At 44.2% G+C, this 57,671-nt stretch carries 50 protein-coding genes, 1 tRNA gene, 1 other RNA gene and 3 pseudogenes; 39 read left to right on the forward strand and 16 right to left on the reverse strand.

The genetic code is table 11. The features are described 5' to 3' along the window. Nucleotides 1–232 precede the first annotated feature (232 nt). The 4 genes from EV202_RS08825 (at nucleotide 233) to queF (ending at nucleotide 4,114) form a co-directional block, all read left to right on the forward strand. The gene (locus EV202_RS08825) at nucleotides 233–751 is read left to right on the forward strand and encodes an HU family DNA-binding protein (RefSeq protein ID WP_131926776.1); all 519 of its coding nucleotides are present in this window, start codon (nucleotides 233–235) and stop codon (nucleotides 749–751) included. 383 nt (nucleotides 752–1,134) lie between these two features. Next, on the forward strand, nucleotides 1,135–2,481 hold the full coding sequence (locus EV202_RS08830) for an OmpP1/FadL family transporter (RefSeq protein ID WP_131926778.1): 1,347 nt from the start codon (nucleotides 1,135–1,137) through the stop codon (nucleotides 2,479–2,481). Between the two features lie 232 nt (nucleotides 2,482–2,713). Next, complete coding sequence (locus EV202_RS08835) at nucleotides 2,714–3,394, forward strand: queuosine precursor transporter (RefSeq protein WP_106070043.1); 681 nt, start codon at nucleotides 2,714–2,716, stop codon at nucleotides 3,392–3,394. A gap of 264 nt (nucleotides 3,395–3,658) precedes the next feature. Then, on the forward strand, nucleotides 3,659–4,114 hold the full coding sequence (queF, locus tag EV202_RS08840) for a preQ(1) synthase (protein WP_106070042.1): 456 nt from the start codon (nucleotides 3,659–3,661) through the stop codon (nucleotides 4,112–4,114). A gap of 131 nt (nucleotides 4,115–4,245) precedes the next feature. Here queF and eno read toward each other — a convergent pair whose 3' ends face one another. Next, complete coding sequence (eno, locus tag EV202_RS08845) at nucleotides 4,246–5,526, reverse strand: phosphopyruvate hydratase (RefSeq protein WP_106070041.1); 1,281 nt, start codon at nucleotides 5,524–5,526, stop codon at nucleotides 4,246–4,248. Between the two features lie 17 nt (nucleotides 5,527–5,543). After that, the gene (locus EV202_RS08850; RefSeq protein WP_106070040.1) at nucleotides 5,544–5,882 is read right to left on the reverse strand and encodes a DUF6686 family protein; all 339 of its coding nucleotides are present in this window, start codon (nucleotides 5,880–5,882) and stop codon (nucleotides 5,544–5,546) included. A 747-nt stretch (nucleotides 5,883–6,629) separates the two neighbouring features. Here EV202_RS08850 and nrfH point away from each other — a divergent pair. The 4 genes and pseudogenes from nrfH to ccsA all read left to right on the forward strand — a co-directional run bounded on the left by nrfH (nucleotide 6,630) and on the right by ccsA (nucleotide 10,945). Next, the gene (gene nrfH, locus EV202_RS08860; protein WP_106070039.1) at nucleotides 6,630–7,220 is read left to right on the forward strand and encodes a cytochrome c nitrite reductase small subunit; all 591 of its coding nucleotides are present in this window, start codon (nucleotides 6,630–6,632) and stop codon (nucleotides 7,218–7,220) included. A 22-nt stretch (nucleotides 7,221–7,242) separates the two neighbouring features. Then, nucleotides 7,243–8,813, forward strand: a pseudogene (locus EV202_RS08865) (cytochrome c nitrite reductase). 9 nt (nucleotides 8,814–8,822) lie between these two features. Further along, nucleotides 8,823–10,049 (forward strand): annotated as a pseudogene (locus EV202_RS08870) (cytochrome c biogenesis protein ResB); the annotation flags it as partial. Between the two features lie 104 nt (nucleotides 10,050–10,153). Continuing rightward, entirely contained in the window at nucleotides 10,154–10,945 is a 792-nt protein-coding gene (gene ccsA, locus EV202_RS08875; RefSeq protein ID WP_106070036.1) for a cytochrome c biogenesis protein CcsA, read from the forward strand. 19 nt (nucleotides 10,946–10,964) lie between these two features. On the opposite strand, the gene EV202_RS08880 is transcribed toward ccsA, so the two are convergent. From EV202_RS08880 to EV202_RS08890, 3 genes and pseudogenes are all read right to left on the reverse strand, one after another. Beyond that, the gene (locus tag EV202_RS08880) at nucleotides 10,965–11,657 is read right to left on the reverse strand and encodes a Crp/Fnr family transcriptional regulator (protein ID WP_131926782.1); all 693 of its coding nucleotides are present in this window, start codon (nucleotides 11,655–11,657) and stop codon (nucleotides 10,965–10,967) included. A 119-nt stretch (nucleotides 11,658–11,776) separates the two neighbouring features. Further along, nucleotides 11,777–12,650 (reverse strand): annotated as a pseudogene (locus EV202_RS08885) (PfkB family carbohydrate kinase). Between the two features lie 413 nt (nucleotides 12,651–13,063). Next, nucleotides 13,064–13,137, reverse strand: a tRNA-Asp gene (locus EV202_RS08890). Nucleotides 13,138–13,494: 357 nt separating this feature from the next. On the opposite strand from EV202_RS08890, the gene purU reads away from it, so the two are divergent. From purU to EV202_RS08955, 13 genes are all read left to right on the forward strand, one after another. Further along, nucleotides 13,495–14,352, forward strand: coding sequence for a formyltetrahydrofolate deformylase (gene purU / locus EV202_RS08895; protein WP_125238720.1), 858 nt, complete (start codon nucleotides 13,495–13,497; stop codon nucleotides 14,350–14,352). Nucleotides 14,353–14,357: 5 nt separating this feature from the next. Next, on the forward strand, nucleotides 14,358–14,948 hold the full coding sequence (hisH, locus tag EV202_RS08900; RefSeq protein ID WP_106070594.1) for an imidazole glycerol phosphate synthase subunit HisH: 591 nt from the start codon (nucleotides 14,358–14,360) through the stop codon (nucleotides 14,946–14,948). Continuing rightward, nucleotides 14,945–15,664, forward strand: coding sequence for a 1-(5-phosphoribosyl)-5-[(5-phosphoribosylamino)methylideneamino]imidazole-4-carboxamide isomerase (hisA, locus tag EV202_RS08905; RefSeq protein ID WP_131926784.1), 720 nt, complete (start codon nucleotides 14,945–14,947; stop codon nucleotides 15,662–15,664). Before hisH ends, hisA begins: the two co-directional genes overlap by 4 nt. Nucleotides 15,665–15,710: 46 nt before the next feature. Further along, complete coding sequence (gene hisF / locus EV202_RS08910) at nucleotides 15,711–16,469, forward strand: imidazole glycerol phosphate synthase subunit HisF (protein ID WP_106070099.1); 759 nt, start codon at nucleotides 15,711–15,713, stop codon at nucleotides 16,467–16,469. Between the two features lie 32 nt (nucleotides 16,470–16,501). Beyond that, a complete protein-coding gene (gene hisIE, locus EV202_RS08915) occupies nucleotides 16,502–17,110 on the forward strand; it encodes a bifunctional phosphoribosyl-AMP cyclohydrolase/phosphoribosyl-ATP diphosphatase HisIE (RefSeq protein WP_131926786.1) in 609 nt (202 codons plus the stop codon). Between the two features lie 29 nt (nucleotides 17,111–17,139). Then, on the forward strand, nucleotides 17,140–17,847 hold the full coding sequence (locus EV202_RS08920) for a cell division ATP-binding protein FtsE (RefSeq protein WP_106070101.1): 708 nt from the start codon (nucleotides 17,140–17,142) through the stop codon (nucleotides 17,845–17,847). Between the two features lie 45 nt (nucleotides 17,848–17,892). Continuing rightward, nucleotides 17,893–19,215: an aspartate kinase gene (locus tag EV202_RS08925; RefSeq protein WP_106070102.1), complete on the forward strand. Its 1,323-nt coding sequence runs from the start codon at nucleotides 17,893–17,895 to the stop codon at nucleotides 19,213–19,215. Between the two features lie 80 nt (nucleotides 19,216–19,295). Continuing rightward, the gene (lysA, locus tag EV202_RS08930) at nucleotides 19,296–20,456 is read left to right on the forward strand and encodes a diaminopimelate decarboxylase (RefSeq protein ID WP_131926788.1); all 1,161 of its coding nucleotides are present in this window, start codon (nucleotides 19,296–19,298) and stop codon (nucleotides 20,454–20,456) included. Nucleotides 20,457–20,570: 114 nt separating this feature from the next. After that, complete coding sequence (locus tag EV202_RS08935) at nucleotides 20,571–21,053, forward strand: ferritin (RefSeq protein WP_106070104.1); 483 nt, start codon at nucleotides 20,571–20,573, stop codon at nucleotides 21,051–21,053. 145 nt (nucleotides 21,054–21,198) lie between these two features. Then, entirely contained in the window at nucleotides 21,199–21,438 is a 240-nt protein-coding gene (locus tag EV202_RS08940) for a hypothetical protein (protein WP_131926790.1), read from the forward strand. Next, complete coding sequence (locus tag EV202_RS08945) at nucleotides 21,435–22,862, forward strand: MATE family efflux transporter (protein ID WP_131926792.1); 1,428 nt, start codon at nucleotides 21,435–21,437, stop codon at nucleotides 22,860–22,862. Before EV202_RS08940 ends, EV202_RS08945 begins: the two co-directional genes overlap by 4 nt. Before the next feature lie 104 nt (nucleotides 22,863–22,966). Continuing rightward, nucleotides 22,967–23,833, forward strand: a complete 867-nt coding sequence (locus tag EV202_RS08950) for a DUF3737 family protein (RefSeq protein WP_131926794.1) — start codon at nucleotides 22,967–22,969, stop codon at nucleotides 23,831–23,833. A 12-nt stretch (nucleotides 23,834–23,845) separates the two neighbouring features. Then, the gene (locus EV202_RS08955; protein WP_131926796.1) at nucleotides 23,846–25,018 is read left to right on the forward strand and encodes a MalY/PatB family protein; all 1,173 of its coding nucleotides are present in this window, start codon (nucleotides 23,846–23,848) and stop codon (nucleotides 25,016–25,018) included. A 202-nt stretch (nucleotides 25,019–25,220) separates the two neighbouring features. Here the strand turns inward: EV202_RS08955 and kbl are convergent, their stop codons facing one another. Beyond that, on the reverse strand, nucleotides 25,221–26,408 hold the full coding sequence (gene kbl, locus EV202_RS08960) for a glycine C-acetyltransferase (protein ID WP_131926798.1): 1,188 nt from the start codon (nucleotides 26,406–26,408) through the stop codon (nucleotides 25,221–25,223). Between the two features lie 154 nt (nucleotides 26,409–26,562). Between kbl and EV202_RS08965 the strand changes: the two genes are divergently transcribed. The 5 genes from EV202_RS08965 to EV202_RS08985 all read left to right on the forward strand — a co-directional run bounded on the left by EV202_RS08965 (nucleotide 26,563) and on the right by EV202_RS08985 (nucleotide 31,896). Continuing rightward, nucleotides 26,563–27,519 (forward strand): NAD-dependent epimerase/dehydratase family protein, encoded by a 957-nt coding sequence (locus EV202_RS08965; RefSeq protein ID WP_106070110.1) that lies wholly within the window; start codon nucleotides 26,563–26,565, stop codon nucleotides 27,517–27,519. 19 nt (nucleotides 27,520–27,538) lie between these two features. Next, nucleotides 27,539–28,387 carry a DUF4348 domain-containing protein gene (locus tag EV202_RS08970; protein WP_106070111.1) on the forward strand — a complete coding sequence of 283 codons (849 nt, stop codon included), beginning with the start codon at nucleotides 27,539–27,541 and terminating at the stop codon, nucleotides 28,385–28,387. A gap of 17 nt (nucleotides 28,388–28,404) precedes the next feature. Then, nucleotides 28,405–29,406: a UDP-N-acetylmuramate dehydrogenase gene (murB, locus tag EV202_RS08975; RefSeq protein WP_131926800.1), complete on the forward strand. Its 1,002-nt coding sequence runs from the start codon at nucleotides 28,405–28,407 to the stop codon at nucleotides 29,404–29,406. 19 nt (nucleotides 29,407–29,425) lie between these two features. Beyond that, nucleotides 29,426–30,193 carry an MBL fold metallo-hydrolase gene (locus EV202_RS08980; protein ID WP_106070113.1) on the forward strand — a complete coding sequence of 256 codons (768 nt, stop codon included), beginning with the start codon at nucleotides 29,426–29,428 and terminating at the stop codon, nucleotides 30,191–30,193. A 71-nt stretch (nucleotides 30,194–30,264) separates the two neighbouring features. After that, a complete protein-coding gene (locus EV202_RS08985) occupies nucleotides 30,265–31,896 on the forward strand; it encodes a DUF3352 domain-containing protein (RefSeq protein ID WP_131926802.1) in 1,632 nt (543 codons plus the stop codon). Between the two features lie 138 nt (nucleotides 31,897–32,034). On the opposite strand, the gene EV202_RS08990 is transcribed toward EV202_RS08985, so the two are convergent. Next, nucleotides 32,035–32,415, reverse strand: coding sequence for a DUF3127 domain-containing protein (locus tag EV202_RS08990; protein WP_106070115.1), 381 nt, complete (start codon nucleotides 32,413–32,415; stop codon nucleotides 32,035–32,037). A gap of 163 nt (nucleotides 32,416–32,578) precedes the next feature. On the opposite strand from EV202_RS08990, the gene dnaN reads away from it, so the two are divergent. From dnaN to EV202_RS09025, 7 genes are all read left to right on the forward strand, one after another. Then, complete coding sequence (gene dnaN, locus EV202_RS08995) at nucleotides 32,579–33,703, forward strand: DNA polymerase III subunit beta (protein ID WP_106070116.1); 1,125 nt, start codon at nucleotides 32,579–32,581, stop codon at nucleotides 33,701–33,703. A 108-nt stretch (nucleotides 33,704–33,811) separates the two neighbouring features. Continuing rightward, on the forward strand, nucleotides 33,812–34,582 hold the full coding sequence (locus tag EV202_RS09000) for a 3'-5' exonuclease (protein ID WP_106070117.1): 771 nt from the start codon (nucleotides 33,812–33,814) through the stop codon (nucleotides 34,580–34,582). Nucleotides 34,583–34,655: 73 nt separating this feature from the next. Then, nucleotides 34,656–35,888 carry a bifunctional phosphopantothenoylcysteine decarboxylase/phosphopantothenate--cysteine ligase CoaBC gene (gene coaBC / locus EV202_RS09005; RefSeq protein WP_106070118.1) on the forward strand — a complete coding sequence of 411 codons (1,233 nt, stop codon included), beginning with the start codon at nucleotides 34,656–34,658 and terminating at the stop codon, nucleotides 35,886–35,888. A 67-nt stretch (nucleotides 35,889–35,955) separates the two neighbouring features. Then, nucleotides 35,956–37,614 carry a DNA repair protein RecN gene (recN, locus tag EV202_RS09010; RefSeq protein WP_106070119.1) on the forward strand — a complete coding sequence of 553 codons (1,659 nt, stop codon included), beginning with the start codon at nucleotides 35,956–35,958 and terminating at the stop codon, nucleotides 37,612–37,614. Nucleotides 37,615–37,666: 52 nt separating this feature from the next. After that, a complete protein-coding gene (gene rlmB, locus EV202_RS09015; protein ID WP_131926804.1) occupies nucleotides 37,667–38,404 on the forward strand; it encodes a 23S rRNA (guanosine(2251)-2'-O)-methyltransferase RlmB in 738 nt (245 codons plus the stop codon). Nucleotides 38,405–38,407: 3 nt separating this feature from the next. Continuing rightward, nucleotides 38,408–40,111, forward strand: a complete 1,704-nt coding sequence (locus EV202_RS09020) for a serine protease (RefSeq protein WP_131926806.1) — start codon at nucleotides 38,408–38,410, stop codon at nucleotides 40,109–40,111. A gap of 211 nt (nucleotides 40,112–40,322) precedes the next feature. Beyond that, a complete protein-coding gene (locus EV202_RS09025; protein WP_106070595.1) occupies nucleotides 40,323–40,697 on the forward strand; it encodes a RidA family protein in 375 nt (124 codons plus the stop codon). Here EV202_RS09025 and EV202_RS09030 read toward each other — a convergent pair. Further along, nucleotides 40,665–41,918, reverse strand: a complete 1,254-nt coding sequence (locus EV202_RS09030) for a bifunctional folylpolyglutamate synthase/dihydrofolate synthase (protein WP_131926808.1) — start codon at nucleotides 41,916–41,918, stop codon at nucleotides 40,665–40,667. The genes EV202_RS09025 and EV202_RS09030 overlap by 33 nt on opposite strands. A 175-nt stretch (nucleotides 41,919–42,093) precedes the next feature. Between EV202_RS09030 and EV202_RS09035 the strand changes: the two genes are divergently transcribed. Both EV202_RS09035 and EV202_RS09040 read left to right on the forward strand, forming a co-directional pair. Then, nucleotides 42,094–43,419 carry a PhoH family protein gene (locus EV202_RS09035; protein ID WP_106070596.1) on the forward strand — a complete coding sequence of 442 codons (1,326 nt, stop codon included), beginning with the start codon at nucleotides 42,094–42,096 and terminating at the stop codon, nucleotides 43,417–43,419. A 436-nt stretch (nucleotides 43,420–43,855) separates the two neighbouring features. After that, nucleotides 43,856–45,763, forward strand: a complete 1,908-nt coding sequence (locus tag EV202_RS09040; protein WP_131926810.1) for a polysaccharide biosynthesis protein — start codon at nucleotides 43,856–43,858, stop codon at nucleotides 45,761–45,763. 114 nt (nucleotides 45,764–45,877) lie between these two features. On the opposite strand, the gene EV202_RS09045 is transcribed toward EV202_RS09040, so the two are convergent. The 3 genes from EV202_RS09045 to EV202_RS09055 are packed head-to-tail and all read right to left on the reverse strand — an operon-like array spanning nucleotide 45,878 to nucleotide 48,011. After that, nucleotides 45,878–46,855, reverse strand: a complete 978-nt coding sequence (locus EV202_RS09045) for a dihydroorotate dehydrogenase-like protein (protein WP_131926812.1) — start codon at nucleotides 46,853–46,855, stop codon at nucleotides 45,878–45,880. A gap of 21 nt (nucleotides 46,856–46,876) precedes the next feature. Further along, nucleotides 46,877–47,545 (reverse strand): YggS family pyridoxal phosphate-dependent enzyme, encoded by a 669-nt coding sequence (locus tag EV202_RS09050; protein WP_131926814.1) that lies wholly within the window; start codon nucleotides 47,543–47,545, stop codon nucleotides 46,877–46,879. A gap of 1 nt (nucleotide 47,546) precedes the next feature. After that, nucleotides 47,547–48,011 carry a DUF4494 domain-containing protein gene (locus EV202_RS09055; RefSeq protein WP_131926816.1) on the reverse strand — a complete coding sequence of 155 codons (465 nt, stop codon included), beginning with the start codon at nucleotides 48,009–48,011 and terminating at the stop codon, nucleotides 47,547–47,549. 460 nt (nucleotides 48,012–48,471) lie between these two features. Between EV202_RS09055 and tpx the strand changes: the two genes are divergently transcribed. Then, the gene (gene tpx / locus EV202_RS09060) at nucleotides 48,472–48,972 is read left to right on the forward strand and encodes a thiol peroxidase (RefSeq protein WP_106070127.1); all 501 of its coding nucleotides are present in this window, start codon (nucleotides 48,472–48,474) and stop codon (nucleotides 48,970–48,972) included. 326 nt (nucleotides 48,973–49,298) lie between these two features. Here tpx and EV202_RS09065 read toward each other — a convergent pair whose 3' ends face one another. From EV202_RS09065 to EV202_RS09075, 3 genes are read right to left on the reverse strand one after another with little or no spacing between them, the layout of a single operon-like run. Continuing rightward, a complete protein-coding gene (locus EV202_RS09065; RefSeq protein WP_106070149.1) occupies nucleotides 49,299–49,940 on the reverse strand; it encodes a DedA family protein in 642 nt (213 codons plus the stop codon). A gap of 28 nt (nucleotides 49,941–49,968) precedes the next feature. Then, complete coding sequence (locus EV202_RS09070; protein ID WP_131926818.1) at nucleotides 49,969–51,390, reverse strand: tetratricopeptide repeat protein; 1,422 nt, start codon at nucleotides 51,388–51,390, stop codon at nucleotides 49,969–49,971. 4 nt (nucleotides 51,391–51,394) lie between these two features. Next, nucleotides 51,395–53,134, reverse strand: coding sequence for a glutamine--tRNA ligase/YqeY domain fusion protein (locus EV202_RS09075; RefSeq protein ID WP_106070151.1), 1,740 nt, complete (start codon nucleotides 53,132–53,134; stop codon nucleotides 51,395–51,397). 237 nt (nucleotides 53,135–53,371) lie between these two features. On the opposite strand from EV202_RS09075, the gene phoU reads away from it, so the two are divergent. From phoU to EV202_RS09090, 3 genes are all read left to right on the forward strand, one after another. Beyond that, nucleotides 53,372–54,067 (forward strand): phosphate signaling complex protein PhoU, encoded by a 696-nt coding sequence (gene phoU, locus EV202_RS09080; RefSeq protein ID WP_131926820.1) that lies wholly within the window; start codon nucleotides 53,372–53,374, stop codon nucleotides 54,065–54,067. A 343-nt stretch (nucleotides 54,068–54,410) separates the two neighbouring features. Further along, nucleotides 54,411–55,013, forward strand: a complete 603-nt coding sequence (locus EV202_RS09085) for a riboflavin synthase (protein WP_106070153.1) — start codon at nucleotides 54,411–54,413, stop codon at nucleotides 55,011–55,013. 39 nt (nucleotides 55,014–55,052) lie between these two features. After that, on the forward strand, nucleotides 55,053–55,589 hold the full coding sequence (locus EV202_RS09090; RefSeq protein WP_106070154.1) for a nitroreductase family protein: 537 nt from the start codon (nucleotides 55,053–55,055) through the stop codon (nucleotides 55,587–55,589). A gap of 149 nt (nucleotides 55,590–55,738) precedes the next feature. Here EV202_RS09090 and EV202_RS09095 read toward each other — a convergent pair whose 3' ends face one another. Together EV202_RS09095 and rnpB are read right to left on the reverse strand one after the other, a co-directional pair. Beyond that, a complete protein-coding gene (locus EV202_RS09095; RefSeq protein ID WP_131926822.1) occupies nucleotides 55,739–57,058 on the reverse strand; it encodes a YihY/virulence factor BrkB family protein in 1,320 nt (439 codons plus the stop codon). Nucleotides 57,059–57,080: 22 nt separating this feature from the next. Continuing rightward, nucleotides 57,081–57,498, reverse strand: an RNA gene (rnpB, locus tag EV202_RS09100) — RNase P RNA component class A. Between the last annotated feature and the right edge of the window lie 173 nt (nucleotides 57,499–57,671).

The raw sequence follows: 57,671 nt of genomic DNA on the forward strand, positions 1-57,671 counted from the left end.
TTCGTTGTAGAGAGTGCTGTTTTTTAATGTATTGGTTATCATTGCTTTAACATTTTCGGTTGTAGATGCCGTTTTCTTGCATTTTCTTTTGTCTGTCCCTAACTTTGCAACATCGAATCCGAGGAAAGCAGACGGACGGAACCGTTGAGGCCTCGCGGTGAAAAAAATCTGTTCCTCGGATGAGATAAGAGAAACCAATACATTATTATTAATAAACTAAAACTTTAAAATTATGGCTTTTTACAAGAAATTTCACTCGAAACTGACCGGTTTATGGTATCCGAAAGCGGTTACGACCGGTGCCCCCGTCTCTACTGACAAAATTGCGGACAAACTTTCCTTACTTTCTACCGTTACGCGCGGTGATACGTATGCCGTGATAAAGAATCTGGGAAACGTGATGGCCGACTATATGGCCCAAGGACGCACCGTGAAACTGGAAGGGGTGGGAACTTTCTATTACACGGCGGCTGCGAATAAGAAAGGAGTGGCCAAACCGGAGAATGTGAATGCGTCGCAGATTGTGGGAGTTCGCGTGCGTTTCATCCCCGAAGTAAGGCGCAATAGCAACAAGCAGGTTGTCACCCGCTCCATGGTAGATACTGTTATCGGTTGGACGGATATAGAGAAGCTGACTTCCCAAAAAGAAACTTCCGGTTCGTCCGAATCTTCCGGTTCTACCGGTCCCAATCCCCCTGTAAACCCTGTTCCCGGCGGCGAAGGAGACCAAAACAGCAATCCTTTGGGGTAATTGCGGAGCGGCTGAAACGCACTGTTGCTCCGGCGGCTATCCAGACCGACGAAGAGTTGCCGGAGCACCCTTATGATTTTTCAGGCGCGGCTTATGCGAATTTCACGGATTTTGTCAATGAACAGCCGTGCCGATGCGTGAAGTCCGCGCCTGATATGGTTCATAATGCAAGAGCCTTTTTCATTGCGGTGCATTTCTTCGGGGCTGTTTGGAGATGGAGGATAATCGGGTGGGATGAAGTACGACAGATGACTTTTTGTTTCATTGGAAATTGTTTGTTTTTCAATCAAATAAGAGATATTATGTGCTTTTCTGCACAAAAACGCTTGTGGTGTGCGATATTGTTGTACCTTTGCGGCCGAAAACAATTAAAAAAGATTTAGATGAGAAAATTTTTATTGATCGGCATTGCGATGCTGATAGTTTCAATTCCAACTTTTGCGGGTGGCTTTCTGACTAACACCAATCAACACCCGGCTTTTCTTCGTATGTTATCTCGCGGTGCCACTACCGAAATAGACGGTGCTTACTACAACCCCGCCGGTCTGGCTTTCTTGCCGAAAGACGGGTTTCATGCTGCTTTGAGTATTCAGAGCGCTTTCCAAACGAGAAATATCGATGCCGCTTTCCATACATACAACGGTTTGAACGGGACGAAACCCATTGTTTCGGAGAAGCCTTTCAGTAAATATTATGAAGGAAAGGCTGCCGCACCGGTTATCCCCAGTCTGTTTGCAGCCTATAAGAAAGGTAGCTGGACCATTTCCGGTTTCTTTGCCGTCACCGGTGGCGGTGGCAAGGCTTCGTTCGACGACGGCCTGCCCATGTTCGAATCGATGGTTATGGCCGGAATCTTTCAATCTGCTCTGAAAAGAGGGCAAGTAGTGACTCCGAATATGTACACCATCAATGGAGGCATGGATGGCAAGCAATATATCTACTCCTTGCAGTTGGGCTTGACTTATAAGGTGAACGAATGGCTCTCTGCGTTTGCCGGCGGACGTATGAACTATTTCTTCGGCGGTTACAAAGGATTTGTGGATGCCAGTCTGAAGAAAGAGTATGGCGGTGCCGCCCTGATGAACTTGGCTTTGGACTGCGATCAGACCGGCTGGGGCTTGACACCGGTTATCGGTGCGAATGCCCGGTTGGGTAAGTTGAACATCGGTGCGAAGTATGAGTTCTTGACTAACCTGAACATTGAAAACAACACGAAAGAGCTGAAAGCGCCGGAGGGTACGTTGGATGCCTACAAGCACGGCGTGAATACTCCGAACGACATCCCTTCCATGCTATCGGTTGCTGCGGCTTATGAGTTTCTGCCGGTGCTGCGCGCCTCTGTGGAGTATCACTTCTATAACGACAAGAAAGCAGGTATGGCGGGAGATAAACAAAAGTTCCTGACAAAGGGTACGAACGAGTATCTGGCCGGTATCGAATGGGATGTAACTAAGAGGTTGACTTTGAGCTGCGGCGGTCAGATAACGGATTATGGATTGTCTGACAACTATCAGAGCGATACCAGCTTCTCTTGCGATTCGTTTTCTTTGGGTTTCGGTGCGAAATTCAAATTGAACGAAAGAGCGAAAGTGAATATCGGTTATATGTGGACCAACTATGAGGATTATAAAAAGACTTCCGCGAATTATAATGGAACCGGACTAAGCGGTACGAACGTGTATAGCCGTACGAATAAAGTCTTCGGCCTCAGTCTGGATTATAGCTTCTAAAACCGAAACTTCGGCATCAGCCATACAATGGATGTTTTGAAACTCAGATAGCTTGCATGGTTATCTGAGTTTTTTCTTGCTTTTAAAAATAGAAATCTTCCGTTGCTCTCTTCTATACGATAGAGAAATTTGTCTGTTTGGAAAAAACATTCTATCTTTGCGCCCGATTAAAAAAGTATGATGCCGCGAATAGCGGTCGTGTATTCTAGAACACCACGTAAAAAACAGGAGTATGAAGCAAAAAGTATCTGTACCTTTTATGCTGCTGGGCATTTTGTTCAATGTCTGTCTGATTGCAGCCAATCTTCTTGAAACTAAAGTCATTCAGGTTTGCGGTATCACCGTGACGGCCGGACTGTTAGTATTTCCGATTTCTTATATTATCAACGACTGCATTGCCGAGGTCTGGGGATTTCGCAAAGCGCGTCTGATTATCTGGAGTGGTTTTGCCATGAATTTTTTTGTGGTAATGCTGGGCCTGTTGGCGGTTGCTTTGCCTGCCGCTCCTTTTTGGGAAGGCGAGGTGCACTTCAATTTCGTCTTCGGCATGGCTCCGCGCATTGTAATAGCCAGTCTGTCGGCTTTTCTGGTAGGCTCTTTTCTGAATGCCTATGTCATGAGCCGTATGAAGTTGGCAAGCAACGGGCGAAACTTCTCCGCACGCGCCGTCTGGTCGACGGTGGTAGGTGAGACGGGCGACTCGTTAATCTTTTTCCCCGTAGCCTTCGGCGGAATTATCGCGTGGAACGAGTTGCTGCTGATGATGTGCATCCAGATTGTGCTCAAGTCCATGTACGAAGTAGTGATACTCCCGGTGACCATCCGTGTGGTGAATGCCATCAAGCGGATAGACGGAAGCGACGTCTATGATGAAGGAATCTCTTACAAAGTGTGGAAAATCAGCGATATTTAGAATCTGTGCTGCATTTATTCAATAGGTATTTCTTAGCCTCTTCTGCGTTTGTTTTCTGCTTTTTTCTCCATTTTATTCGTCACATGGTTCGCGAGGCAGAGGTGGAGTTTGAAGCAATGGATGAGCATTATTGACGTGCTATAATGGCATTCAAGGAGACGGCTACGGCTGTTGCCCGACGTGTAAGCTGAGGAATGGGGGGGGAGAAGCATCTGGCAGGCAATGACTTAAACGAACTTTAGGAATCTCTTAATAAGAAATGATATGACCGAATTGAAAGAACAACTCTCTTTATTGGGAAGGAAAACCGAATACAGGCAAGACTATGCCCCCGAAGTGCTGGAGGCTTTTGACAACAGACATCAGGACAATGATTATTGGGTGCGTTTCAATTGTCCGGAGTTTACCAGCTTATGCCCTATCACCGGTCAGCCGGATTTTGCGGAAATCCGTATATCTTATATCCCTGATGTCAGGATGGTGGAAAGTAAAAGCCTGAAGCTCTATCTTTTCAGTTTCCGCAATCATGGAGCTTTTCATGAAGACTGTGTAAACATCATCATGAAAGATTTGATTCGGTTGATGAATCCCAAGTATATCGAAGTGACTGGTATCTTTACACCGCGTGGCGGCATTTCCATCTACCCTTATGCCAATTACGGCCGTCCCGGCACGAAGTACGAGCAGATGGCGGGGCATCGTCTGATGAATCGGGAATGATGTTTCCTTTCGATGGTATTTCTTATATATACCGATTGCATTTCCTATATATAATAAGGTATAGGAAAATAAAAATAGCGCCTTTTCCCAAAGACGCTATTCCCTCTTTATGACTTATTCACTACAAAGAGTTATTTTATTCTTTTGTAGCCATAAACAGCAAGGTTGCCCAGCTCTTCTTCGATGCGCAGCAATTGGTTATACTTTGCCATGCGGTCCGAACGGCTCAAAGAGCCCGTTTTGATTTGTCCGCTATTGGTGGCAACGGCAATGTCTGCAATGGTAGCATCTTCTGTTTCGCCGGAACGGTGCGAGGTTACGGTTGTATAACCATGACGGTGTGCCATCTCGATGGCATCCAGCGTTTCGCTGAGCGACCCGATTTGATTGACTTTGATAAGAATGGAATTGGCGCATCCTGTGGCAATGCCCTTTTCAAGGAATTCCACATTTGTCACGAACAAGTCGTCACCAACCAATTGGCAACGGTTGCCGATGCGTTCGGTCAGCTTTCTCCAGCCTTCCCAGTCGTTTTCGCTCATACCGTCCTCAATGGAGTCAATCGGGTATTTATTAATCAAATCTTCCAAGTATGCTATTTGTTCGTCGGCTGTACGTTTTTTGCCTTTCTCGCCTTCAAATATGGTATAGTCGTAGATACCGTTCTTGAAAAACTCGGATGAAGCACAGTCCATGCCGATTTTTACATCCTTGCCCGGCTCGTAGCCTGCTGCTTTGATGGCGCTCATAATGGAGTCCAGCGCATCTTCCGTGCCTGCCAGTGCCGGAGCAAAACCTCCTTCATCGCCGACAGCCGTGCTGAGACCACGGTCGTGTAGAACTTTCTTCAAGGCATGGAATACTTCGGCTCCCATACGCAACCCTTCGCGGAAAGAAGTGGCGCCTACGGGGCGAATCATGAATTCCTGAAAGGCGATAGGCGCATCGCTGTGAGAGCCTCCGTTGATGATGTTCATCATCGGGACGGGCATTACATAGGTGTTTACGCCGCCGATGTATCTGTATAGGGGGATGTCGAGATAGGCAGCCGCCGCTTTGGCCACAGCCAACGAAACGCCCAGAATGGCGTTGGCTCCCAATTTCGACTTGGTGGGTGTGCCGTCCAGCTCCAGCATCTTATGGTCGATGGCGCGTTGTTCCAATGCCGACCGGCCTGCCAAGGCGGGAGCAATTATTTTATTGACATTTTCTACCGCTTTCAACGTTCCTTTGCCGCCGTAACGTTTTTTGTCACCGTCGCGCAGCTCCAAAGCCTCGTGCTCGCCGGTTGAAGCGCCGGATGGCACAGCCGCGCGTCCCATGACGCCGCATTCCAAAATTACGTCCACTTCTACTGTGGGATTGCCGCGTGAATCAAGAATCTCACGGGCTACAATCTTTTCAATTTTCATACTTAATATTCATTTAGTTAGTTTAAAGAGTAATGTTCCAGATGTATTGATAAACTTGCTTCGTCTTCTGTCGTTGTAAAGTCCACCAACCTTTTCAATTCGGCCAATTCCTCAGGATGAAGAGCACAGTAAAAACCTTGTATGGGCATTCGCAGAAAGATTTTACGGGCATTTCTCATATCCCGGTTCAGGTTTTTATAATATTCGCCGTCGATAGAGCATATATACCGGCGGAAATGCCGGAACTCATCGTCGGTAAATCTGAAAAACAAATTCCCGAACTCCAGATGATAAGCATTGCACTTGGCGCAAAAAGATACAAAACCGTTGGCAGTCTGTTTCAATAAATTGTCCATAGTCTTTGTTTGAATTGTGGCAAAGGTCGTGCTATTTACGATATTTGTCAATACCTATAAATTGCGGTATTGGGGTGGGGCGAAGCAAGAATTAGGTAGCGGCCGATGATATGTTTGGTTCTACCGGCTCGAATCTTCGAAGCCGATTCGCTGAAGGAAACTAAAATAAATTTAACCGGAATTCTAAGACTCAGAACTCCGGTTAAATTTGAAACATATTCTCAAAAACAGTTTCTAAAGTAACATCAGCTCGAGATAAGAAAAGTGTACTAAAAGTTGGTAATCTCACTTATTTATAGTTGAATACCAATAACTGTGTAAAAAAAATCCTTTATCCCTGTCATTTGTAAAGATATTCTGTAAGGATTATAATGCCATCATCTTCGTTTTACCATCTTCGTATCATCTTCGTATCAAGTTCGTATCATGTTCGTGTGGGGTTGCTCGCTATAGACACGAAGAAAAGACGAAGATGATAAGAGTGAGTATCAACTTTTTTCAAAGGAAGGAGAGGCCTTTATCGGGTGATGTCTTTTTCCGGAAATAAAAAGAAAGAGTTTCCTCTTGTCAGGGCTGACAGCTTATAACCTGCTACCAAAGAAGCCGTCTATGAATATTGACATTATTGACAAAAGCAGATTTATTGCATAAGATTTATATCGAGTTCGCGTTAAAATATTAAGATGTAATCTTTATTACACTTTTTTTATTTATAATAATGTATTTTCGCCAAAAATATATTGTCGTATGGCGAAACTATCTATCATAAGCAGACTGTTTCCTTCTTATAAATGGAAAGTGACGGCACTTATTGTATGCGGTATTCTTGTTGGCGGGGGCGGATTGTTTATGTATCTTCTCCGGGCTCACACTTATCTGGGCAATGACCCTGCCGCGTGTGTCAACTGCCACATCATGGCTCCTTTTTACGCAACGTGGTTTCACAGTTCCCATAGCCGGAACGCTACGTGCAATGACTGTCATGTTCCTCATGAAAATCCGGTGAAGAAATGGGTGTTTAAAGGTATGGACGGTATGAATCATGTCCGTGTTTTTCTCCTCAAGGGCGAACGGCAGAGCATTCAGGCACATGCGGCCAGTTCGCAGGTCATCATGAATAATTGTATTCGTTGCCATACGCAACTCACTAATGAGTTCGTCGGTGCAGGGAAAGTGGACTACATGATGACACTCGTGGGAGAGGGCAAAGCCTGCTGGGATTGCCATCGAGACGTGCCTCACGGTGGGAAGAACAGCCTTTCGGCCACGCCTGCCGCATTGGTTCCTTATCCGGAATCACCCGTGCCGGAATGGCTTCAGAAATTAATGAACAGATAATAACAACAAATCTTCATATCTTATGGAAAAGAAACTCAAATCATGGCAAGGATGGCTGTTGTTCGGTGGTTCAATGGTTATTGTGTTTGTGTTGGGACTGTGTGTATCGGCTTTGATGGAACGGAGAGCCGAATTGGCGAGTGTGTTCAATAATCGCCGAACAGTTATCGAAGGAATTGAAGCACGCAACGAGGTTTTTAAGGATGATTTTCCGCGCGAATACCAGACGTGGACTGAAACTGCCAAAACAGATTTCCGGACAGAGTTCAACGGGAATATCGCAGTGGATGTGTTGGAGCAACGACCGGAAATGGTGATACTGTGGGCGGGATATGCTTTCTCTAAGGATTATTCCACTCCGCGCGGGCACATGCATGCCATTGAAGATGTTACGATGACGCTACGCACCGGCTCACCTGTAACGGCAACCGATGGCCCGCAACCTTCTACCTGCTGGACTTGCAAGAGTCCGGATGTTCCGCGTATGATGGAAGCCATCGGGGTAGATGCTTTTTATAATAATAAATGGGGGGCTTTTGGTGAGGAAATAGTGAACCCTATCGGGTGTGCCGATTGTCATGAACCGAAAAACATGAACTTGCACATCAGCCGTCCGGCATTGATAGAGGCTTTTGAACGTCAGGGCAAAGATATAACGAAAGCCACGCCGCAGGAAATGCGTTCATTGGTATGCGCCCAGTGCCATGTGGAATATTACTTCAAGGGCGATGGGAAATATCTGACCTTTCCTTGGGACAAAGGTTTTAACATAGAGGATATGGAAGCCTATTATGATGAGTCCGGTTATTGTGACTATATTCATCAATTGAGCCGCACTCCGATATTAAAGGCACAACATCCGGGCAAAGTCTTCATCAATAGCCGATTGAAGGTTATTGTGACTATATTCATCAATTGAGCCGCACTCCGATATTAAAGGCACAACATCCTGATTTTGAGATTTCCCAAATGGGCATTCATGGACAACGTGGTGTTTCGTGCGCCGACTGCCACATGCCTTATAAAAGTGAAGGTGGTGTGAAGTTCAGCGACCATCACATACAAAGCCCGCTGGCAATGATCGACCGTACTTGCCAGACTTGTCATCGCGAAACTGAAGAAGTATTGCGTCAAAACGTATATGAACGCCAACGCAAAGCCAATGAAATCCGTAACCGTTTGGAACACGAATTGGCAAAGGCGCATATCGAAGCCAAATTTGCATGGGACAAGGGTGCTACAGATGGCCAGATGAAAGATGTTTTAGCGCTGATTCGTCAGGCACAATGGCGTTGGGACTTTGCTGTGGCTTCTCATGGTGCTGCTTTCCATGCACCGCAGGAAACTCAACGTATCTTGTCTCATGGTTTGGATAGGGCTATGCAGGCACGTTTGGCCATTTCCAAAGTCTTGGCAAAGAATGGTTTCACCGGTGATGTGCCTATGCCGGACATTTCTACCAAAGATAAAGCACAGAAGTATATCGGGCTGGATATAGATGCCGAAAAAGCCGCAAAAGATAAATTCTTGAAGACAACTGTTCCTGCCTGGTTGGAGAAAGCAAAGGCTAATAATCGTTTAGCGCAAAAATAAAAGTGTTTTATGTGGAAGAAACCGTGGGGGTATAAAGAAGGCTTTATTTGTGGTGCAGGCTTGTGTGTCACCGGTTTGTTGTTGCAGTGGACCATAGGGGGTGTTTGTTGGCAATTGTTTGCTTGGCCGGTTAACTTTATTGTCTTGATATTATATCTGTGTTTGCTGGCTGTTATGCATGCGCTTCGCAAACGGGTGTATTGTTTTGGCTGGCTCAGCCACTATACGGCTGCGGTTTCTTCTCTTATATGCGTAGCGGTTATCACCGTCGTTATGGGATTGGTGCGGCAAGTGCCGTCCACTCAGCCGCCGGCAGAACTCATCGGTTTCTCAAAGATGCTCTCTTTCTGGCCGTTCGTGTTATTCTATGTGTGGTTGCTTTCCACTTTGGGATTGACTATACTTCGCGTGAGTTCTCCTTTTGAAATGCGGAAGATTCCTTTCCTGCTCAATCATGTCGGTCTGTTCATCGCTTTGCTGGCTGCTACTTTGGGTAACGCTGATATGCAGAGACTGAAGATGATTACCCGGTTGGGACAGACCGAATGGCGTGCAACGGATGAGAACGGCAAACTGATAGAGTTGCCGCTTGCCATTGAATTGAAGAATTTCACGATACATGAGTATCCTCCGAAGCTGATGTTGATTGACAACGAGACGGGACAGGCACTTCCGAAAGATGATATCCCGGAACATCTACTATTGGAGGGTGGGGTGGACAAAGGCAAACTGTTGGAATGGGAAATCGCTGTTCTTCAGTCTATTCCGATGGCAGCTTCTGTTGCAACAGAAGATACACTGAAATTCTCGGAGTTTCATTCAATGGGGGCCACTTATGCCGTTTATCTGAAAGCAAAGAATGTAAAGGATGGACGGTTATGCGAAGGGTGGGTGAGTTGCGGCAGTTTCATGTTTCCTTACAAGGCATTATGCTTGACCGAGCAAGTCGGTCTTGTGATGCCTGAACGTGAGCCGCAGCGGTTTGTCTCGGATGTGACGGTTTATACGCAGGAAGGCAGTGTGATAGAAGATACGATTGAGGTGAACCATCCCTTAAAGATAGCCGGATGGAACATCTATCAGTTGAGCTATGATGAGACGAAGGGGCGTTGGAGCGATGTCAGTGTGTTCGAGCTTGTGCGCGATCCTTGGCTTCCGGTAGTCTATATCGGCATTGTCATGATGATGATAGGAGCTGTATGCCTGTTTGTAAATGCTCCAAAAGGAAAAGAAAAGAAGGTCGATAATAAAGTGAATCCGGAAGAGATGTTTGAAAAAGAGGAAGTATCTGTCCAGACCGAAAGGATATTATGGAGCAGAGAAGAAAAGGAGGAGTGCGTATGAGTTGGAATAGTTTTGCTCCGTTTGCTGTTTCCGCCTTGCTGCTTTGGGGGCTGGGGGCTTGGTCTGCATGGCGCGGTAAGCGGCCGGGAGTTGTGTATGTTTCCACTTTCTTGGGTTTGGGTGTATTCTTCAGTTTTATCGTGGCTATGTGGATTTCGTTGGAACGTCCTCCCATGCGCACGATGGGCGAGACCCGTTTGTGGTATTCGTTTTTCCTTCCGTTGGTGGGGATAATTGTTTATAGTCGCTGGAAGTATAGGTGGATTCTCTGTTTTAGTTTTATTCTTTCATTGGTGTTTATTTGCATCAATATCTTCAACCCCGAAATTCACAATAAGACGTTGATGCCTGCTTTGCAGAGTCCGTGGTTCACGCCGCATGTCATAGTCTATATGTTTGCCTATGCTATGCTGGGTGCTGCTGCACTTATGGCGGTCTATCTGCTTGGTTTTAAGAAGAAAGAGATTGATGGCCGTGAGATGGATTTGTGTGATAATCTGGCGTATGTGGGACTTGCCTTCATGACGTTGGGCATGTTGTCCGGGGCAATCTGGGCAAAGGCGGCTTGGGGGCATTATTGGGCTTGGGACCCAAAAGAAACATGGGCTGCCGCCACATGGTTTTCTTATTTGGGATACCTGCATTATCGTCTGGGCAGACCTTTGGCATACCGCAAGGCATTGGTGGGGCTGCTTCTCTCTTTCTTATTGTTGCAGATGTGTTGGTATGGAATCAATTATCTGCCTTCGGCGCAGGGTGTGAGTGTGCATACCTATAATCTGAACTGAAAGAATGTTGGCGACGGCATTACCCGACATATCCCTTTAAAGCAGCTTCATTCAGTACCTCGATACTTTTTCCGGTCATTTGGATGATTCTTTCTTTAGTCATCTTATTGATTTCTTTTGATAGTGCCGGACGGGTCACGTTGAGGTATTCGGCCAGTTCGGATTGTGTATGGGCAATGGGGATGATTCTGCTATGGTTTCCCTTGTTCTCAAAGAGGTAAACTACAAATCTTTCGCGGACGGTCTTGCGAGAAAGGATTTTTAAGCGCGAAACGGTGCAGACGTTGCAATTGCCGGTTATACAAAGGAAATTGTGCAGTACTTTGGGATTCTGACTTATCAGATTGAAAGTGGATTCTTTGGTCGCTGTGAATAAGGTACAATGCTCCATGGCTGTGAAAGTTGCCGGTAATGTAGTGTCGGTTCCGAAAAGATGAGGCGTGGCAAAAGCGCGAGGGGCGATGATGTTTTCTATCATTACTTTGTTGCCCAATCCGTCGATGATGTCTACACGCAGTTTGCCTTCCAGTAATATATAAAGTTTCTTGCAAGGAACTCCTTGATGGGCTATGACGTCTTTCTTTTCTACGGAATAGACGGAGTAGTCCAGCTTGTCAAGTATCGACAGTTTGGCATCTTGTTCCAGTTCCCTTAATAAAGGGATTTGGAACAGCAGCTGCTTATGCTTTTCACTTAACAAGATTTTTTCCATAGCATACGTTTCTCTGACAAAGGTATAAATAATATGCAGATGCAAAGGCCTTTTCAATCGTATTTTTAAGAGCCCCTTTGCAAAATAAGCGTGAAGGGAAGTTTGGAGAGGTGTGACTCTCACATATTGGTAATGCTTCTCACTTGTGCCTCCGTGCCGCGAAACGGACCGTGGGATTGCAATTTCAATGTACACATGGCTGCTGCAAAACAACCTGCTTCCTGATAAGAGGCTCCTTTGTTTCGCATGTACAGGTAGCCCACCATATAGGTATCTCCGCATCCGGTAGCATCTACAACTTGTAGCGTAGGGTAGGCCGGGATGTCATAGAATTGTCCGCTTGCATAAATCAGTGAGCCTTTGTCGCCCAGTGTGAGTAGTACCTCTTTTACGCCCCAATCGGCAATCAGCAAGGCGGCTTCGTGAGGGTCGGTACATCCGGTAAGTACTTCCATTTCTGCTTCATTGGCTTTCAAGGTATAGATATATTTCAATGCTTCCTTCTTCTCCGGCCAATCCACCGGCAATACTTGCTCGTTATCTACTTTACGCAGAAAGCCTTGCACGTCTGCGGAAAGGTGACTTTTTCCTGACAGAAATTTGATGACCTCTAATGAAAAATCATCGGCCAGCAGGGTGCCAAGGTGAATGGTTTTCGCACTAATGTCTTTCAATGCTTCCACTGTGAATGGGTCGGCTTTTGCCGTAACGCGTTGTGTGCGCTCATTCTGGTTTTCGCCATATATATTTTCAAAGCAGACGGAATGGTTGCTGTGTAAAGCTTTCACCTCGATGCCTTCTTTCTTTATTTCCTCCACGACATGCATATCGGCATCAGCCAGTCACCAACAGAAAGCCTTCTGCGCTCAAATGCTTGATGCCATGGGCGAAATAGAAAGAGGTGCCTCCCGGCATATATATAGTACTTTGAGGAGTCACCACTTTATCTTGGGTGATATATCCGATGCAACATAGATTGTGCCGTATGTTCATTATCGACTTTTATTTCTTATTATTCTGATACTCTAAAATTTGCGGCGAAGATACTTCTTTATGCTCAATGGGAAATAAGTATCGGGAGAATAGACCAATTTTGTCGTGGAATATACGATAAATAGTTGTTCTCATGATTTTTCAGGAATGGATAGAAGAGAGGTTGATGTTTGTTTCCTCTCGGCTAATCTCTCCTGAAGTGTGGGCTTATGCTCTCTAAAGTGCGGGGATGTTCCTCTTTAGGTGTGGGCTTACGCTTCTTTAGGTGTGGGCATAGACTTGCTAAAGTGTGGGTTTAAGTTTACTCTGATGTGAGTTTACATTTACTTATGTGCTTCTCCATTATTGGGAGATCGGACGTAAAAAAAGAAGTCTTTAATTGTTTTTGTAATTAAAGACTTCTGATATAATTGCGGTGCGTACGGGACTCGAACCCGTGACCCCATGCGTGACAGGCATGTATTCTAACCAACTGAACTAACGCACCATTACCTTGTTTTCTCGCTATCTCTCTCGATTGCGGTTGCAAAGGTAGACATTTCTTTGAAATCTGCAATACTGTGCATGATTTTTTTTGCGAGCTTTTTATCAGGTTTGCTTTATATTATTCATATTGAGAATATTGCATGGAAGAGGAATTTTGTAAACAAGCAGTTGCTTTGATATGAAATTTATCTCGTGTTTAAGTACTGTTTAAGAACCTTTTTTAGAAGAAAACGAAACTTTTTATTTGTTCTTTCAAACTTCGTGTTCTGAAAATTCGTCATTTGGCAATAAATCGTTATTTTTGCCAACTCAAAACAAGTATGTTGTTATATAAGAATAATAAAAAGGAATTCTTAGAATGATGAAAACGGCCAAACTGTTGCTACACTGTCTTGACAAACCGGGTATATTGGCAGAAGTGACAGACTTTATAACGGTGAATAAAGGGAATATCATCTATCTGGACCAATATGTAGACCATGTGGAGAATATCTTTTTCATGCGTATTGAGTGGGAATTGAAAGATTTTCTGGTACCTCAAGAAAAGATAGAGGATTATTTTGCAACTTTGTATGCGCAGAAGTACGATATGAATTTTCGGCTCTACTTCTCTGATGCAAAGCCCCGCATGGCTATTTTTGTTTCAAAGATGTCTCACTGTTTGTTTGATTTGCTGGCACGCTATACGGCAGGCGAGTGGAATGTAGAAATTCCTCTTATCATAAGCAATCATCCGGACTTGCAGCATGTGGCAGAGCGTTTCGGTATTCCTTTTTATGTGTTTCCTATCACCAAGGATACCAAGGAGGAGCAAGAGAAGAAGGAAATGGAATTGTTGGCCAGGCATAAGATTACATTCATTGTGCTGGCGCGCTATATGCAGGTAATTTCCGAACGGATGATCAATGCTTATCCCAACCGGATAATCAATATACACCATTCGTTTCTTCCGGCATTTGTGGGAGCAAAGCCTTATCATGCGGCTTTTGAACGTGGAGTAAAGATTATAGGGGCCACCAGCCATTATGTTACAACGGAATTGGATGCCGGCCCTATCATTGAGCAGGATGTGGTGCGCATAACGCATAAAGACACGGTGCAGGATTTGGTGAATAAGGGGAAGGACTTGGAAAAAATTGTACTTTCACGTGCCGTTCAAAAGCATATTGAACGGAAAGTGTTGGCATATAAAAATAAAACGGTGATATTTAATTGATAGAGATGAAGGTTGCAATTGTCAAATACAATGCCGGCAATATACGTTCGGTGGATTACGCCTTGAAACGCCTGGGAGTGGAAGCCGTGATTACGGCAGATGAAGCTGCGTTACGAGCTGCCGATAAGGTTATTTTTCCCGGAGTGGGCGAGGCGGAAACAACCATGAACTTTTTGCGTGCCGGTGGAATGGATAGGTTGATAAAAGACCTGAAACAACCGGTATTGGGTATTTGTTTGGGCATGCAACTGATGTGTCGCCATTCGGAAGAGGGAGATGTGGACTGTCTTGGCATTTTCGATGCCGACGTGAAGCGTTTCGTTTCCTTGAAACCGGAGGAAAAGGTTCCTCACATGGGGTGGAATACCATCGAGCAAGCCAACTGCAACCTCTTCAAAGGTCTTTCAAAAGAGGAGTATGTGTACTTCGTGCATAGTTATTACGTTCCGTTGAACGACTGCACGGCAGCTGTGACAAACTATGTCCTTCCGTTCAGTGCAGCCTTGCATAAAGATAATTTTTATGCCACCCAGTTCCATCCCGAAAAGAGTGGAGATGTGGGTGAACGTATCTTACAGAATTTTTTGACATTATGATAGAACTGATTCCCGCCATCGATATCATCGACGGAAAGTGTGTACGTCTTTCTCAAGGTGATTATGAAAGTAAGAAAGTGTACAATGAAAATCCGGTAGAGGTAGCTAAGGAACTGGAAGCTCACGGCATCCGTAGGCTCCATGTCGTGGATTTGGACGGTGCTGCTTCACATCATGTAGTGAACTACCGAACATTAGAGCAAATTGCCGTGAACACTTCTCTGATTATAGATTTCGGTGGGGGAATAAAGAGCGACGAGGATTTGAGGATAGCTTTTGAGAACGGTGCAACGATGGTGACCGGTGGCAGTGTTGCGGTCAAGAATCCTGAGTTGTTTTGCGGTTGGCTTCAGGCATACGGCCCGGAGAAGATTATTCTTGGTGCGGATGTGAAGGACCGGAAAATAGCTGTTAACGGTTGGAAAGATGAAAGTGCTTGTGAGTTGTTCCCGTTTTTGAAAGAATACGTAGAAAAAGGCGTTCGTAAAGTAATCTGTACAGATATCAGTTGCGACGGAATGTTACAAGGTCCGTCTACGACTTTGTACAGAGAGGTATTGGAGCAATACCCCGGCTTGTTTTTGATAGCCAGTGGAGGTGTGAGTTGTGCCGATGATATTCGGGAACTGGAAGTAGCCGGTGTACCTGCCGTTATTTTTGGCAAAGCTTTGTACGAAGGACGCATCACATTGAAAGATTTGGAAGACTTTTTATAAGGAAACTTTCGGTTCAAATAGAAATCATTAATTTGAAAAAAGAGTTGTGTTAGCAAAAAGAATCATTCCCTGTCTTGATATAAAAGACGGGCAGACTGTAAAAGGAACCAATTTCGTGAATCTACGCCATGCAGGAGATCCTGTTGAATTGGCACGGGCTTATAGCGAACAAGGAGCGGATGAGTTGGTTTTTTTAGATATTACAGCCAGTTTCGAAGGGCGGAAAACATTTACGGAACTGGTGAAACGCATAGCGGCAAACATCAGTATTCCTTTTACCGTAGGTGGAGGAATCAATGAACTGGGCGATGTGGACAGGTTGCTGAATGCCGGTGCCGATAAAATATCCATTAATTCTTCTGCCATCCGTCGTCCGGAATTGATAGACGAAATTGCTAAGCATTTCGGATCACAAGTGTGCGTGTTGGCAGTAGATGCAAAACAGACAGAAAAGGGCTGGTGGTGCTATTTGAATGGCGGACGTGTAGAAACGGATAAAGAACTGTATTCATGGACTGCGGAAGCGCAGGAACGGGGGGCGGGCGAGATCTTGTTTACAAGCATGAATCATGACGGTGTAAAGAACGGCTATGCCAATGAAGCTCTTTCTGTTTTGGCCGGACAACTTTCCATTCCTGTCATAGCATCGGGAGGGGCAGGTTGCAAAGAGCACTTTCGCGATGTTTTTCTCCAAGGAAAAGCAGATGCAGCCTTGGCAGCCAGCGTTTTTCACTTCGGAGAAATCAAAATTCCCGAATTAAAATCGTATCTTTGCAGCCAAGGGATTTCTATGCGCTTGATGTGATAACATTTGATTTTTAATAATTAATATCTGAAATGTTGGATTTTGACAAAATGAACGGACTTGTTCCGGCTGTGATACAAGATGCAGATACTGCAAAGGTACTGATGCTGGGCTTTATGAATAAAGACGCTTATGACAAAACTATGGAAAGCGGAAAGGTGACTTTCTTCAGCCGTACCAAGAATCGTTTGTGGACAAAAGGTGAGGAAAGCGGAAATTTCCTGCATGTGGTTTCTGTCAAGGAAGATTGTGATCAGGACACACTGCTCATTCAGGTACATCCCGAAGGTCCTGTTTGCCACACCGGTACTGATACTTGCTGGGGAGAGAAGAACGAGCAACCCGTCATGTTCTTGAAACAACTTCAGGACTTTATCAGCAGACGCTATGAAGAAATGCCCGAAGGGTCATATACTACCAGCTTGTTTCAATCCGGAGTCAACAAAATGGCACAAAAAGTAGGTGAGGAAGCGGTAGAAACAGTTATTGAGGCCTGCAACGGAACAGATGAACGTTTGATTTATGAGGGAGCAGACCTGTTGTATCACCTGATTGTTCTGCTTACTTCCAAAGGGTATGGCATCGAAGATTTGGCTCGCGAACTGGAAGAACGTCATAGCGCCACTTGGAAAAAACATTAAAGTAGTAATTATAAAAGCTAAAAGCGGTGATGAGCAGTGAAGTACTGATTCGATATAAAGACGTTGCGATACATCAACAAGAGTTATGCGTGCTCAACGAAGTTAACTTGGAACTTTACAAAGGAGACTTTGTCTATTTGATTGGTAAGGTCGGTTCGGGTAAAACAAGTTTGCTCAAGACTTTTTACGGTGAATTGGATATCGTGTCGGGTGAAGCTCAAGTATTAGGGCATGATATGCTTCATATCAAGCGGAAGCATATTCCGCAACTGCGCCGCAAATTGGGTATTGTTTTTCAGGACTTCCAGTTATTGACCGACCGTACGGTCTATGATAATTTAGCGTTTGTTCTTCGTGCCACCGGTTGGAAAAACAAAGGCGAGATAAAAGATCGTATTGAAGAAGTGTTGGAACTTGTTGGTATGAGTAATAAGGGATATAAGTTGCCTAATGAATTGTCCGGAGGTGAACAGCAACGCATCGTAATTGCCCGTGCCGTACTCAATTCTCCGGAGATAATTCTGGCGGATGAACCTACCGGAAATCTGGATGCAGAAACCGGACGTGCCATAACGGAGTTGTTGCACAACATCAGTCAAGCCGGTTCTTTAGTAGTGATGACGACACATAACTTGCAATTGCTGTGTGATTTTCCCGGCAAGGTTTATCGCTGCGTAGACCACTTGATGACGGATGTTACAACGGAATATGCTACTCTTGCATCGGTGGTGGGATAATAGTGAATAGATTTTTATATACATAAATTTAATACAGGAACGAAAATGAAAGTTTTAAAGTTTGGAGGTACTTCAGTAGGCTCGGCAGCTCGCATGAAGGAGGTTGCCAAATTAATTACCGATGGTGAATGTAAGATTGTGGTTCTATCTGCCATGTCGGGTACCACAAACACATTGGTTGAGATTTCGGACTATCTGTACAAGAAGAATCCGGAGGGGGCCAACGAAATTATCAATAAACTGGAGAGCAAATATCGCCAGCATATTGAGGAGCTTTTTGCCACTCCGGAGTATAAACAGAAAGGACGCGAACTGATCAAGTCTCATTTTGATTATATCCGTTCTTATACCAAAGACCTTTTTACATTGTTTGAAGAGAAGGTGGTGCTGGCACAGGGTGAGTTGATTTCTACTGCCATGATGAACTATTATTTGCAGGAATGCGGCATAAAATCGGTATTGCTTCCGGCTTTAGAATATATGCGTACGGACAAAAATGCAGAACCCGATCCCGTTTATATCAAAGAAAAATTGAATGTTCAGCTGGAATTACACCCGGATGCTGATATTTATATTACGCAAGGATATATCTGTCGTAATGCTTATGGTGAGATCGATAATCTGCAACGTGGAGGAAGCGACTATACCGCATCCCTGATTGGAGCGGCTATCAATGCTTCTGAAATACAAATTTGGACGGATATTGACGGCATGCACAACAACGACCCGCGTATCGTTGATAAGACTTCTCCCGTACGTCATCTGCATTTTGAAGAGGCAGCCGAATTGGCTTATTTCGGTGCCAAGATTCTGCATCCTACTTGCATTCAGCCGGCCAAATATGCCAATATACCCGTACGGCTTCTCAATACGATGGCACCCACTGCTCCGGGTACATTGATTTCAAATGATACGGAGAAGGGAAAAATCAAGGCTGTGGCTGCCAAGGAGAATATCACGGCTATCAAGATTAAATCCAGTCGCATGCTGCTTGCACACGGCTTTTTGCGCAAGGTGTTTGAAATCTTTGAAAGTTATCAGACTTCCATTGACATGATTTGTACTTCGGAAGTGGGTGTATCGGTGTCTATTGATAACGTTAAGCACCTTAACGAGATTTTGGACGACTTGAAGAAATACGGAACGGTGACTGTGGATAAGGACATGTGCATTATCTGTGTCGTGGGCGATTTGGAGTGGGAGAATGTGGGCTTTGAAGCCAAAGCATTGGACGCAATGCGCGAGATTCCTGTTCGAATGATATCTTTCGGCGGCAGTAATTATAACATCTCATTCCTCATTCGGGAGGAGGATAAGAAAGCGGCTTTACAATCGCTTAGTAACGCTCTGTTCGGCGAAGTACAATAACAGAAAAGATATATAAAACCAAAGCGCTTTTACCTTTTTGATAAAAGCGCTTTTTTAAAACCGGATAACAGGATACACAGATGAAAGGAATATTTCCCATCAATAAATTTCGAGACTTACGTACGCCCTTCTATTATTATGATACGAAGGTATTACGCGATACGCTTGCCTGCATTCGTGAGGAGGTGGCAAAGTATGGTAACTATGCAGTGCATTATGCTGTAAAGGCGAATGCGAATCCCAAAGTTCTTGCCATTATTCGCGAGAATGGACTTGGCGCCGATTGCGTGAGCGGCGGTGAGATTCATGCAGCTATCAAAGCGGGTTTCCCGGCCGATAAAATAGTATTTGCGGGTGTTGGAAAAGCCGATTGGGAAATTAATCTGGGATTAGATCATGATATCTTTTGTTTTAATGTAGAGTCTGTTCCGGAGCTGGAAATTATCAATGAACTGGCGGGAGCTAAAGGAAAAATGCCCAATGTGGCATTCCGTATCAATCCCAATGTAGGTGCTCATACTCATGCAAATATCACTACCGGATTGGCCGAAAACAAGTTTGGTATCAGTATGCAGGATATCGATCATGTGATTGATGTTGCACAAGGGATGAAGAATGTATGTTTCATCGGATTACATTTTCATATTGGTTCTCAAATATTGGATATGGGCGATTTTGTGGCTTTGTGCAATCGTGTCAATGAATTGCAGGATAAGTTGGAAGCACGCCGTATCCGTATCAACCATATCAATGTCGGTGGAGGGCTGGGAATTGACTACGGTCATCCCAATCGCCAGCCGGTACCCGATTTTCGGAGCTATTTCGAATTATACGATAACCATTTGAATTTACGTCCTCACCAGACACTTCATTTTGAGTTGGGACGTTCTGTGGTAGGGCAGTGCGGGTCTTTGATTTCACGTGTGCTCTATGTGAAGCAAGGCGCCAATAAGCAATTTGCCATTTTAGATGCCGATATGACGGATTTGATTCGCCCGGCACTTTATCAGGCTTATCATAAGATAGAGAATATCACATCGGATGACCAAATGCAGACTTATGATGTGGTGGGGCCTATATGCGAGTCATCCGATGTGTTTGGCAAGGCCGTTGATTTGAATGGTGTGAGACGTGGGGACTTTATCGCCCTCCGTTCGGCGGGCGCTTACGGTGAAATTATGGCTTCGGGTTATAATTGTCGGGAGTTACCGAAAGGGTATACTTCGGATGAGTTAGTATGAATGTCTTTTCCCTGCGAAACCGATGTCATCTGCGAGTTAAAAAAGATATAAAGTGAACAAACTGAATGGAGACTTGTTATTTTTGTAGTAGTTTCAAATTTATTAGTTACGATTATGATTACAGAAAAATTACAAAAAGCAATTAATGGGCAGATTACAGCCGAGTTGTGGTCGTCCAACCTTTATTTGGCAATGTCTTTCTATATGGAGAAAGAAGGTTATTGTGGTATGGCTTCTTGGTTGAGAAAACAATCTTCTGAGGAAAAAGCACATGCTTGTGAAATGGCTTCTTACATCATCAAACGTGGTGGTGCGGCAAAGCTGGACAAGGTGGATGTTGTTCCCAATGATTTCGGTACTCCGTTGGAGGTGTTCGAACAGGTTTATGAACACGAATGCCGTATATCTAAGCTGATTGACGAGTTGGTAGACGTGGCTGCCGCTGAAAAAGATAAGGCTACACAAGACTTCTTGTGGGGATTTATTCGCGAGCAAGTGGAGGAAGAAGCTACCACTGCAGGTATTGTGGATATGATTAAAAAAGCAGGTGATGCCGGAATCTTCTTTGTGGATGCCAAACTCGGCGAACGTAAATAAATCAAGATTTGCACAATTTTTATAGTTAATGATAAAAACCATATCATTTCTCTGATAGAAGAGTGTGATATGGTTTTTTTATATCTTCTACTTGTAGTTGCTTTGCTGCATAGCATCGGTTAATTTGCTATATTTATCCACAGAAATGGAGAATAACGAATATTATTGTATGGCCTTGATTGCCGAAAAACAAGACTTAGGATATCCAACACCCAACCAACCGGATAATTTTATGCGCTCCGGCTCAAATACAAAACATAGGGTTGATTTATTGACACCGATTGTAGAACTTCAGCTGTTTTATGATGCAAAGTATGGAATTGCGGATGCATATTTTGCCTATTGGCTGCGTGATGTTAAATTCTTCAAAGAACATAGCAGATGACAACACGGGCTGAAAAAACAAATCGTCTGCTTGCGTTGATTCGCGATGGGAAACCGATGACGCTGGGACAACAGTTACGTCTGACTGTGCAGCTCAGTATACCGGCTGTTATTGCGCAATTATCTTCCATCATCATGCAGTATATCGATGCCGCCATGGTGGGAAGCCTCGGTGCCGAGGCATCAGCCTCCATAGGCTTGGTGTCGACAACCACGTGGCTTTTTTGGGGACTGTGTGTGGCTGCCGCTACGGGATTCTCCGTGCAAGTAGCTCATAAAATCGGTGCGGGCGATATGCAAGGTGCGCGGGCGGTGTTGCGGCAATCGCTGATTGCCACACTTGGCTTCAGCCTTTTGTTGGCTATGCTTGGCGTGGCGATTAGTGATGCACTTCCCGGCTGGTTGGGAGGCGATGTTTCCATTCGGCAGAATGCTTCGCTCTATTTTCTTATATTTTCGTTTTTTCTGCCTGCCTTGCAGATGAATTTCCTGGCTGGAGGCATGTTGCGGTGCAGTGGTAATATGCACGTACCGAGTATGCTTGGGGTAACGATGTGTATATTGGATGTTGTCTTCAATTTCTTTCTGATTTTTCCTTCGCGCGAGTGGAGTCTGGCAAGTTACTCTTTCACGATGCCGGGTGCAGGACTGGGTGTGGTTGGTGCGGCATTGGGTACGGTCGCTGCCGAAACGGTTGTTGCCGGAATATTGTTATGGTATCTTTGGAACCGCTCCGATGAGTTGAAACTGGGCGGAGAACGAGGAGGTTTCCAACCGAAAACAAAGACCTTGAAAAGGGCGCTTCGTATCAGTCTTCCGATGGGATTAGAACACTTTGTCATTTGTGGTGCACAGATTATGACAACGGTCATCGTGGCCCCATTGGGAGTTTTTGCCATTGCCGCCAATTCATTTGCCATCACGGCCGAGAGCCTTTGCTATATGCCCGGCTACGGGATTGCTGATGCTGCCACGACGCTGGTCGGTCAAAGTTTGGGTGCGAAACGTCGCCGGCTGACGCGGAGTTTTGCCCGTATTACCGTATTTATGGGTATGGCAATCATGGGTGTAATGGGAGTGGCCATGTATATTTTTGCTCCGCAAATTATCGGATTGATGACACCCGTTGAAGAGATTCGCGAGCTGGGTATCATGGTTTTGCGCATCGAGGCGTTTGCCGAACCTATGTTTGCAGCCTCGATTGTGGGCTACGGTGTATTTGTTGGCGCGGCTGACACACTTGTTCCGTGTCTGATGAACTTTTTCAGTATTTGGATTGTTCGGTTATCCTTGGCAGCCTTGCTTGCTCCGACGTTGGGACTCAAAGGCGTATGGATTGCCATGTGTGTCGAGTTATGTTTCCGAGGCATGATTTTCCTTATTCGCTTGAAGCGGGAACGGTGGATGAAGAATATATATACCTGAATTCGGGATAAGCGGTTTACTTTTGCTAAAGATGAGGGGCTGCATCCTATCGGACGGATATTTCTTGAAGTAAATAATGATAAACAATTAAAATAATATCTCAAATGAAACTTATTAAAGATACCGAATTCGGAGGTGAACGTCCGCTGTTTGCGTCGCATGATCTTCGTTTGGAGAATGTAGTCATCCGTACCGGTGAATCGGCCATTAAAGAGTGCAGTAACATTGAAGCGGTGGAATGTCGTTTCGAGGGGAACTATCCTTTCTGGCATGTTCACGGGTTTAAAATAGACCGTTGCTATTTCGATGTCGGAGGCCGTTCGGCATTGTGGTATAGCGACCATCTGAAGATGACAGACACGGTGATAGATGCTCCTAAAATGTTCCGTGAGATGACCGAGATTGCTATTGAGAATGTGGTGTTGAACGATGCCGATGAGGTGTTTTGGCGGTGTAACGATATACACATTCGGAATCTCAAAATGTACGGTGGTACTTATCCGTTCATGTTCAGCAACAATATCTATGTGGACGGGTTGGAGACTGATAGCAAGTACGTCTTCCAGTATGTGAAGAATGTGGAGATTCACAATGCTAAAATTACGACTAAAGATGCTTTTTGGGAGGTGGAAAATGTAACAATCTACGATTCGGAGCTTAACGGCGAATACCTTGGCTGGCACTCGAAGAACCTGCGTTTGGTGAATTGCCACATCACCGGCGAACAACCGCTTTGCTATGCGCACGACCTCGTGCTGGAGAATTGTACTTTCGATTCTGATTGTGACCGTGCGTTTGAGTATAGTACATTGCAGGCCGATATTCGCGGAGCCATCACCAACATTAAAAACCCGATGTCGGGTCGTATCGTGGCCGATGAATTTGGTTCGGTGACGATTGACGAGAATATCAAAGCCCCGGCTGATTGTGAGATTCGTCTCAGGGATGAGCGTACTTGCTTTAGCGACTAAAAGCAGAAGTGTATGAAATTCGATTTCGATAAACAAATTTCACGGCGCGGAACCAATTCCTACAAGTGGGATAGCGCAAAGAGTGAAGATGTACTGCCTATGTGGGTGGCCGATATGGACTTCCATACGGCTCCCTCAATCGTTGAAGCCTTGCAACGTCGTGTGGCGCATGGCATCTTCGGTTATACTCGTGTGCCTGATAGCTATTATGAGGCCGTCACAGGTTGGTTTGCCCGGCGCCACGGTTTTCAAATAGACCGTGAATGGATTATTTACACATCAGGGGTAGTACCCGCTATCTCGGCTATTATCAAAGCCTTGACCCGGCCGGGTGACAAGGTGCTGGTACAGACACCGGTCTACAACTGCTTCTTTTCTTCAATTCGTAATAACGGATGTGAAATGGTTTCCTCGCCATTGCTCCATGCGGATAATACCTTTACCATTGATTACGATGATTTGGAGCGGAAGGCGGCCGATTCTAAAGTTAAAGTGATGCTTCTTTGCAACCCGCACAATCCCGCAGGACGGGTTTGGAAGCGCGAAGAGCTGGTTCGCATCGGCGAGATTTGCATCCGCCACGGCGTCACAGTGATTGCTGACGAAATTCATTGCGAGTTGGTTTTCCCGGGCCATACCTATACGCCGTTTGCTTCCATCTCGGACAATTTTCTGCAACATTGCGTAACTTGCATCTCACCCAGTAAGGCGTTCAATATTGCCGGGCTACAGATTGCCAATATTGTCTGCTCCGATGATAAACTCAGGCTGAAGATAGACAGGGCAATCAACGATAACGAAGTGTGCGATGTCAATCCGTTCGGTATCATTGCCACCGAAGCTGCCTATAACGAAGGAGAGGAGTGGCTTATGCAACTTGTGGCATACTTGCATGGAAACTATCTCTATATGCAAGAATTTTGTCGGGAGTATCTGCCCGGATTTCCAATAGCTACGTTGGAAGGAACTTATCTTGTGTGGATGGACTGCAGCGTACTCGGCATTCCGTCGGAAGAACTTGAGAAGAAACTGGTAGATGAAGTCGGATTATGGCTTAACGCCGGAACAATGTATGGTTTGGAGGGAGAGGGATTCATGCGTTGGAATATAGCTTGTCCGCATGCTGTCTTGAGAGAGGGCTTAAAACGCTTTGTTTCTTTGGTAAATACCGGGGTTAAGGGATAGTTTCCCATGTGTATGTGTGGTGATACTAAAAGTTTCACCCCTCTGCGTCCGTATGAGACTTACCTTCCCAATACGACTAAGGCTACTTCCCAATAGGAGTGAGGCCACTTCAGTCGTATTGGGAAGTGGCTTCACTCGTATAGGGAAATGAACGGCTGTTGCCGTTTGCCTGCTTTTGGTCAGGATGAAAGGATAGGAAGGCCTATTTGAGTACGCCCAACTCTTTCCCCACCTTAATGAATGCGGCTATACATTTATCAAGATGCGCCTTTTCGTGTCCGGCTGAAATCTGTACGCGGATGCGCGCCTGCTCTTTGGGCACAACCGGATAGTAGAAGCCGGTCACATAGATACCTTCTTCCTGCATGCGTGCCGCATAAACCTGTGACAGCTTGGCATCGTATAGCATCACGGCGCAAATGGCACTTTGCGTTGGCTTGATGTCGAACCCGGCAGCGGTCATTTTATCGCGGAAATAGTTTACGTTCTCCACCAACTTGTCGTGCAGGACATTGCTTTCTTTCAGCATCTTGAATACTTCGAGGCTGGCGCCTATGATGCCCGGTGCCAACGAATTGGAAAACAGATACGGACGGCTGCGCTGGCGCAGCAGGTCAATGATTTCTTTGCGTCCGGTGGTGAATCCGCCCAAAGCGCCGCCGAAGGCTTTACCCAATGTTCCGGTATAAATGTCTACACGTCCGTAAGTATTATATTGTTCGCTCACGCCGTGTCCTGTAGGTCCTACTACCCCGGCGGAGTGTGACTCGTCCACCATGACCAGTGCGTCGTATTTTTCGGCAAAGTCGCAAATCTTGTCCATCGGCGCCACGTTTCCATCCATAGAGAACACGCCGTCGGTAACGATGATGCGGAAACGTTGAGCTTGGACTTCTTGCAGGCATTTTTCAAGTTCGGCCATGTCGGCGTTGGCATAGCGGTAGCGTTTGGCTTTGCAGAGGCGTACACCGTCAATGATGGAGGCATGATTCAGCGAATCGGAGATGATGGCATCTTCTTCGCTGAAGAGAGGTTCGAATACACCTCCATTGGCATCGAAGCAGGCGGCGTATAGAATAGTGTCTTCCGTACGGAAGTAATCGGAGATGGCAGCTTCCAATTCTTTGTGGATATCTTGCGTGCCGCAAATGAAGCGTACGGATGACATGCCGTATCCGCGGTGTTCCATGATTTTCTGGGCAGCAGCAATCAGGCGCGGATGGTTGGATAATCCCAGATAATTGTTGGCGCAGAAGTTCAATACCTCCTTGCCTTTCACTGTGATGGCAGCTTGTTGCGCACTCTCAATCAGTCGCTCCTCTTTATAGAGTCCTGCCTCTTTGATTTCAGCAATCGTCTTGCTGAGATGGTCTTTCATTTTACCGTACATAGCATTTTATTTTTAGGGTAATACGTCCATGTTACATTTTTCACAAAGGACATCATTTTTCTTGGAATAAACAATAGCAGAATGATAGAAAAATGAAAAAAAAGTACGTATATTTGTGCCTCTATAATTAACTAATACCTTATTAATAAATCGTATGAAAAATATTTTGGTAATTGGAGCAACCGGGCAGATTGGTTCGGAACTTACATTGGAGTTGCGTAAACGCTATGGTGATGATCATGTGGTGGCCGGATATATTCCGAGCGCTATGCCCAAAGGTGAATTAAAAGCATCAGGACCTTCGGCCATTGCAGACGTCACCGACCGGCAGTCCATCGAAGTGGTGGCACGCCAGTTTAAGATAGATACGATATACAATCTGGCAGCTTTGCTTTCGGTGGTGGCGGAAAGTCGTCCGGCCATGGCCTGGAAGATTGGTATAGACGGACTGTGGAACGTGCTTGAAGTGGCGCGTGAGTATAACTGTGCAGTCTTTACTCCCAGCTCCATAGGTTCGTTCGGCGAGGCTACTCCCCACATACAGACACCGCAAGACACGATTCAGCGTCCGCGTACGATGTATGGCGTAACCAAAGTGACAACGGAATTGTTGAGCGATTATTATTATACGAAGTATGGCGTGGATACCCGTTCGGTGCGTTTTCCGGGAATTATCTCCAACGTAACCCCTCCGGGTGGCGGTACTACGGACTATGCGGTGGATATTTTCTATTCGGCAGTGAAAGGCGAAAAGTTTGTCTGCCCATTAAAACAGGGTACTTATATGGACATGATGTACATGCCCGATGCCTTGAATGCTGCCATATCACTGATGGAAGCTGCGCCGGCAAGGCTGAAGCATCGCAATGCGTTCAATATTACTTCCATGAGTTTCGATCCGGAAGAAATATATAACGCCATCAAAAAGCATATACCCGATTTTGAAATGGCATATCAGGTGGATCCTCTGCGGCAAGCCATAGCCGATAGCTGGCCCGATTCATTGGATGATTCGTGTGCTCGTGAAGAATGGGACTGGATGCCGCAATATAATTTGGAGTCCATGACCGTGGACATGCTGGAAAAATTGAAAGCTAAATTTAATAAGTGACTGTAGCGGTCCGTAAAAAATGAGAAAAATAGTATTGGGGTTTTTGTTGCTCGTTTTTCTTATTTCATGTGGAAATAAAAAAACGAAGATGGATCCCTTTGTTACCCTTACGAATATGGTAGATTCCGTCAACCAGAAAGCTGACACGCTGAAAGTGGCGGAAGTAGAGGATGTACCGAAACCGATAGAGGCAGACGAATTGTTTGATGATTTTATCTTCAGTTATGCTTCGGATGATGCTTTGCAAAAGCAAAGGACGGTATTTCCTCTACCTTACTATAATCGGAATACTCCGATAAAAATAGAGGAGCGTTTCTGGAAACACGATTATCTCTTCACTAAGCAAAGTTATTACACTTTGCTTTTTGATGAAGAAGATGATTTGGAGTTGGTGGGAGATACTGCCTTGAAATCGGTGCAGGTGGAATGGATATATTTGAAAACCCGTATGGTGAAAAGGTACTATTTTGAACGGAAACACGGCATGTGGATGCTCGAAGCCATTAACTTGCGTGAAATAGAGAAAGGAGAAAATGAAAGCTTTGTAGATTTCTATACTCGTTTTGTGACGGATAGTGTGTATCAAAGTAAGCATATCAGTCATCCGCTGCAGTTTGTAACCATTGATCCGGACGATGAGTTTTCCATTTTGGAAACTACCTTGGATATGAACCAATGGTACGCGTTTCGTCCGGTGATGCCTGTCGACAAGTTATCCAATATAAACTACGGACAGAAAAATGAAGATTTATCAAATACCAAAATATTAAAAGTAAACGGTATAGACAACGGCTATTCCAATATTTTCTATTTTCGCAGACAAGCCGAAGAGTGGGAGTTGTACAAATATGAAGATACGAGTATGTAGCTGATTGAAAGGAGGGAATGGAACTTTATTTGAATAAAATACCTAATACTTTTGGCATTGAAGTGACTGCTGCGCGATTCTTGGAATACGATTCGGAAGAGGCTCTTTGCGAAATGATTGCAGCAGGACGTATTACTGTGCCTTATTTGCATATTGGTTGTGGCAGTAATCTGCTGTTTACTACGGATTATGAAGGTACGGTGTTGCATTCGCATATCCATTCTATAGAAGTGACGGCAGAGGATGAGGAGAATGTGTGGGTACGTGTTGGTGCTGGTGTGGTATGGGATGATTTTGTGGCTTATTGTGTAGACCACTGTTGGTATGGTGCGGAGAATCTCTCGCTGATACCGGGAGAAGTGGGTGCAAGTGTCGTACAGAATATAGGTGCTTATGGGGTGGAAGTCAAAGACCTGATAACTTCAGTGGAAACCATACATGTTGAAGGAGAAAAACGTGTCTTTAGCGTAGCTGAGTGTGGGTATGCTTATCGGAAAAGCATCTTTAAACAACCGGAGATGAAGGATCTGTTTGTGACTTATGTTAATTTTCGATTGGGTAAGAAAGAGCACTATATGTTGGATTACGGCACAATCCGGGAAGAGTTGGCAAAATATCCGCAGGTGGACTTGCGTACATTGCGTCGCGTGATTATCGATATTCGCCAAAGTAAGTTGCCCGACCCTGAGATGTTGGGAAATGCAGGGAGCTTTTTCATGAATCCTATCGTGCCCCGCATGCAGTTTGAAGCATTGCAGCGAATGTTTCCTACGATGCCGTACTATGATGTCGATGCCGGACATGTGAAAATCCCGGCGGGTTGGATGATAGAACAATGCGGCTGGAAAGGGAAAGCGTTGGGGCCGGCGGCTGTGCACGAAAAACAAGCATTGGTTTTGGTAAATCTGGGTGGTGCAAAAGGAACGGATATTGTAGCTCTTTCGGACGCTGTGAGGACCTCTGTACGTGAAAGATTTGGTATAGAAATTTATCCGGAAGTAAATTTTATAGGTAACTGATGATGGTTGATAATTGGTTATGGGAAGAATCAGGATATTAGGAAGTGGAACATCGACCGGAGTGCCGGAGATAGGTTGCACTTGTCCGGTTTGTACTTCTGCTGATGTACGTGACAATCGTTTGCGTGCATCCTCATTGGTGCATACGGAAGATGCAGTGATACTGGTAGATTGCGGTCCGGACTTCAGGCAGCAGATGTTGAATGTGTCTTCTTTTGAAAAAATAGATGGTGTACTGATTACTCATGAGCATTATGATCATGTGGGCGGGTTGGACGACTTGCGTCCGTTTTGCCGTTTTGCCGATATCCCTATTTATTCGGATGTCAATACTGCGGCTCATTTGCGAGCACGTATGCCTTACTGTTTTGTAGACAAAGTGTATCCGGGCGTTCCTCGTATCAATTTAGAGGAGGTGGAAGCCGGCCGGCCTTTTTATATCAACCGGACAGAAATACTACCTTTGCAGGTAATGCACGGTAAACTGCCCATACTGGGGTATCGCATCGGTAAAAAACTGGGTTATATTACGGACATGCACACAATGCCTGATGAATCTTTCGAGCGATTGAGAGGCGTTGAGGTTCTTATTATGAATGCCTTGCGACCAGAACCACATCCTACGCATCAGACTGTATCGGAAGCATTGGTGGCTACTGAACGCATTGGTGCGAAAGAAACTTATTTTATTCATATGAGTCACCATGTCGGACTCCATGCCGATATTGAAAAAGCGTTACCATCCCATGTGCATTTTGCATATGATGGTCTTGAAATAACCTTTTAAACTTTTTAAAGCTTTTGTTTTGTTTTATTTGCAGAATTTATTATTTTTGCAAAAATTAGATAAAACAGGGCATGAAACTCCGACTCTTTATACAGATAGCTGTCATCGTATCCGTAGTGTTATTATGTACGGGTTTTGCCGTGTATTCATTTTTTCGGTTGCATTCAGTGGAAAACCAGCGTGATTTTGACCTCTACACGTTGGTTCCTCAAGATGCAATTGCCATTTTGGAAACCAATCACATGGCCGATTTGATGGAAGATATCAATGGGCTGGATTGTAGTAAAGATAATCATTTTCTATATATCTCCGATCTCTTTTCATATCTGAAAGAAAATCTGCATACTTTGCTGCAAGATACTCCTCACGGGTTGAGCATGCAAATGAATAAAATGTTGATTAGCTTTCACGAACCGGACACGCCGGAAAATCAGGTGCTATATTGCAGTCTCGGTTCGGATGATTACGAACTGGTAGAGACTTTTGTGCAGAAATATTGCTCTGGTAGTTTTCCCCTGAAGACGTTTGACTATAAAGGAGAAGAAATCCGCATTTATCCTATGGCGGACGGCCGTTTCCTTACGATGTATTTCACATCAGATTTTTTTGTTGTCAGCTTTCAGAAACGCTTGGTGGAGCAGGTGATTGATGCTTATCGTACCAAGAATTCTTTGATGAGTCAGGCTGCTTTTCGTACCATCCGTACCAATAAGCACAATGATGTTTCCGCTATGATATATGTGCGTATGCAAGCTGTAGAAATGGGGAAAAGAACGGATGATATTCATTCGTACATGCGTTTGGGGAGTTGGGTGGAATTTGAAGTGCAGCTCAATGAAAATGCCGTTTATTGTTCCGGTATGAGTCATGGGGTAGACTCTACTCTTACTTTTATGAATGTACTGCGTGCCCAGAAGCCTATAGAGGGCTTTCCCGGTGCCAATCTACCGGCTACTACTTTTTTATATCACCGATGGGCTATTTCGGATAGGAGTTCTTTCTTGAACTTCACCACACGCCAAGAGTATGCAAAAGTTGCCTATTCCGATTATGTAAAGCAGCGAGATGAGGAGTGGACGGCATTCTTGAACGATTTTGCGGCTGAAAGTTTCTTGTCTTGTCTTTTTTGCTCGAAAGATACGCTGAATGTTACTTCTTGTGCTGTGGTTTGTATTCCTGTTAAGGACGAACAGCTGGCAGAACACCGTTTGCAATCTTTGCTTTATACCATCCCGCAGGACAAAGAGGCTTCTTCGATGTCCAAACCATTTGACTATACATTATACCCTAAGGCGATGAAATATAAGAAGTATGCTTTGCCACGGACTTCTTTGCTGGCGCAAATGACAGGGATTGCTGAGCCGGATTTTCATACATATGCTTGTTTTTATCGGAACAGCTTGTTGCTGGCTCCTGATGTGGTTAGTCTTTCAACTTATATAGATGCGATAGAGAATGGAGAGGTGTTGGATGGGACATCGGTCTATGAAGAAGGTATAGGTAGTCTGTCGCCGGTTTATAATTTTGTGATGATGGCAGATATGGGAACAATTTTGTTACAACCGGAAGCTTATGTGCGCCTGATACCGAACTTCTTCTTTCGGCAAGCTGATTTCTTCCGCCATTTTATGCTTGCCGTGCAGTTTACTTGTGCGGATAAAATTATCTATCCAAACATCGTACTGCTCTATAAAGGAGGATAATAGAAAAAAGAGGTTCAGGCCTTTCTGTTCTTGGCCTTTTAAAATGTTGATGACGCAGATTCTCTTTATTAAAAATCTACGTCATCAGTTAAAATGAACTCTTTTGAAAAATTATAGAAAAGAGATTTAATAAACGATTTAAAAAGGTAAATCTTCTTTGGCATCCCCTGCAAGGAATTCTGGTGCTGTGGTAGGTGCAGGAGCTGGCGGTGGAGGTAGGGGAGCGCTTGGATCAGATGTAGTGTTGTTTACACGTTCCACTTTCCATGCTCGGATACTGTTGAACCAGCGATCTTGCCATTGGCGTGCATCTATGTCGAAAGATACGGTCAACTCTTCCCCCATTTGGATATTGAACTGCTCGATTTTTTCGGCACCAAAAACCTCAAAACACATTTTACGTGGATATTGACCGTGGTCTTCAACCACATATTCCTGTACTTTCCATTCGTTGCCGGATGATTTGGCGACTCCACCTCTGGGCTGGAGTATGGCGATGACTTTTCCTGTAAATTCCATTGTTTTCTTGTTTAATGATGCGGCGAAGTTACAATTTTTTAGGAATACGAGAAGAATAATCGGCTGTTTTTTCTTGCTAATTCTTTGTCATAGGGAATTCTTTTTTTAACTTTGTCCGTTAGTTATATAGATAGCAAAATAAAAACTTAAATATACGGAAAATATGAAATTTATCGTTTCAAGCACAGCGCTTTCCAGTCATTTACAGGCTGTCAGCCGTGTGATTAATTCAAAGAATGCATTGCCCATTTTGGATTGTTTCCTCTTTGAACTGCAAGACGGAACTTTATCCGCGACAGTTTCTGATAGTGAAACAACAATGGTTACTACAGTCGAGGTGAACGAAAGTGATATGGATGGACGTTTTGCCGTTGCGGCCAAAACGTTGTTGGATGCTTTGAAGGAAATTCCTGAGCAACCATTGACTTTTGAAGTTAATATGGACTCTCTTGAAATTACTGTACAGTATCAGAACGGTAAATATAGTTTGATGGGGCAGAATGCCGATGAGTTCCCGCAATCGGCCATGTTGGGCGACAACGCTGTACGCGTGGAAATGGATGCGCAAATCCTGTTAGGTGGCATTAACCGCGCCATATTTGCTACTGCCGATGATGAACTTCGTCCGGTGATGAACGGTATTTATTTTGATATTACGACAGAGGATATCACCGTAGTGGCATCTGATGGCCATAAATTGGTGCGCTGTAAAACGGTGGCTGCTAAAGGCAGTGAGCGTGCCGCCTTTATACTTCCCAAAAAACCGGCGTCTTTGATGAAGAATCTGTTGCCGAAAGAGCAAGGAAAGGTAACCGTTGAGTTCGATGAACGCAACGCTGTGTTTACTTTGGAAAATTACCGTATGGTATGTCGTTTGATAGAAGGGCGTTATCCGAATTACAATTCTGTAATTCCGCAAGGTAATCCCTATAAAGTGACTGTAGATCGTCAGCTGTTGATTGGTGCATTACGTCGTGTCTCCATTTTCTCATCGCAGGCAAGCAGTCTCATCAAGCTACGTATGCAGCAAAATCTAATTGTGATCTCTGCGCAGGATATAGACTTTTCCACTTCGGCAGAGGAAACGCTGACTTGTCAGTATACGGGTAATCCTATGAATATCGGCTTTAAATCTACTTTCTTGATCGATATTCTGAATAATATCTCTGCTGACGAAGTGGTTATCGAATTGGCCGACCCGTCACGTGCAGGTGTCATCATCCCTGTGGAACAGGAAGAGAACGAAGACCTATTGATGTTGTTGATGCCGATGATGTTGAATGATTAAAGGAATAAATGAATTTTTACCGTAGGAGAGGACATGAGAGCACGGAACTTTATTGGATACTGTGCCTTATGTCCTTTTATGGTGAAAAACAGTAAATATTGAAGAACAATGAAATTAAATCTGAAAAATCCGATTGTTTTTTTCGATTTGGAAACTACGGGTACCAACATTAATTCAGACCGGATTGTTGAAATCTGTTATCTTAAAGTCTATCCTAACGGGAATGAAGAGACCAAGACCATGCGTATCAATCCCGGAATGCATATCCCGGAGGAATCTTCTGCTATCCATGGTATTTACGACCAGGATGTGGCCGATTGTCCTTCTTTTAAAGAAGTGGCACGTAGTATAGCCAATGATATTGAAGGGTGTGATTTGGCAGGTTTCAATTCCAATCGTTTTGATATCCCGGTTTTGGCCGAGGAATTCCTTCGGGCTGGTGTGGATATTGATATGAGTCGTCGTAAGTTTGTGGATGTGCAAGTTATTTTCCATAAGATGGAACAGCGTACGCTGTCTGCTGCTTATCAATTCTATTGTGGTAAGAATCTGGAAGATGCGCACACGGCAGAGGCAGATACTCGTGCTACTTATGAGGTGCTGATGTCGCAATTGGATCGTTATCCGGAATTACAAAACGATATTGCTTTTCTTTCCGACTACTCCAATTTCAATAAAAACGTGGATTTTGCAGGCCGCATGGTCTATGATGATAAAGGAGTGGAAGTGTTCAACTTCGGCAAATATAAAGGGATGGCGGTATCTGATGTTTTGAAGCGTGATCCCGGTTATTATGGCTGGATGCTGAACAGTGACTTTACATTGAATACCAAAGCGATGTTGACTAAAATACGTTTGCGCGAATTGACTCAAAAATAGGAATCCGAAAAAATATAAGGAACCAAAGATAAAAGTTAAAAACGGACTTTTAGGGTTCGGAATATTCTGCGTTATGGCAAATATATTAAAAGGGAAAAAAATTGTTTTGGGCATTACAGGAAGCATTGCGGCTTATAAATCCTGTTTGCTTATTCGTGAATTGATTAAGCGCGGTGCAGAAGTACAAGTCGTTATTACACCGGCAGGCAAGGAATTTATCACTCCCATCACTTTATCTGCTTTGACCGGAAAACCGGTTATCAGTGAGTTTTTTGCTCAGCGTGACGGCACATGGAACAGTCATGTAGACTTGGGGCTGTGGGCAGATGCCCTTTTGATAGCCCCTGCGACAGCTTCCACAATCGGAAAGATGGCTAATGGAGTGGCAGATAATATGCTGATCACTACGTATCTTTCTGCAAAAGCTCCTGTGTTTGTTGCACCTGCCATGGATTTGGATATGTTTGCTCATCCTTCTACTCAGAAAAATCTGGATATCCTTCGTTCGTATGGTAATTACATCATAGAGCCGGGTACAGGAGAACTTGCCAGTCATTTGGTTGGTAAAGGGCGTATGGAGGAACCGGAAAATATTGTCAGGTATTTGGAAATGTATTTTGCAGCCAAAGAGGGTGAGTTGGTTGGAAAGACGATAATGATAACAGCAGGTCCAACTTATGAAAAGATAGATCCCGTGCGTTTTATCGGCAACTATTCATCCGGCAAGATGGGGTTTGCACTTGCCGATGAATGTGTAAGTCGTGGGGCCAAGGTTATATTGATTGCAGGGCCGGTTCAACAAACAACGTATTTTCCAATGGCTCAATATATCCAAGTGGAATCGGCTGGAAACATGTACGATGCAGCCGGCGCTTTCTGGGGTTCTGCAGATGCAGCTATATTGACTGCTGCGGTAGCCGATTATACTCCCGAACACGTGGCTGATGAGAAAATAAAGCGGGAAAAAACGGGTGAAATGATATTGGCTTTAAAACCCACTCAAGACATCGCTGCTTTCTTGGGTAAACAGAAGAATAAGGCAAATAATCGAAAACAGGTTTTAGTGGGGTTTGCTCTTGAAACGAATAATGAGTTGCTGAATGCAGAAGAAAAACTCAAACGGAAGAATCTGGATTTTATTGTCTTGAATTCGCTGAATGATAAAGGAGCGGGCTTCCGCCATGATACTAATAAGATTTCTATTATTGATGATAAAGGAAAGGCCGATTATCCATTGAAATCCAAAGCCGAGGTTGCTGTAGATATTGTGGATTATTTGGTTAAAGTGCTGAAACAAGCAGAGTGAATAAAGTGAGGTAACAATCTCCTTGTTCGTTGTCGGTTGTTTAATTAAAGAATCAATTATCAAGAAAATGTTACATTCGCTCTATATACAGAATTATGCACTTATCGAGCAACTTGATATAAATATCGATAGCGGTTTTTCCGTGATAACGGGTGAAACGGGTGCAGGTAAGTCTATTATTTTAGGTGCTATCGGGTTGCTGTTGGGACAACGTGCCGATGTGAAATCCATTCGTACGGGAGCTTCAAAATGTGTGATTGAAGCCCGTTTTGATATATCTGCCTATGGTATGCAACCTTTCTTTGAAGAGAATGAGCTGGAATATGAGGCAGAGTGTATTCTTCGTCGTGAGGTTTCTGTTTCGGGCAAAAGCCGGGGGTTTATCAATGACACGCCGGCTTCGTTGGTGCAGATGAAGGAATTGGGAGAACAGCTGATTGATGTACATTCTCAGCATCAGAATCTGTTGTTGAATAAGGAGGGGTTTCAACTCAATGTTCTTGATATTTTATCTCACAATGATGAGATACTGTGTGCTTATCAAGGCTTTTATCGTGAGTGGAAGCAGGTGCAGCAGGATTTGGCCGAACTTGTTGCACAAGCGCAACGTGATAGAGCTGATGAGGATTACATCCGTTTTCAGTTTGAGCAGCTGGAAGAGGCTCGATTGGTAGCGGGTGAGCAGGAAGAACTGGAGCAGGAAGCTGAAACGCTGAACCATGCAGAAGACATTAAAGCGGGGTTATATAGAGTGGGACAAATGTTACATTCGGATGAAGGCGGTTTACTTTCAGGGTTGAAAGAGTGCTTGAATACGATGCATGGTTTGCAGAGTGTCTATCCGGTTGCCGGTGAACTTGTCGAACGTTTGGATAGTACTTACATTGAACTGAAAGATATCGCGCAGGAAGTCGCCGGAAAGGAAGAACAAATAGAATTTAATCCTGCACGTTTGGATGAAGTAAACGAGCGTCTGAATCTGATTTATACACTTCAACAAAAACATCAAGTATCTACTGTCGATGAACTTCTGCATTTGACAGATGAATATGCAGCCAGGCTTTCGGCTATAACTTCTTCGGATGAACAGATAGAAGAGTTGAAGGAACACTGTGAAGCTTTATATCATAAAGTGCAAAAACAGGCAGCTCTTCTTACGGAGACCCGTATGGCGGCTGCCCGTGAGGTTGAGAAACAAATGGCTGCACGGCTGATTCCGTTAGGAATGCCCAATGTGCGTTTCCGTGTGGAGATGGGAGAGCGTAAGGAACCGGGGATGCATGGAGCCGATACTGTGAATTTCTTGTTTTCGGCTAATAAAAATGGAACTTTGCAAAGTATCTCTTCTGTAGCTTCCGGTGGTGAAATTGCGCGTGTCATGTTGTCGGTCAAAGCAATGATTGCAGGTGCTGTTAAGCTACCTACCATTGTGTTTGATGAAATAGACACCGGAGTTTCCGGTGAGATAGCTGACCGCATGGCGGATATTATGCAAGAGATGGGTGAACAGAACCGTCAGGTTATCAGTATTACTCATTTGCCGCAGATTGCTGCCCGGGGAAGCGCTCACTACAAAGTCTATAAGCAAGACAATGAAACAGAAACGAATAGTCACATTCGCCGTCTGACCGATGAAGAAAGAATAGAGGAACTGGCTCACATGTTGAGTGGAGCAACCTTGACAGAAGCTGCTTTGAATAATGCTAAGGCATTGCTGAAGAGGTGATAAGTGTACGATAAATAAAAAATAGATTCTTAATAAATATTTGAACGAATAGATGGTTGAGCAAAGTGAAATGATTTTTGGCGTCCGTACCGTAATAGAGGCCATTCAGGCAGGAAAAGATATTGATAAGATATTGGTGAAAAAAGACATTCAGAGCGATTTGTCAAAAGAATTGTTCGCTGTCTTGAAGGGTACATTGATACCTGTACAGCGTGTTCCGGTTGAGCGGATTAATCGCATAACTCGTAAAAATCATCAGGGAGTGGTTGCCTTTATTTCATCAGTGACGTATCAGAAAACGGAACATCTGGTACCGTTCCTTTTCGAACAAGGAAAGAATCCGCTGTTTGTGATGCTTGATGGAATTACGGATGTTCGTAACTTTGGAGCCATAGCCCGTACGTGCGAGTGCGCAGCAGTGGATGCGGTGATTATTCCTGCAAAGAATAGTGTGTCGGTCAATGCGGATGCCATGAAAACTTCGGCAGGAGCATTGCACACGTTGCCTGTTTGCCGTGAGCAGAGTTTGAAAGAAACACTTCAGTTTCTCAAAGAGAGTGGCTTCCGGATTGTGGCAGCCACTGAGAAAGGAGATTATGAATATACCAAAGCTGATTATACCGGTCCGATGTGCATCATTATGGGGGCTGAAGACCGGGGGGTCTCTTATGACAATCTGGCATTGTGTGACGAATGGGTGAAAATACCTATGCTGGGAACTATCGAATCCTTGAATGTTTCTGTTGCTGCCGGTATTTTGATTTATGAAGCTGTAAAACAAAGGTACTAAGATATGAAAAAGAAATTGCTGTTGATATGCACGCTCTGTGTGTTGGCCCAATGGAGTGTGGCACAAGCTCCGAAGTGGATAGATAAAGCCAAGCGTGCTGTTTTTTCTGTGGTTACTTATGATCGTAATGATAAGATACTGAACACTGGCAACGGTTTTTTTGTCACAGAAGAGGGAGTTGCCTTGTCGGATTATACCTTGTTTAAAGGAGCCGAGCGTGCAGTTGTGATGACCTCTGATGGGGTACAGATGTCTGTTGAGGCTATTATGGGAGCCAATGATATGTATGATGTGGTGAGATTTCGGGTTGCTACTTCCGGAAAGAAAGTTCCTGCCTTGACTTTAGCTTCTGTTGCTTCAGCGGTGGGAACCGATGTATATCTGTTACCGTACTCCACTCAAAAGAATCGTTCTTATACTGCCGGAAAAATAAAAGAAACGACCAAAATAGCCGATAAGTATTCTTATTATACGCTTGATATGCATTTGAAGGAGAAGATGGTGAGTTGTCCGGTGATGACGGCGGACGGACAAGTGTTCGGATTGGTTCAGCAATCTGTTGGACAAGATACTGCTGGTATTTGTTATGCCATTGATGCCCAATTTGCGATGGCGCAGAATATTTCGCCGTTTTCCTATGGAGATATGGCTTTGAAGAATATCGGAATCAAGAAAGCACTACCTGATACGGAAGAGCAAGCCTTAGTTTTTCTTTATATGGCTTCTTCACAGCTTTCTCCGGAAAAGTATATGGAGACTCTGGATAATTTTATCGCACAATATCCTAATAGTGCAGATGGTTATCTTCGCCGCGCTTCTCAGCAAATGTTCATGTCAAATGACAATGTTTCCATGGATAAGGTTTCCGATGACATGGATAAAGCATTGAAGGTTGCCGTGAAGAAAGACGATGTTTTCTTTAACCGTGCTAAAATAATATATAGTTATGTATTGGGAAAACCGGAAAAGGTATATAAATCCTGGTCATATGATACTGCTTTGGAAGAGATAAAGAAAGCGATGGAAATAGAGAACTTGCCTGTTTATCAGCAATTGGAGGGAGACATTTTATTTGCCAAACAGGATTATCCGGCGGCATTTGTCTGCTACGATAAAGTGAACCATAGTAACATGGCATCGCCGGCCACTTTCTTTAGTGCAGCAAAGACCAAGGAACTGATGCAGGCACCTGTTGAAGAAGTGCTGGCTTTGATGGATAGTTGTGTTATGCGTCTTTCCCAACCATATACGGAAGAAGTAGCTCCTTATCTGTTGGAACGTGCACAAGTCCGTATGAATGCCGGTGAAGCGCGTAATGCAGTATTGGATTATGATGCATATTATAAAGCTGTGAAAGGTAATGTCAATGATATGTTTTATTATTATCGTGAACAGGCTGCCTTGAAAGCCAAACAATATCAGCGTGCACTGGATGATATGACAAAGGCCATTGAACTGAACCCGAATGAATTGACTTATCGTGCAGAGCTGGCGGTAGTAAATATCCGTGTCGGACGTTATGAAGAAGCATTGGAAGTGCTGAAAGCTGCTTTGGCCAAAGATTCCAAATATGCAGAAGCATATCGTCTGATGGGGATCGCACAAATTCAGTTAAAGAAGAATAAGGAAGCTTGTGACAGCTTTAGCAAAGCAAAGGAGTTGGGAGACGTTAATGTGGACGCATTGATAGAAAAGCATTGCAAATAAGAATGAATAAAGGCTCTGTTTTCGCAAGCAAAGCCTTTATTGGGAAAATTCCCGTGTTAAAGAAGTTAAGTCTGGCTCATAAAAGGTATGAGTGAAATTGCTTTTATATAGTAAATACATGAGGATTCGAAGTACTGCTTATGTTTTGAACCTTTTTTAAAGTATGAGCAATATATGTACTATTATTAACCATATAAAACCATTGGAAATGATGAAAAAAACAATTTGCAGCCCCAAAGCGCCGGGTGCTATAGGTCCATATAGTCAGGCTGTTGAGGCTAACGGGATGGTGTTTGTTTCCGGTCAATTACCCATTGATGCAGCTACCGGAGTAATGGCGGAAGGGGCAGAAGCACAAGCCCGCCAATCCTTGGAAAACATGAAGCATATTCTGGAAGAGGCAGGTTTGGATATGAGCAACATTGTAAAAACCACTGTCTTTCTGGCAGACATGTCTTTATTTGCCGATATGAATAAGGTTTATGCCACTTATTTTGACGGAGCTTTTCCCGCACGCTCAGCCGTTGCCGTAAAGGCATTGCCCAAGGACGCTTTAGTGGAGATTGAGTGCATCGCGGTTCGCTAATAAGTCGGCCACAATAAAACTACTGCCTCCTACGAAGATAAAGTCTTCCGGGAGGCTTTTTTCTTGTGCAGCTCGTACGGCCGAAGGTACATCTGGATAGCAGTTGCCTTTGAGCCCGGCACTTTCCGCAAGTTTTTGTAAATCATTTGCCGGCAAGGCACGTTTTACGCTGGCTTGGGTAAAATAGTAAATTGCATCTTCGGGCAGCAATGCCAGCACGCCTTGTATATCTTTATCATTCACCATGCCGATGATAATATGCAGATTGTGAAAAGCCTGTTGTTTAAGTTGCTCTACTATATAGGTGATTCCACCCACATTGTGTCCTGTATCGCAGATTAGGATAGGGTGGTTTTGCAACTTTTGCCAACGCCCCATCAAGCCGGTCAGCTCAGTTACGTGGGCAAAACCTCTGCGAACAGATTGTTCATCCAGTCGATAACCGGCTTCTTTCAGGAGTGGAAGGGCTGTGAGAATAGTACGGGAGTTTTTTTTCTGATAGAGTCCCTTTAGTTCATATTCTATACCGGGATAATCCTCACGTCCATTTTCTTCTGCAAAATAGATGGGAGCATTTACTTCTCCGGCTCTCTTTTGAAATACGGCTTTAGTTTCCGGGGTTGTTTCGCCGATCATTACGGGGATGTCGCTTTTAATGATTCCTGCCTTTTCTCTTGCAATTTGGGGCAATGTATTCCCTAAGAATTGAGTGTGGTCAAGACTGATATTAGTGATGATACATAAATCCGGATGGATTATGTTGGTGCAGTCCAAGCGTCCTCCCAGTCCCACTTCTATCACAGCTACATCTATTTCCACATCGGCAAAGTACCGGAAAGCCATAGCGGTGGTTAATTCAAAAAAGGACGGATGCAGCGGTTCAAAAAAGCAACGTTCCTCTTCCACAAAACGGATGACATACTCTTCCGGTATGGGTTGTCCATTGACGCGGATACGTTCGCGAAAATCCACCAAATGGGGCGAGGTATATAGCCCCACGCTATAGCCCGCTTCTTGCAGTATGGCTGCAATGGTATGCGAGCAAGAGCCTTTACCGTTGGTACCTGCCACATGAATGGTGCGAAACTTGCGATGTGGGTGGCCGAAGTGCTCATCCAGTGCCAAAGTGTTTTCCAATCCTTCTTTATAGGCCGAACCTCCTACTTGTTGAAACATGGGAGTGCTGTTATATAAATAGGTTAAAGTGTCCTGATAATCCATCTTTTGTAATATTTAACGAGAAAGAAATCTTTTTCTCTGTATTAAATTGTTATCTTTAAGGACAACAAAGATAACGTAAACCGTAGGTTATACAAAAGAAGCACGCTTGTTTTTTATTGCCTGAATATGGTTTTGCTTTATCCTGAAAAACATTAATAATTAAAATTTAATGAGTATGGGAGCCAAGAAAAATTTTGTGATTGATACGAATGTTATTCTTCACGATTATAATTGTCTGAAAAATTTCCAAGAAAACGACATTTATCTCCCCATCGTGGTCCTTGAAGAGTTGGATAAATTTAAGAAAGGCAATGAGCAGATCAATTTCAATGCCCGTGAATTTGTCCGCGAACTCGATTTGATAACCGATGACAATCTTTTCACTCGCGGTGCTCCGTTGGGCGAAGGCTTGGGTCGGCTGTTTGTTGTGACGGGTACGATAAATTCTTCCCGAGTGCATGATTCCTTTCCCGAGCGCATTCCCGACCATCAGATTCTGTCAGTGACAGACTGGCTGACCGAGAAATATCCGAAGATGAAATCCATTTTGGTCACGAAAGATGTGAATCTACGGATGAAAGCCCGTTCTATTGGTCTGCTGTGTGAAGATTATATCAACGATAAAGTGGTGAACCTTGACATCTTTGAAAAATCGAATGAAGTATTTGAGGGAGTTGACCCCACTTTGATAGACCGTATTTATTCTTCGAAGGAAGGATTGGATATCAGTGAATTCGACTTTAAGGATATTGTTCATCCCAATGATTGCTTTGTATTGAAAAGTGACCGAAACAGCGTGCTTGCTCGTTATAATCCTTTTACTCACTCCGTCTGCCGGGTAAACAAAACCAAAAATTACGGTATTGAGCCTCGTAATGCCGAACAGAGCTTTGCCTTTGAAGTGCTGAACGACCCGGATGTAAAGCTTATAGCCCTGACCGGTAAGGCCGGAACCGGCAAAACATTATTGGCACTGGCTGCTGCTTTGGGAAAACTGACAGATTATAAGCAAATCCTTTTGGCTCGTCCCATTGTGGCATTGTCTAATAAAGATCTCGGCTATCTTCCCGGAGATGCAAATGAGAAAGTTGCCCCTTATATGCAGCCTCTATTTGATAATCTGAATGTGATAAAGCATCAATTTTCGGCTAACTCCAGCGAAGTGAAACGCCTGGAAGACATGCAAAAAAGCGAACAATTGGTAATTGAAGCTTTGGCTTTTATTCGCGGACGCAGTTTGAGCGAGACTTATTGCATTATTGATGAGGCTCAGAATTTGACGCCGCATGAAATAAAAACGATAATTACCCGTGCCGGTGAAGGAACAAAGATGGTGTTCACGGGTGATATTCAGCAGATAGACCAACCGTATCTGGATAGCCAATCCAATGGGCTGGTTTATATGATAGACCGCATGAAAGATCAAAATCTTTTTGCACATGTCAATCTGGTGAAAGGAGAGCGTAGTCCGTTGAGTGAATTGGCAAGCAATCTGATGTGATGTTGTTATGAAAGAACGTTTCTACCCGTCTTCCGGTCGTAAAAGACAAGGAGACGGGTTTCTTTTGTAATTCATTATAATTCTGCTTCTTATGATAGTGCGCATGTAAGCCCGCATGTTAGTGAACGTAATCCCACACTTTAGCAGACCTATGCCCACACTTTAGCGAATGCAAGCCCACACTTCAGAGCACGTATGCCCACACTTCAGAAGAGATATGCCCACACTTCAGGAGGCATAAGCCTACACCTTGGCGGTGGCAATTAAAGCGGAAGCATGCAACATGGAATCTTCTCTTCGTGTTTTATTTATAATATCATCCTTGAAAGAGTGTGAGAAAAATCAATTCTTTATAACATTTTTTTATTGTTTCTTTGCTTTTCTTGGATGAAATAGTGTATATTTGCGAATCCTAAAACAAAAACTATTAAACGCAATGAAACTGAAATTTATTCAGCGGTATCTCTCTGCAAAGGTATTACCGATATGGACTATTCTATTGATTGATGTATTTATCATCATCATATCAAGTATTTTGGCTTATATTCTGAGGTATGATCTCAGAAGTGTTTTCTTGGAATCTTCAAACATTGACAAAGTTATTTTGGGAGCAGTAATCGTCAACCTTATATTTTTCCGCGTATTCCGTACTTACTCCAATGTGTTGCGCTTTTCTTCTTTCGTCGATATAATGCGCATCTTTGTCTCCTTGACAGTTTCCTATGCAATCTTGATGGCTATAAATGTGCTGGGAGATAGCTTTTTCAACACCAAGCTGGTCCCTTTCAGTATAATATTCATCTCCTATATCATCAGTTTTGCAATGATGGCCTCTTCGCGTGTGATAGTCAAGACTATTTTTGACACGTTGAATTTTGACGGCAGGCACAGTGCCAATGTGTTCATCTACGGTGCAAAAGAAGCAGGTGTGAACATAGCCAAGTCATTGCGTGTCAATCTTCGGAACCATTATCGCTTACGTGGATTCATTGCCGATAAACCCGAACTTATAAATAAGGTTATGATGGGGGTTAAGGTATATCCTAATGACGATACGTTGATCGACAACTTACTCGACCGCAATGTGCAGGTGGTTATCATCTCTCCGGCAAAAATGGAGGAACTGCAAAAGTCTGATATGGCCGACAACATCCTTGCGCACAATATTAAACTTATGACGGCTCCTCCTTTGAGCGATTGGAGTGGGCAGGTCCTGAACCGCACCCAATTAAAGGAAATACAGATTGAAGACTTGTTACAGCGCAATCCCATTGAGATAGATATCCACAAGGTAGCATCACAGCTTGAAGGTAAGCGGGTATTGATTACCGGTGCGGCTGGTTCCATAGGCAGTGAGATCATGCGTCAGGTGGCCTCATTCAATCCTTATAAATTGATTCTCGTGGATCAGGCAGAGACTCCGTTGCATAATATCCGTTTGGAACTACAAGACCGTTGGCGCGACATTGATGCCGAAACGATCATAGCCGATATCTCCAATGTTACCCGGATGGAAGCTATTTTTAAGGAATACAAGCCTCAGTATATTTTCCATGCTGCTGCTTACAAGCATGTGCCTATGATGGAGGACAATGTTTCCGAGTCCATCCAGATAAACGTATATGGTACTCGTACATTGGCCGACCTTGCCGTTAAGTATGGTACTGAGAAATTCGTCATGATTTCTACAGATAAAGCAGTGAATCCTACGAACGTCATGGGATGTTCCAAGCGTATCTGTGAGATTTACGTGCAGTCTTTGGCTAAAAAACTTCAGAAAGAGGGGAGGGAGAATGCCACACAGTTCATCACCACGCGTTTCGGCAATGTGCTGGGATCTAACGGTTCTGTTATTCCACGTTTCCGCGACCAGATTCAGCGTGGAGGTCCGGTGACGGTTACGCATCCTGAAATTATCCGCTACTTTATGACCATTCCCGAAGCCTGCCGTTTGGTGCTTGAGGCAGGAAGTATGGGTAGTGGCGGTGAGATTTATATCTTCGACATGGGCAAGCCGGTGAAGATAGTCGACCTTGCCAAGCGTATGATTAGCCTTTCAGGCCGCACGGATGTGAAGATTGAGTTCACCGGTCTTCGTCATGGAGAGAAACTCTATGAAGAGCTGCTCAATGTGAAGGAGCTGACGAAACCCACTTATCACGAGAAGATTATGATTGCCACCGTGCGCGAGTATGATTACGAGGAGGTGAAAGAACGTATCCAGAAACTGATTGATGTGAGCTATACTTATGATCAGATGAAGATTGTGTCAGCCATGAAAGATATCGTTCCTGAATTTGTGAGCAAGAATTCTTGCTTCGAAGTGTTGGATAAGAGACTTTGATCAAGTGCGGCGTGTTTGCCGTAGAAGGAGTCGCAGAAAATACGAGTGAGGTTGTTTCAAAGCGCTTTTATGCTTTTGATACAACCTCACTCTCTCTTATGCTCCTTGCCGATTTTATTGATGCGATGAGAAGTATTTCAGGAATTGGGTTCTCTCAAAGACATTGACTCCTTTTTGTTCTTTGATGTTCAGCATACCCTTAAATTGATTGATATTGTTCATACCTTTGCGATGCATCCAAGAGTCAAGGAAATGAGTATATTCTGAAATGACGGAAATGGAGTTTTGATAAAGCACGCTGCAAACTTCCACAGCCGACGCTCCTGCCAGAATGGCTTTGACTACTCCTGCAGGAGAATGAATACCGCCTGATACAGCATAGTCCAGATTGTTTACAATGGCCGAAGCAATGCCGACCCAACGTAGAGAGTTGGACAAGTTGGCTTCATTGCTGAATATGTTGCCGGGTACCTGAGACATCTTCTCGATATTGATGTCCGGCTGGTAGAAGCGATTGAACATTACTACTGCGGCAGCTCCGTTGGCATATAGCTGGTTGATGAGGGCTATCGGGTTGGTAAGGTTATCACCCAATTTCATGATAACAGGAATCTTTACCGTTTGCTTGATATGGCTTAAGATATCTATATGACGCTGCTCAAAAGAACCGTATGCATATTGGACGTCAGTCTGCAAGGCTAGAATATTGATCTCCAGTGCATCTGCGCCGGCTTCTTCTATTTTAGTGGCAAAATCAACCCAGTCGGCATTCTGATAACAGTTGATGCTGGCTATTATAGGTATGTTGCAAACTTTTTTGCTCTCTTTTATCAGGTTCAGATATTCTCCCAATTTATGTTCTCGAATATACCCCACGAGGTAGTCGCTTCCTTCGGGATACATATTGGGGTCTCCCTGCCAGTCGGCCTCCATCATGATTTGTTCCTCAAAAATAGATTTAAGTACAATGGCACCTGCACCTGCTTCAAAAAGTTTTTGGTTCTTTGCGGCACTGTCTGTTAATCCTGAACTGCTGACAATGATGGGATTCTTAAGTTTTAACCCTGCAAAAGTTGTTTCTAATGTTGCCATGATAATAGTATTTTTTAGTTGTCAATAATTTCTGTCTCCAAAGATCTTGCTTCCTACACGTATCAGTGTACTTCCGGTTGCAATGGCTTCACGATAGTCGTGAGACATTCCCATGGACAGTTCCTTGAAAGCTTCCGACTCTGAAAACCACTTGTCTTTTACTTCCCGGAAGAAATTTCTTAAAGAACAAAACTCCGTTTTGATTTGTTCGGCATTGTCCGTGTTCGTAGCCATACCCATCAACCCGCATATCCTGATGTTCTGAAACAGCTTCCATTCTCCCGAAGCCAGCATCTCCCGGCATTCGTCAAAGCTGAATCCGAATTTGGTTTCTTCGCGTGCAATATGTAGTTGGAGCAGGCAGTTCACGGTTCTGCCTACTTTACCTGCCTGTTTATCGACTTCAGCCAGAAGTTTGTAGGAATCAATTCCATGAATCAGTGCCACATAGGGAACAATATATTTTATCTTATTCGTTTGCAGATGCCCTATGAAGTGCCACTCGATGTCTTTAGGAAGACTTTCATGTTTGGCTGTCATTTCCTGTACCTTGCTTTCTCCGAACACGCGTTGCCCGGCGCGATATGCTTCTTCTATCGCCTTGTTGGGGTGAAACTTGGAAACAGCTACCAATCGTACTCCTTCGGGCAGTTCGTTCAGCACTTGTTTTAAATTCTCTGTTATATTCATATCAGACTTCCGGTTTGTCGTTGGGCTCTGCGCTATACGGATATACATCCATGATGGCGGTTTCGGCTACAGAGGCGATTTGGTAATCAGCCATTGTGCCTTTCATGCCTTCGTCCAGTTTCTTCACGGCATCGCGCAGGTCGGCAGCTTGTACCAGTACTTGGGTTGACGTTTTCTTTTCCGCGCCGCTTTTTTCATCCAATGTGATAAAGACCAATTTGCACTTGAACCAACGGTCGGCCGCCTCTTCCTCACACGGAAACAGTTCGCTGTAGTTGGCGCGTTTAATGTCTGATACGGTAAATTCACCCGATATGAAAGGTGTCATTTCTTCGATGATACGTGCTTCTGCTTCTGTAAAACTGAGGGCGTCTACGAGATATGGTTCGGTTACTTTCTTGTTCATTCCATTTTCCATTGTTTTTTCGTAGCGTATTTTACACTCAAACCATGTATGCATTGCCATAATTATTTGTTTTTAGTTTAGTGGTTTATGAATTCTTTTATTCTATGTAACCCTATGCCGGGCAAAGGTTGTACAAAGATAGAGAAAAACTGATAGAATCTACTCAAAGCGGGGATTTTCCTTGATGTAAAAAACGATAGGTATATAAATAAAAAAAGGAGTACCGCTGTACTCCAACCTTTGTTAACCTTAAATCTAATACTATGAAAAACACAATGCAAATATACGGCTTTTTTCGATATCTGCAAGTCTAAGAGGTTATAGAATCGCTTTTTATAACTCTTATTGTGATTTTGCGCTCGTATTACACTCTTTTTAAGATTTCAGGCATGGTTTGCTTCTTTTGTATGTCGTTGGAAAAAGAATAAAGTGGCTTGAGATTGAAAATAAGATCTGCTTCTTATGAACTTTTTGACATTAGCTTTTGTTCTATTACCATATAAATTGATGTAATATAACTATGGCTACAACAACATTTAAAGGACAACCGGTAAAGATTTACGGTGAGTTTATACAGGTAGGCGCAGCAGCTCCTGATTTTGAATTAGTAAAAACAGATCTATCTTCTTTTTCTTTGAAAGAGTTGAACGGAAAGAATGTAGTATTGAATATATTCCCGAGTCTGGATACGAGCGTATGTGCCACTTCGGTGCGTAAGTTCAATCAACTAGCGGCTGATTTGGCTGACACTGTTGTATTGGCAATATCTAAGGATTTGCCTTTTGCTCATACCCGGTTCTGTTCTACAGAAGGAATAGAGAATGTAATACCTTTGTCGGATTTCCGTTTTTCTGATTTTGATGAAAACTACGGAGTGCGTATGGCAGATGGTCCTCTTGCGGGATTATTGGCACGTGCGGTGGTCATCATTGGCAAGAATGGTAAGGTGGTTTATACGGAATTAGTTCCGGAAATTACTCAAGAACCGGATTATGATAAAGCTATTGCTGCTTTGAAGTAATTATTCGCATTTGGATATGCGTTAATAAAAACGGTGGGCAGGAAGAAAAAACTGCTCACCGTTTTTTTTGTTCAGTCCGAAAGGCCTGTTGACTGCTTCTACCCCTTTCCTATTTATACTTTGAGGGCTGTAAATTTACGCTTGTACAAGTGAGTGCTTACACTTGTACAAGCGTAGGCTTGCGGTAGTACAAGTGAAAGCTTACGGTTGTACAAGTAACGCCTCACACTTGTACAACCGTAAAGTGTTGAATTTCTTATGGTTAAGAAAGGATATTCACCCATGGGGTTTTCGGGCAGTTTTCAGTTCTTCCGGTCGATGCATCTTTATTTCTTCTTCATCCCTTTGTAAATAAGGAAACCTACGACCAATACGGCAACGGCTATGATAACATATCCTATCTCATGGCTGTATTCTGTTGCCATTACATAAACATCATTCGTTGTCTTTATTTCCGTAAAACGGTAGATGAGATAACCTATCAGGGCCAGAATTACATTCCATATTCCGGCTCCCAATGTAGTGTAAAGGAGGAATGAACTTAATTTCATGCCGGCCAGCCCTGCCGGAATGCTGATGAGCTGGCGCACTGCCGGGATGAGGCGCCCGAAGAAGGTGGAGACGGCACCATGTTTCTTGAAGTATTCTTCTGCATGGCGCACCTTATCTTCATCGATGAGGCACATGTGCCCGAAACGGCTGTTGGCAAATTTATACACGATAGGGCGTCCCAGCCAACGTGCCAGATGGTAGTTTATCAATGCTCCTATATCGGCTCCGATTGTTGCGAAAACAACGACAAGGACAATATTCATACTTTCGTCTGCCATGGATTTCCATGCGGCGGGTGGAACAATGACTTCGGACGGGAATGGAATAAAAGAACTTTCGATAGCCATAAACAACGTGACTACCCAATAGTTCAGATTCTCCAATACCCATTTGATGAGTTCTGCTGATGATTCCATATCTTTTTAGTTCGGTGGTTATTAAATGTCATTGCAAGCCGTCGAAGATGTCTTTGATTATTTGAATCAATTCATTTTGGTCATCATCTTGCAACATTTGCTTTAGTTTTTCCACTTTTTCCCACTCAAGAGGGTGTTTGCACAAACTATTGTACTTCGTAAAGTTTTCCTTGTCCTTCAGTAACATGTAAAGGCCGGCCAGCTTTTCGTTGATATCCTCAAAATCAGGACTCATCTGCTTGACCTGTTCAAAAGCTTTCTTGGCATAGTTCAATTGATTTATTTCCATGCAGTACAAACCAATCTCGTACCATGTCTCTGCATATGGGGCATATTCTACGGCTCTGTCCCATTTTTCCTCTCCTTTTTCATATTCTCCTTCCTCCATATAGATACGACCCTCAATCAAGTATGAGTTGATATCTTCCGGATTCAGTTCATAGGCTGTCCGGCAATATTGATGAGCCTTTGGCGTTTCTCCCATTTTATGTAAGCAGAATGCTGCATGGGCATAGAGTGAGGAGCTTGTTATGGGTATGCTGCTATAATCGGTGTTTTCCTTAATGGCTTTTTCCAAAAAAACATATCCTTCTTCCCATTTCCCTTTAGCCACTTTGTTCATGCCGATGAGCGTGTTGATAAAGCTGGAAGAGAGCGCTCCGAACTTTTCTGCCTGCAGATAATTCTCCATAGCCGTTTCTTCATTTCCCAATTGAAAGAAGGAGTGCCCTTTTATCGTATAGGCATCGGCACATTCCTCGTCGGCGACGAGGGCGTAGTCACAGGCTTCAATCGTTTTGTCGAGCACCTGTTGCTCGAAATAGCAACGAGCCAATCCTATCCAATAAGGTGCCGAATAAGGATTTATATCTATCAGCTGATTGAAATAATCACCGGCTTTCTCAATTTCTCCCATGCTGAAGTAACAGTCGCCGGCGGCTGCAAGATATATTTCTCTGTCGGCATGTTGCTTGCGTCCGCGTTCCAGCCACGGCAATGCCTTTTCCGGAAATCCCATGTCGATGTATGCATAGCACACGTCGATAATGTTGATTACATCGTCTTGGCCTGCCATATGATTGAGGAGCTCGTCGGCTTCCTCTACTTTTCCTTCTTCCAACAAGAAGTTGGCTTTCAGAATCGTTACTTCGGAAGAGTCCTCCGTAATGCTTTCGAGCACTTCTTGCGCTTCCTTTTTCTTTTGGGTGTCCAAAAATAAATAAGAAAGTTCTACCAGCAAGGTTGTGTTGCCGGGGTGCAGTCTGAGTCCGTACTCAACGAGCTCAATCGCCGTTGCGTATCTATGGCGTACGGCATACCAGTTAGAAAGATCTGCGATGTCGTCGGCATCCAGATACAAGGGTTTGTTGTCAGTTTTGAAAGCCTCGTATTCTGCAGCGAACTTTCGCAGTTCTTTTTCTCTGTCAGATAACCAATTTATCTTACTCATGATTCTATTTGTTGATTTTACCCCATGTGTCTTTCAGACCTACGGTACGGTTAAACACCATTTTCTCGCCGGTGGAGTCTTTGTCAACGTTGAAATAGCCGATACGTTGGAATTGCAGATAAGAGAGCGGGGGCATGCCGGCAGCGTATTTCTCGATGTAGCAGCATGGCAGCGTGTGCAGAGAATCCGGGTTGATTATTTCCTTCATGGCTGTCAGCGCATCACAATTCTTTCCCTCGCGGATGGCGGCAAGTTCGTCTCTCGGATTCTCTACTTTCCAGAGACGGTCGTAAAGGCGTACTTCTGCTTGGAGGCAATGGTCGCAACTTAACCAATGAATGGTACCTTTTACCTTACGATTAGCTCCGGGCAGGCCGCTTTTACTCTCCGGATCGTATTCACAATATATTTCTACGATTTCGCCGGCATCATTCTTCTTGCAACCGGTGCATTTCACAATATAGGCGCTTTTCAAACGTACTTCTTGTCCCGGTGTCATGCGGAAATATTTCTTAGGGGCGTCTTCCATGAAATCATCGCGTTCTATCCAGAGTTCACGACTGAATTCTATAAAGTGACTTCCCTCTTCAGGATGTTCGGGATTGTTGACGGCTTCCATCTCTTCCACTTGTCCTTCCGGATAATTTGTTATGATGAGCTTCACGGGGTTCAATACCGCCGAGATACGGGTGGCACGGTCGTTTAAGTCTTCGCGTACGGCACTTTCCAGAAGGGCAAACTCATTCAGCGCATCATACGTGGTATAGCCGATTTTATCAATGAACTTGTGTATGGATTCCGGAGAATAACCCCGACGGCGGAAACCGCAGATGGTCGGCATGCGAGGATCGTCCCAACCGTTGACAAGGTTCTCCTTGACCAAAGTCAGCAGGTTGCGCTTGCTCATCAGCGTGTAGCTCAGGTTCAGCTTGTTGAATTCATATTGGCGAGGACGGTTATCGTTCAGGTCCTTTCCTTCTTTTACCCAGTCCACAAAGAGGTCATAAAGCGGACGGTGGGGCACAAACTCCAAAGTACACAGCGAGTGTGTCACACCTTCAAAGAAGTCACTTTGTCCGTGTGCGAAGTCATACATCGGATAAGCCTTCCATGTGGTGCCCGTACGATGATGCGGATGTTTCACTACGCGGTAGATAATGGGGTCGCGGAAGTGCATGTTGGAACTGGCCATATCTATCTTGGCCCGAAGCACCATGGCTCCTTCTTCAACCTCTCCGCTATTCATTTTCTGGAACAATGTGAGAGACTCTTCAATGGGGCGGTTGCGATACGGGCTTTCCACGCCGGGTTGTGTGGGAGTGCCCTTTTGCGCAGCTATCTGTTCAGAAGTTTGCTCGTCGATATATGCTTTGCCCTCTTTGATGAGACGGACGGCAAAGTCCCAAAGCTGTTGAAAATAGTCAGAAGCATAATATTCGTTTCCCCAATGATAGCCTAACCATTGGATATCTTCCTTTATGGCTTCTACGTATTCCACATCTTCTTTGGTGGGGTTGGTGTCATCGAAACGCAGGTTGCAAATGCCGTTATGAGCGGCAGCAATGCCAAAATCGAGACAGATGGCCTTGGCATGTCCGATATGAAGGTAACCGTTCGGTTCCGGCGGAAAACGTGTTTGTACTTTACTGCCGTTCTTGCCCTCTCTTAAATCGTTCTCTACTATTTGTTCTATGAAGTTCAAGCTCTTCTTTTCGCTTGTCTCTTCGTTTTTTACTTCTGCCATAATGCTTACTGTTTTCGTATCTCGGCGCAAAGATAGTGCAAATCTTTTTTATTATACTGCTATTTCGACAGAATATATCCGCTATTTTGATGACTTATGACGGGCTGATATGATATTGGCAGAAATAGGGTATTGTAATACATTTATAATATATTTGAAACATTTCTTTCAAACATTAGACATACAGCTTTAATAACTGTTTCGTTTTTTTGCATACAAAAAATCAATAGAAATATTATGATGAAATTTATTGAATCGGAGCTCGTCTTATTGAAAAAGGAAATAGACGAAATGTGGACTTTGGTGTATAATCAGCTTGAACGCGCCGGTGATGCCGTACTTACGTTGGACCGGAAATTGGCGCAACAGGTGTTGGTGCGCGAACGCCGTGTCAATGCCTTTGAACTGAAGATAGACAGTGATGTGGAAGATGTTATAGCGCTTTACAACCCTGTGGCTGTCGATTTGCGTTTTGTGCTTGCTATGCTCAAGATCAATACGAATCTGGAGCGTTTGGGCGATTTTGCCGAAGGAGTTGCACGTTTTGCCATCAATTGCAATGAACCGGCGCTGGATGCTGATTTGATAAAGCAGTTGCGCCTCGAAGAGATGATCTCGCAGGTGCTTGCCATGCTCGAACAGGCTAAGCAGGCGCTTCAGGAAGAGAGTCAGGAACTGGCTACTGCGGTGTTTGCCAAAGATCAGCTGTTGGATGAAATTAATGCAGATGCCACTACTGTTCTTGCCGATTACATCAATCGTTGTCCGGAAAGCACCCTCTTTTGCCTGAATCTGATAAGCGTTTTCCGCAAACTGGAACGTGCAGGCGATCATATTACCAATATTGCAGAGGGAATTGTGTTCTTTATTGATGCCAAAGTGTTAAAACATAGTGGTAAAACGGACGAGAACTACTCGGAGGACAAGAAATAGACCATATTTTAGGATAATTTCAGGGTTTCATCAAAAATAGTCTTATATTTGCCCCCTGAAGACGCCTGCAAATGTAGAAAAGTACTTTGAAATGATAATTATACTAAACCGTTTTCCGAAAAGATGTTATAAGACATGTTTTTTAATTTGGTTGGTATCATGAAAAGCGTCTATATTTGCACCGTTATCCTGAAAACAATCTTTTTACCTTAAAAAAAACTAATACCTATTGAAAACTGAAAAAGGAGGCTTTGTGAAAAGCTTCCTTTTTTTATGTCTAATATGAAGCTCTTTTTTTATCTTTGCAGAGACTATAAGAAATAACTAAAAGAATAATAAGACAATGTTTTCCGGAATTGTAGAAGAATGTGCCGTGTTGGTGGGCGTGGTCAAAGACCAAGAGAATGTGCATTTCACGTTTAAGTGTTCATTTGTAAATGAACTGAAAATAGATCAGAGTGTTTCTCACAACGGTGTTTGCCTTACAGTAGTCAGCCTGACGGATGATACATATACCGTAACGGCGATGAAAGAAACACTGGAGCGTTCCAATCTTGGTCTGCTGGAGATAGGAGACGAAGTGAATGTGGAGCGTAGCATGATGATGAACGGACGTTTGGACGGACATATCGTTCAGGGGCATGTAGACCAGACTGCCACATGTGTCGACATAAAGGATGCGGAGGGGAGCTATTATTTCACTTTCAAGTATGCTTTTGACAAAGAAATGGCAAAACGGGGATACATCACGGTGGATAAAGGCTCGGTAACGGTCAATGGAGTTAGTCTGACCGTATGCAACCCTACCGAAGATACTTTCCAAGTGGCTATTATTCCTTATACTTTTGAAAATACCAATTTCCATGCTTTCCGGATTGGCAGTGTGGTGAATCTTGAGTTTGATATCATCGGTAAGTATATCAGCCGCATGATACAATATAAGTGATTTCTTTTGTGATTCATTTTTAGCAAGCTATTAATAGATATGGATTTCTTGCAGTTGGCGGCATCTCGCCAGAGTGATCGGGCGTATGATAAGGCTCGTGTTGTGGAGCCGGAGAAGCTGGAACGGATATTGGAAGCTGCCCGTTTGGCACCTTCTGCGTGCAATGCGCAACCGTGGAAGTTTGTAGTCGTTACAGATCCTGAGTTATCGGCCAAAGTAGGTAAAGCTGCCGCTGGCTTGGGGATGAATAAGTTTGCCAAAGATGCTCCTGTTCATATCCTGATTGTGGAAGAGTCTATGAATGTCACCTCTTTTCTGGGTGCTAAAATCAAGGATAAGTATTTCCCGCTGATTGATATCGGTATTGCTGCCTCACATATCGTTTTGGCTGCGGAGAGCGAAGGATTGGGCTCTTGCATCTTGGGCTGGTTCGATGAAAAGGACATTAAAAAACTCACCGGCATTCCTGCCAATAAACGTCTTTTGCTTGATATTGCTGTCGGCTATCCACTGAAAGAGAAGCGAAAGAAACTGCGGAAGCCGAAAGAAAAAGTGATTTCCTATAATAATTATTGATTTGTGCAGCCTGCGGGTTTTTCGTTCTGTGCGAACGGGAATTTCTAATCTGTTATTTTCGGATCGATTCCTTTTATCCTTTCTTGAATGGTTTCGGAAGGAGGAGTGACAGGTTTTTTCAGCTTGTTCTCCTCTTTTTAGGGGAAGAATTACAAGTCTTTCAGCAATATAGTGCCGGCTTTCTCATAATATTCTTCTCGCGCTTTCACTAATACCTCCCATTGGCTGTTGAACTCATTGTCCTTATCAATCTTGAAGTCTTCCGAGCCGTGTGTGTCCAATTTGTCGAGCAATAGAGCCACGGTCAGCTGGTTGATATCCATAGAGGGCTGGTAAGCAATGTCTTCGCTTTTTTCATCTGTCATCACTTCGTGCAGGAGGTTGATTTCCTGCAATTCGTAAAGGGCTTTGTAGGTCAGGCGGATGGGGATTTGGCATTCTTCGGATATCTTGTCGGCTGTATAGGGCGTTTCGTTTTGTGCAAAGCGCTTGGCTATGAGAGACATTATCAAGATAGAGATGAAATCGCGGTAGCGCCGGCTGATGTTGCGCGTGTCTTTGTCGAAACTGAAGTTTCTGATATTCTGTCCTGCATAGGTCAGTTCGGCACCGAAGAGGCAGATGGTCCAAGAGATTTGCAACCACAGCAGAAACATCGGAAGGGCGGCAAAGCTACCGTAAATGGCATTGTAGCGCGACACCCACAACTGGCTGCTGATGTAAAGAAACTGAAAAGCCTGATGTGCCGTACCTGCCAATATGCCGGATAGAAGGGCATGTTTCAACTTTACCTTTGTATTGGGCATGAAGATGTACAATGCCGTAAACATGAACCATGTCAGGGCAAAGGGTATGAGGCGTATCATGAACTTGCCGATAGGGGCGAGCAGGGTAAAGTCTTCGATGTTCTTCACCATCGTGCTCATGAAGATGGAAAGACCGCCCGAAAGAACGATCAAGATAGGCATCAACAGCAGCATGGAGAAATAATCGGTGATTTTGCGATACATGCTGCGTGCTTTCTTCACTTGCCAGATGCGGTTGAAGGTTATCTCCATGTTGTTGATAAGGTTGAGAACCGTCCACAGCAACATCACCAGACCTACACCGATAAATACTCCGTTTTTGGTTTGCGACAGATAGGAGTCTACAAATTGCAATATGATTTCCGTTGTTTCCGTCTGGCCGCCGAAGCCGCTGACTATCTGGCTTTCCATCAGATTGTCGAACCCGAATCCGCGTGCAATGGCAAAGAGGATGGCAAGAATCGGCACGATGGCAAGCAGTGTGCTGTATGTCAAGGCCGAGGCTTTGTTTACTATCCGGTCGTTGGTGAAGCGATTGACGCAGAGGTAAATTGTCTTGATGACATTGTACAGGGAAAAAGTGGTCCGTGTGACTTCGTCTTCCGTAATACGCCAGATGTCGTAGGTCAGGAACTTCCAGAGTATGGCAATGCGCTTATTCATGAACTTGGCAATTTTTTAAGGAAAAAGCAGTCGGTCTGTAAGCCGGGTTCTGTTCTTCTGCCGAAGAGAAAGTCCTGTGCCGGGGATTATTCATCTCCGACCCTTCGTTTCTCGCCATTTAGAAGTGCCTGCCATTTATCTGAGCCGCATGTCGCCATACGGCTTTAGCGGTCTACCCTCCGACATGGGGCGAGCAACCCTCATAACGCCGGTATACATGACCTTACAACTCCCAAGACGCACAGCCCTTGTGTCGCCACAAGGCCGGTAAGCTCTTACCTCACCTTCTCACCCTTACCGCAGCCAACGGTTGCGGCGGTTATTTTCTTCTGCGTTACTCTACCCTCGCGGACAGCTTTCTGTTAGGAAGTGGGATGCTCTGTGTTGCCCGGACTTTCCTCATGCACGCACATGGTGCAGGCGGCAGACCGACCAACTGCTTTATAGCCAACAAAGATACAACAATTTAGCGATTAATCGCAAATAAGCGGATTTAGAATCTGCATAGAGTCTGTTTTAGATTTCCTTGGATGATTAATTGTTATTCCCATGATACGGATATGGAAAAAACACAACAAAAGCTGTTTTTGTAACTCCTTGTAAATCAGCCTTG

The organism is Prevotella heparinolytica, assembly GCF_004342845.1.
GTDB lineage: Bacteria > Bacteroidota > Bacteroidia > Bacteroidales > Bacteroidaceae > Bacteroides > Bacteroides heparinolyticus.

Excerpts from the sequence above, each read along its gene's own strand:
- tpx (WP_106070127.1), top strand. The coding sequence starts at position 48,472 with ATGGCTACAACAACATTTAAAGGACAACCGGTAAAGATTTACGGTGAG.
- EV202_RS09045 (WP_131926812.1), bottom strand. The coding sequence starts at position 46,855 with ATGGCAACATTAGAAACAACTTTTGCAGGGTTAAAACTTAAGAATCCC.
- EV202_RS08935 (WP_106070104.1), top strand. The coding sequence starts at position 20,571 with ATGATTACAGAAAAATTACAAAAAGCAATTAATGGGCAGATTACAGCC.
- EV202_RS08950 (WP_131926794.1), top strand. The coding sequence starts at position 22,967 with ATGAAACTTATTAAAGATACCGAATTCGGAGGTGAACGTCCGCTGTTT.
- rlmB (WP_131926804.1), top strand. The coding sequence starts at position 37,667 with ATGGTTGAGCAAAGTGAAATGATTTTTGGCGTCCGTACCGTAATAGAG.
- EV202_RS08980 (WP_106070113.1), top strand. The coding sequence starts at position 29,426 with ATGGGAAGAATCAGGATATTAGGAAGTGGAACATCGACCGGAGTGCCG.
- lysA (WP_131926788.1), top strand. The coding sequence starts at position 19,296 with ATGAAAGGAATATTTCCCATCAATAAATTTCGAGACTTACGTACGCCC.
- EV202_RS08970 (WP_106070111.1), top strand. The coding sequence starts at position 27,539 with ATGAGAAAAATAGTATTGGGGTTTTTGTTGCTCGTTTTTCTTATTTCA.
- murB (WP_131926800.1), top strand. The coding sequence starts at position 28,405 with ATGGAACTTTATTTGAATAAAATACCTAATACTTTTGGCATTGAAGTG.
- dnaN (WP_106070116.1), top strand. The coding sequence starts at position 32,579 with ATGAAATTTATCGTTTCAAGCACAGCGCTTTCCAGTCATTTACAGGCT.
- EV202_RS09085 (WP_106070153.1), top strand. The coding sequence starts at position 54,411 with ATGTTTTCCGGAATTGTAGAAGAATGTGCCGTGTTGGTGGGCGTGGTC.
- eno (WP_106070041.1), bottom strand. The coding sequence starts at position 5,526 with ATGAAAATTGAAAAGATTGTAGCCCGTGAGATTCTTGATTCACGCGGC.
- EV202_RS08990 (WP_106070115.1), bottom strand. The coding sequence starts at position 32,415 with ATGGAATTTACAGGAAAAGTCATCGCCATACTCCAGCCCAGAGGTGGA.
- hisH (WP_106070594.1), top strand. The coding sequence starts at position 14,358 with ATGAAGGTTGCAATTGTCAAATACAATGCCGGCAATATACGTTCGGTG.
- EV202_RS08985 (WP_131926802.1), top strand. The coding sequence starts at position 30,265 with ATGAAACTCCGACTCTTTATACAGATAGCTGTCATCGTATCCGTAGTG.
- EV202_RS09070 (WP_131926818.1), bottom strand. The coding sequence starts at position 51,390 with ATGAGTAAGATAAATTGGTTATCTGACAGAGAAAAAGAACTGCGAAAG.
- EV202_RS08835 (WP_106070043.1), top strand. The coding sequence starts at position 2,714 with ATGAAGCAAAAAGTATCTGTACCTTTTATGCTGCTGGGCATTTTGTTC.
- phoU (WP_131926820.1), top strand. The coding sequence starts at position 53,372 with ATGATGAAATTTATTGAATCGGAGCTCGTCTTATTGAAAAAGGAAATA.
- EV202_RS08945 (WP_131926792.1), top strand. The coding sequence starts at position 21,435 with ATGACAACACGGGCTGAAAAAACAAATCGTCTGCTTGCGTTGATTCGC.
- EV202_RS08830 (WP_131926778.1), top strand. The coding sequence starts at position 1,135 with ATGAGAAAATTTTTATTGATCGGCATTGCGATGCTGATAGTTTCAATT.
- EV202_RS09095 (WP_131926822.1), bottom strand. The coding sequence starts at position 57,058 with ATGAATAAGCGCATTGCCATACTCTGGAAGTTCCTGACCTACGACATC.
- EV202_RS09055 (WP_131926816.1), bottom strand. The coding sequence starts at position 48,011 with ATGGCAATGCATACATGGTTTGAGTGTAAAATACGCTACGAAAAAACA.
- purU (WP_125238720.1), top strand. The coding sequence starts at position 13,495 with ATGATGAAAACGGCCAAACTGTTGCTACACTGTCTTGACAAACCGGGT.
- kbl (WP_131926798.1), bottom strand. The coding sequence starts at position 26,408 with ATGTACGGTAAAATGAAAGACCATCTCAGCAAGACGATTGCTGAAATC.
- EV202_RS09065 (WP_106070149.1), bottom strand. The coding sequence starts at position 49,940 with ATGGAATCATCAGCAGAACTCATCAAATGGGTATTGGAGAATCTGAAC.
- hisIE (WP_131926786.1), top strand. The coding sequence starts at position 16,502 with ATGTTGGATTTTGACAAAATGAACGGACTTGTTCCGGCTGTGATACAA.
- EV202_RS09025 (WP_106070595.1), top strand. The coding sequence starts at position 40,323 with ATGAAAAAAACAATTTGCAGCCCCAAAGCGCCGGGTGCTATAGGTCCA.
- EV202_RS08825 (WP_131926776.1), top strand. The coding sequence starts at position 233 with ATGGCTTTTTACAAGAAATTTCACTCGAAACTGACCGGTTTATGGTAT.
- nrfH (WP_106070039.1), top strand. The coding sequence starts at position 6,630 with ATGGCGAAACTATCTATCATAAGCAGACTGTTTCCTTCTTATAAATGG.
- EV202_RS08965 (WP_106070110.1), top strand. The coding sequence starts at position 26,563 with ATGAAAAATATTTTGGTAATTGGAGCAACCGGGCAGATTGGTTCGGAA.
- EV202_RS09090 (WP_106070154.1), top strand. The coding sequence starts at position 55,053 with ATGGATTTCTTGCAGTTGGCGGCATCTCGCCAGAGTGATCGGGCGTAT.
- EV202_RS09000 (WP_106070117.1), top strand. The coding sequence starts at position 33,812 with ATGAAATTAAATCTGAAAAATCCGATTGTTTTTTTCGATTTGGAAACT.
- EV202_RS08925 (WP_106070102.1), top strand. The coding sequence starts at position 17,893 with ATGAAAGTTTTAAAGTTTGGAGGTACTTCAGTAGGCTCGGCAGCTCGC.
- EV202_RS09050 (WP_131926814.1), bottom strand. The coding sequence starts at position 47,545 with ATGAATATAACAGAGAATTTAAAACAAGTGCTGAACGAACTGCCCGAA.
- coaBC (WP_106070118.1), top strand. The coding sequence starts at position 34,656 with ATGGCAAATATATTAAAAGGGAAAAAAATTGTTTTGGGCATTACAGGA.
- EV202_RS08940 (WP_131926790.1), top strand. The coding sequence starts at position 21,199 with ATGGAGAATAACGAATATTATTGTATGGCCTTGATTGCCGAAAAACAA.
- EV202_RS08880 (WP_131926782.1), bottom strand. The coding sequence starts at position 11,657 with ATGGAAAAAATCTTGTTAAGTGAAAAGCATAAGCAGCTGCTGTTCCAA.
- EV202_RS09075 (WP_106070151.1), bottom strand. The coding sequence starts at position 53,134 with ATGGCAGAAGTAAAAAACGAAGAGACAAGCGAAAAGAAGAGCTTGAAC.
- queF (WP_106070042.1), top strand. The coding sequence starts at position 3,659 with ATGACCGAATTGAAAGAACAACTCTCTTTATTGGGAAGGAAAACCGAA.
- EV202_RS09035 (WP_106070596.1), top strand. The coding sequence starts at position 42,094 with ATGGGAGCCAAGAAAAATTTTGTGATTGATACGAATGTTATTCTTCAC.
- EV202_RS09030 (WP_131926808.1), bottom strand. The coding sequence starts at position 41,918 with ATGGATTATCAGGACACTTTAACCTATTTATATAACAGCACTCCCATG.
- EV202_RS08955 (WP_131926796.1), top strand. The coding sequence starts at position 23,846 with ATGAAATTCGATTTCGATAAACAAATTTCACGGCGCGGAACCAATTCC.
- hisA (WP_131926784.1), top strand. The coding sequence starts at position 14,945 with ATGATAGAACTGATTCCCGCCATCGATATCATCGACGGAAAGTGTGTA.
- EV202_RS08850 (WP_106070040.1), bottom strand. The coding sequence starts at position 5,882 with ATGGACAATTTATTGAAACAGACTGCCAACGGTTTTGTATCTTTTTGC.
- EV202_RS09020 (WP_131926806.1), top strand. The coding sequence starts at position 38,408 with ATGAAAAAGAAATTGCTGTTGATATGCACGCTCTGTGTGTTGGCCCAA.
- ccsA (WP_106070036.1), top strand. The coding sequence starts at position 10,154 with ATGAGTTGGAATAGTTTTGCTCCGTTTGCTGTTTCCGCCTTGCTGCTT.
- recN (WP_106070119.1), top strand. The coding sequence starts at position 35,956 with ATGTTACATTCGCTCTATATACAGAATTATGCACTTATCGAGCAACTT.
- EV202_RS08920 (WP_106070101.1), top strand. The coding sequence starts at position 17,140 with ATGAGCAGTGAAGTACTGATTCGATATAAAGACGTTGCGATACATCAA.
- EV202_RS09040 (WP_131926810.1), top strand. The coding sequence starts at position 43,856 with ATGAAACTGAAATTTATTCAGCGGTATCTCTCTGCAAAGGTATTACCG.